The organism is Rahnella ecdela (assembly GCF_019049625.1).
GTDB classification, from domain to species: domain Bacteria; phylum Pseudomonadota; class Gammaproteobacteria; order Enterobacterales; family Enterobacteriaceae; genus Rahnella; species Rahnella ecdela.
The window spans coordinates 173,015-230,685 of the sequence record NZ_JAFMOY010000127.1 but is presented as its reverse complement, the minus strand read 5'-3'; the positions used below and the strand labels follow the sequence as shown (position 1 = coordinate 230,685).

Sequence of the window (57,671 nt, the reverse complement as noted above, 5' to 3'; positions counted from 1 at the left end):
ACCAAAACTGATCGACCAGGTGACCCGCATGGTTGAGATGGGTAAATACGACAAACATCTGCTGGAAGACTACACGGCTGAAGAGTTCGAGCAGATGGACAGTTTTATTGACCACTGGCGTGACATGAATTTCTCCTACGCCGCTGTGAAACAGCTGGAAGGGAAATATCTGGCACAAAACCGCGTGACCGGCGATATCTACGAAAGCGCACAGTTCCTGTATATTCTGGTCGCGGCCTGCCTGTTCTCCGGCTACCCGCACGAAACCCGTCTGGATTACATCAAACGTTTCTACGACGCGATTTCTACCTTCAAAATTTCTCTGCCTACGCCGATTATGTCCGGCGTGCGCACCCCGACCCGTCAGTTCAGTTCTTGTGTTCTGATCGAATGTGGCGACAGCCTGGATTCCATTAATGCGACCTCCAGCGCCATCGTGAAATACGTTTCTCAGCGTGCCGGCATCGGCATCAACGCCGGTCGCATCCGTGCACTGGGCAGCCCGATCCGTGGCGGCGAAGCGTTCCACACCGGTTGTATCCCGTTCTACAAACACTTCCAGACCGCCGTGAAATCCTGTTCTCAGGGCGGCGTTCGTGGTGGCGCAGCGACGCTGTTCTACCCGATGTGGCATCTGGAAGTCGAAAGCCTGCTGGTTCTGAAAAACAACCGTGGTGTTGAAGGCAACCGCGTCCGCCATATGGACTACGGCGTGCAGATCAACAAACTGATGTATCAGCGTCTGGTAAAAGGCGGCGACATCACGCTGTTCAGCCCGTCTGACGTACCTGGCCTGTACGATGCCTTCTTTGCCGATCAGGACGAGTTTGAACGTCTGTACGAGAAGTATGAGCAGGACGCCAGCATCCGTAAGCAGAAAGTGAAAGCGGTTGAGTTGTTCTCCCTGATGATGCAGGAACGTGCTTCTACCGGCCGCATCTACATTCAGCACGTTGACCACTGCAACACGCACAGCCCGTTTGATCCGGCTATCGCGCCCGTTCGCCAGTCTAACCTGTGTCTGGAAATCGCGCTGCCAACCAAACCACTGGACGATGTGAATGACGAAAACGGCGAAATTGCGCTGTGTACGTTGTCTGCTTTCAACCTTGGCGCTATCGAAAGCCTGGACGATCTGGAAGAACTGGCCGTGCTGGCGGTTCGTGCCCTCGACGCCCTGCTCGATTATCAGGATTATCCGATCAAGGCCGCTAAACGTGGCGCGATGGGCCGTCGTACGCTGGGTATCGGCGTCATCAACTACGCTTACTATCTGGCGAAAAACGGCGTGCGTTATTCCGACGGCAGCGCGAACAACCTGACGCACAAAACGTTTGAAGCCATTCAGTATTACCTGCTGAAAGCGTCAAACGAGCTGGCGAAAGAGCAAGGCGCGTGTCAGTGGTTCAATGAAACCACCTATTCAAAAGGCATCATGCCGGTGGATACGTACAAGAAAGATCTGGATGCAATTTGCGACGAGCCGCTGCATCTGGACTGGGCTACGCTGCGTGAAAACATCAAAACCCACGGCCTGCGTAACTCTACGTTGTCCGCGCTGATGCCGTCCGAGACGTCTTCGCAGATTTCCAACGCCACCAACGGTATCGAGCCACCGCGCGGTCACATCAGTATCAAAGCGTCGAAAGACGGGATCCTGCGCCAGGTCGTGCCTGAGTATGAGCGTCTGAAAGATCAGTACGAACTTCTGTGGGATATGCCGAACAACGACGGTTACCTGCAACTGGTTGGCGTGATGCAAAAATTCATCGATCAGGCGATTTCGTCTAACACCAACTATGATCCGTCGCGCTTCCCGAACAGCAAAGTGCCGATGAAGCAATTGTTGAAAGACTTGCTGACAGCCTACAAATTTGGCGTGAAAACCCTGTACTATCAGAACACCCGTGACGGTGCAGATGATGTGCAGGAAGACATGAAAGCCGAAGTGGCTGATGACTGCGAAAGCGGTGCCTGCAAAATCTAATTACCTGTTTTAAATAAAAAATTATTCAAAACCCCCGTCAGGGGGTTTTTGCCGAGAATGTCGAGGAAGTTATGGCCTACAGTACTTTTTCCCAGAATAAAAACGATCAGCTTCTTGAGCCAATGTTCTTTGGCCAGTCGGTTAACGTTGCCCGTTTCGACCAGCAGAAGCATGAAATCTTTGAAAAACTGATCGAAAAGCAGCTGTCCTTCTTCTGGCGTCCGGAAGAAATTGATGTTTCCCGCGACCGTATCGATTTTCAGGCGTTACCGGATCACGAAAAACACATCTTCCTGAGCAACCTGAAATACCAGACCCTTCTGGATTCCATTCAGGGCCGCAGCCCGAACGTGGCGCTCTTACCGCTGATCTCGATTCCGGAACTGGAAACCTGGGTCGAAACCTGGGCGTTTTCAGAGACCATTCACTCGCGCTCATACACGCATATCATCCGTAACATCGTGAATGATCCGGCGATTGTGTTTGACGACATCGTCACCAACGAAGAAATCCTCAAGCGCGCGAAAGACATCTCCGGGTATTACGACACGCTGATCGAGATGACCAGCTATTACCATCTGCTTGGCGAAGGTACGCATCAGGTAAACGGCAAAACTGTCGTGGTAAACCTGCGTGAGTTGAAGAAAAAACTCTACATCTGTCTGATGAGCGTGAACGCGCTGGAAGCCGTGCGTTTCTACGTCAGCTTCGCCTGTTCATTTGCGTTCGCTGAACGTGAACTGATGGAAGGCAATGCGAAAATCATCAAGATGATCGCCCGTGACGAAGCCCTGCATCTGACCGGGACTCAGCACGCGCTGAACCTGTTGCGTTCAGGTCAGGACGACCCTGAAATGGTGGAGATCGCCAAAGAATGCCAGCAGGAATGTCACGACCTGTTCGTGCTCGCGGCACAGCAGGAAAAAGACTGGGCGGAATACCTGTTCAAAGACGGTTCCATGATCGGCCTGAACAAAGACATTCTGTGCCAGTACGTCGAATACATCACCAACATCCGTATGCAGGCCGTCGGTCTGGACGCGCCATTCAAAACCCGTTCTAACCCGATCCCGTGGATCAACGCGTGGCTGGTGTCCGATAACGTACAGGTTGCACCGCAGGAAGTGGAAGTCAGCTCCTATCTGGTCGGTCAGATTGACTCTGAAGTTCACGCCGACGATCTGAGTGATTTTGAGCTGTAAATGACGGACAGAACCATCACACTTTCAGCAAACGGACAGCAACTGGCCTGTAAGTCAGAGCACCGGAATTTGCTGGAAGTGTTTGAACATCATCAGGTTGAAGTGGAATACCAGTGCCGGGAAGGTTATTGCGGATCGTGCCGGATGAAGCTTGTTAGCGGTGCCGTTGAGTACAGTGAAAAACCTTTAGCTTTCATCTCTGACGGCGAGATTTTGCCGTGCTGTTGCATGCCGGTTGGGGATATTGAGATTGAGTTTTGATGGGCTGCTGCCCATGCCTGCCTTTAGCTTTTAGCCTTCAACATCAAGACATTGGGCTCGCCGCCTAAACTAGCCTAAGGTCGTGGGCGTCGGCCCACACCGACCAGAGGACGCGTAAGCGCGCGCCCTCTGGACTCCCCCGCTTTTTCACTGCGCGCTCCGCTAGACACTATGTTTCAGGTATCACTGCGACAGGCTGGAAATCTTGCCGCTGCGCGGTACCTTCTCTCGGTCTTCGAGCCACAGGTCTCGAAGCCGCTCCGTTCAGCAAGATTTCTGAATCGCCCGCACGATCTTAAATTCAAAGACAGACTATTTTTCATCTTTTAGATAAGTTGATTGGTGTGCTCAAAAATGGCACCGAATGAATGGTTCGAGACCAGAGGCTCGAAACCTGAAATTCGGGAATCGCGCAGCGATGACATTTTGCGCCACTCACAATTGCGTCAGAAACATGTCCGTCGTGCCCGCGATAGCGCGCAGTGAAAGAGCCCGGGGGGTCTTGGGGGGCGGCGGCGATAAGCCGTCCCCCAAGTCGGTGTGGGCCGACGCCCGCGACCTTAGGCCAGTTTGGGTGGCAACCCAAGGTTTTGACCTCGCTTTTGTAAAAGCTAAACCTTAGCTACCCGATCCAACCACGGATAGTCCGCCACCGGTTCCCATCCGTTCAGGTAGCGCCTGAGAAGATCCATCGCCACCATCGCCATTGTTTCCTGCCGTAATGCCAGACCGTGACGCGTGGCGGTATAACGGATCGTCAGACCACTGGTGCCGGTCGGGGTATGCAGCGCAAGACTGAGCTCATCACCCGACAGCGCGCCGACAGCCAGCGCCAGTTGTGCGCCGGTAGTTTCGGCCAGGTTCTGTGCGCGGGCCAGCAGGCGTTCGAGGGATTTCTCCGGCGAGGCTTCATCGCCCTGTGGCAGTAATTCGCCGTTAACCAGCGGAACCCCGGCGCTTTGCAGACGCCAGTTCAGTAAACCGCCGGTGAAACTTTCACTGACCGCCAGACGCAAATCCTGCGCCAGCAAACGCTCAGCCAGACGGTCCGGCAGGCTGCCCAGCCCTTCGAAAATCGTGCTCTCCCCCGCCACTTCGCGCACACGCTCGAACGCCTTATGCATCGCAGCTTCCTGTGCACGTGGACCGGTGACTTTCAGTTCGATAATCGGCGATGAAGAACGGTAACCCATCACCACACCTTCAGGCAGTTCGAGTTTATCGAGCTCGGTGGCGAGATCACTTTCACCACGACCGAACGTGGTAAGACGCAGACACAACGGGGCTTCCAGCGCCGGAAACTCTTTGTGCAGTCGCGGAACGATTTGCTGCTCCACCATCACTTTGAATTCTGAAGGTACGCCCGGCGTGAAGAAAATCTGGCAGCGGTTGAGCTTTACGCTGAAGCCGCAGGCGGTGCCGACCGGATTATCCAGCAATTCGGCATTGGCCGGGATCTGCGCCTGTTTGCGGTTGGATTCGGCCATCGGACGACCGCGCTCATTGAAAAACGCCTGCATGGTTTCAATCCATCCGGCATCTTCTACCAGTTCCACTGCGCAGGCTTTCGCCGCCGCCAGCGCGCTCAGGTCATCCGTCGTTGGCCCTAAGCCGCCGTTCACAATCAGCACATCGGCGATATGGCTGCGTTCTTCGAGAACTGCCACCAGCGCATCCAGGCTGTCGCCCACGGTTTCACGGCTGGTCATCGGTAAACCTTGTTCGAACAGATAATTCGCCAGCCACGCCGAATTGGTATCTACAATCTGGCCGTGCAGCACTTCATCACCCGTACTCAGCATCTCAACCCTAAGCATCCCATTCTCCTTCTGGTTTTTTGTCATTCCACTGTAGAAAGGCTGAAGAAGAAAAACAATCTTTGGGGCACAAAGTGATATTTCAGGCAATAAAAAAGCCTGCTAAGCAGGCTTTTAGACGATTAACCGAAAGATAACCGGTATTTAGAAGTTTATTGCGCCGCCAATGTATGCGCCATCGGCAACCACGTTGTCACGGTTGCCGTCTTTGCCGTCCATCGCCATGTAGCGGTAACCCGCGCTCACGGTAACCAGCGGGATAGCAGTCAGACGAATGCCAGCGTTCGCTTCTTTGTAATTGTCGATACCGCTCGACAAGGAATCCGGAGAATAATAGTACTCGCCGTACAGGGTGAACATTTTAGCGATTGGCAGTTGCAGACCACCGCCGAGCGCAGCTGCGTAGCCTTCGTCACCGTCTTTCGGATTGGTATACAGGCCTTTACCGCCAACAGTCGCAATAAACGGACCCAACGGGATGTTATAACCCAGTCCCAGACCTGCAACGTCACCATCATCGTCGTTATGAGTCCAGTCACCGCTCAGCGCCAGGCCCGGAGAGGTAGTACCAAAGCCCACGCCCAGGTGTGTGTAGTGTTCGCCGACTTCACCGTTAACACTGATTGCATTTGCAGAAGCGGCAGCAAACATCAGGCTGGCGGCTGCGCCAGCGACAAGGATCTTTTTCATTATTTTTCCCAAATAATAGCTAAACGACATGACATCTTCCGCACGAAGTCTAAAGCAATTCACTCTGCTGTAACAACTTTTTGGAACTTTAAACATTCATCTCACGAGTGAAAATTGTAAGAAACATCGTTCTCATTGATGGAATGAAGTTTTCCCGTCGAATTAATAACTCCCACCTATTTGCCCATGATCAATATAGGGTTTATTACTAATGCAGTAGAGTAAGTTTGGCTTAGGAAAGCAACCCGCTGACAAGGATGTAAAAGATTTATTTGTTCCCCTCACCCGACCATTTCAAATCCATACCGGAAGGAAATTATTATGACTAAGAAAGGATTAACCACCGCCGCTGGCGCGCCCGTCGTCGATAATAATAACGTCATTACCGCAGGACGCCGCGGACCGATGCTTTTACAAGACGTGTGGTTTCTTGAGAAATTAGCGCATTTCGACCGAGAAGTGATCCCTGAGCGGCGTATGCACGCGAAAGGCTCCGGCGCTCACGGTACATTTACCGTAACCCACGATATTACCTCCTACACCCGCGCGAAGATTTTCTCCGAAATCGGCAAACAAACTGACATGTTTATCCGTTTCTCAACCGTGGCCGGTGAGCGCGGGGCGGCGGATGCAGAACGTGATATCCGCGGTTTCTCGATGAAGTTTTACACCGAAGAAGGCAACTGGGATTTAGTCGGTAACAATACGCCTGTGTTTTATCTGCGCGATCCGCTGAAATTCCCGGATCTGAACCACGTCGTTAAACGTGACCCGCGCACCAATCTGCGCAATCCGGCGTACAAATGGGACTTCTTCTCTCATCTTCCTGAAGCGCTGCATCAGCTGACCATCGACGTCAGCGACCGCGGTCTTCCAACGTCATACCGCCATATTCACGGTTTCGGCAGCCATACGTTCAGCTTTATCAATGCTGAAAATGAGCGTTTCTGGGTGAAATTCCACTTCCGCTGCCAGCAGGGTATTGAAAACCTGATGGACGATGAAGCCGAAAAACTGGTGGGCACCGACCGTGAAAGCTCCCAGCGGGATCTGTACGAAGCAATTGAACGTGGCGATTTCCCGCGCTGGAAACTGTTCGTGCAAATCATGCCGGAAGCGGACGCCTCAAAACTGCCGTACAACCCGTTTGATCTGACCAAAGTCTGGCTGCACAGCGATTATCCGCTGATTGAAGTCGGTGAATTCGAGCTGAACCGTAATCCCGACAACTACTTTGCCGAAGTGGAACAGGTCGCGATGAGCCCGGCAAACGTGGTGCCTGGCATTGGTTTCTCACCGGATCGCATGTTACAGGGCCGTCTGTTCTCCTACGCTGACGCGCACCGCTACCGTCTGGGTGTTAACCATCATCAGATCCCGGTTAACGCACCCAAATGCCCGTTCCACAATTATCATCGTGACGGCGCAATGCGCGTCGATGGCAACAGCGGTAACGGCGTGACGTATGAACCGAACAACGCCGGTCTGTTTCAGGAACAACCTGATTTCAGCGAGCCGCCACTGAGCATTGAAGGCGCGGCCGATCACTGGAATCATCGTGAAGATGATGATTATTTCACCCAGCCGCGTTTGCTGTTCAATCTGCTGTCTGAGACTGAACATCAGCGCATGTTTGCGCGTATTGCAGGTGAGCTGAAACATGCTTCTCCGGACACGCAGGCTCGTCAGGTGGCGCTATTCTATAAAGTCGACCCGGCCTATGGCGCAGGCGTAGAGAATGCACTGAGAGACTGATTTCTTACGTGACAGAAATGACGAGGGCCGCAATGCGCGGCCCTTTCTGTTTTTTGCAAAAGAATGTTTTCTGCAAAACGTGTTTTACGAAAGCATTTCTATCCACTGGCGGACGCTGGCACGCGAAATTTTAATCCCGCCCTGCGCCAGAGTTTCTGGTAGCGGATGATAGGCCACCGGTAACTGAAAACGCGGGATCTTGCTGCTCAGCCAGAGATTGAGTTCTTCATACAACAGTCCGGCTTGTGCTTCCAGCACAGCGACCGGCCGCTGACCAAATTGCTCATCTTCTACCGGCACGATAAACGCCTGAGAAACCTGCGGATGGCTTACCAACACTTTCTCGATATCTTCAGGCTGTATCCCTTCCCCGCCGCTGAAAAAGAGATTATCCAGCCGCCCGGCGATCAGCAGTTCTTGATCACGCCATTCCCCCCGGTCACGGGTATGCAGCCAGCCGTCGGCACTGACCACCGGCGTCAGCGCGCCATTTTTCCAGTAACCGCTGGCCAGACTGTCGCTGCGGATCAACACTTCCTGACCGGCGATTGTGACGTCTTTTCCGCTCAGCGGTTGCCCGACACCCGCAGATCCATCTGCGCGCTTTGCCGTCACGGTAGACGCCGTTTCGGTCATGCCATATCCGCACCAGCAGCGGATACCTGCGCGTTCCGCCTGTGCGGTTAATTCCGGCGGGATCTGCGCACCACCGAGCAAAACATCTTTCAGTTTTTCTGGCAGCGACGGGCCTTTAAGCAAACGCCAGAGTTGGGTCGGCACCAGTGAAGCATGGCTGCATTCCTGCAACGCCGTTTCAAACGGTTGTCCGTCGGCCAGCACCAGCGTCGCACCGGCAAGCATCCAGCGCCAGATGATGCCCTGACCGGAAACGTGGAATTGCGGCAAAGAGAGCAGCCAGCTGTCGCGCTGAGTAAAAGGTATCAGCCCCAGCACGCCTGCCGCACTGGCAAGATGCGCGACGACAGTATGCGCGGCAGCTTTCGGTAGCCCCGTGGAACCGGAGGTCAGCGTCAGGGTTGCCACGCGATCCGGCTGCCATGCGACGGCGCTGACAGACCAGGCATTTTGCAGCAAGAGCGCGGGGATATTCAGACCGAGTGCCGGTTCAGCGAGGTCGAGCATGAAACCGATATCGAGCTGAGAAAGCATTTCTTCGCATAACGTCTGAGGCAGTTGCGGATTGAGCGGCAATAAGCGCGCGCCGGTCTGCAACAGCGCCAGATAACTCAGCAGCGCATCCAGATTATTTTTACTGCGCAACACCACGCCTGTGCCTTCTGTCACGCCCTGAGCAATAAAACCGGCTGCCAGCGAATCAACGCGATGCTGTAAATCATGCCAGCACCAGCTGACGTCTCCGGCTTTGAGCGCCACGGCAAACGGGGTCTGAGCAGACCACCGACGCCAGGGCCAGTCCGTCATTACGTGTTCTGCCATACAATCTCCAGCGCGGAAACATCGGTCAGCGGAAGCGCGGAATCCGGCCAGCGGCGCACCAGCTGCGCCTGCATCAGATCCAGCGTATCCAGCCCCGGAACCGCATCCGGTGTCAGCCACTGCGCGATACGTGCCAGCTGTGTCAGCCCCAGACTTGATTCAATCGATGAGCTGATCACCGCCTCCAGTCCGGCGGCGTGCGCCTGTGCTATCAGCTGACGGCAACGCATCAGGCTACCGGTGAGCGTCGGTTTGATGATAATCGCCGCCACACCCGGCTCGGCCTGCACGGTAAAACCGGCTTCGCGCACGCTTTCATCCCAGGCAATCGCGATGCCGGTCAGACGGGCAAAATCACGCGACTGTTCACGGGTCAGACAAGGTTCTTCGATAAATGTGATACGGGATCGCAGTTCGGGCGCAACATGGCGGGCAAATCCCGCGGCTTTAACCGGCGTCCAGCTGCGGTTAGCGTCGAGGCGCAGATGCAAATCCGGCAAGGCTTCCAGCAGCATGCTGACATTCAGTCCGTCACCAACAGCTTCGTAGAGGCCGACTTTCACTTTAGCCACTTTCCGGCCATGCGCATCCGCGGGCAATGCGCCGAGACGGGCATATAGCTCATTCGGATCGCCGTGACACAAAGGCGCACAGCGCGTGCTGAGCACCTGCGGCAACTCATCGCGCAGCTCGGCATCGGCACAACTGAGCCCGAATGCCACCGAAGGCAGCGTGCTGAATGCCGAAGCGACCGCCGTCAGCGACGCGCCCTGCACCCACTGGCTCAGTCCATGCTGAACGGCTTCCTGCGCATGAGGTAAATCTTCGTGACTAAAACCGGGCAGCGGCGCAATTTCGCCCCAGCCGGTTTTATCGTCGTGCCACAATGAAACCAGCAGCCCGTCGCGCGTTTTGAGACGCTGGTTGCGCAGCACCACGCCCGCTTCCATCGGCAGGCTATAACGGTACACCGTGGCGCGGCGCATTACGGATTACGCTTAAATTTGCTGAAGTCCGGCTGGCGTTTTTCGTTAAACGCGTTGCGGCCTTCCTGACCTTCATCGGTCATGTAGAACAGCATGGTGGCGTTGCCCGCCAGTTCCTGCAAACCCGCCTGACCGTCGCAATCGGCGTTCAGAGCCGCTTTCAGGCAACGCAGCGCCATCGGGCTGTTTTCCAGCATTTCACGACACCAGCGCACGGTTTCTTTTTCCAGATCTGCCAGCGGAACCACAGTGTTAACCAGTCCCATCTCCAGCGCGGCCTTCGCGTCGTACTGACGGCACAGGTACCAGATTTCGCGGGCTTTTTTCTGCCCCACGATGCGCGCCATATAAGATGCGCCCCAGCCGCCGTCGAAGGATCCGACTTTCGGGCCAGTCTGGCCGAAAATAGCGTTATCTGCCGCAATGGTCAGGTCGCACATCATATGCAGCACGTGGCCGCCGCCGATGGAGTAACCAGCCACCATCGCCACGACAGGTTTAGGACAGGTACGGATTTGTCGCTGGAAATCCAGCACGTTGAGGTGATGCACACCGCTGGCATCCTGATAGCCGCCGTAGTCGCCACGGACTTTCTGGTCACCCCCGGCGCAGAAGGCTTTCTCGCCTTCACCGGTCAGCACGATCACACCGATACCTTCATCGTTACGGGCGTCATCGAGGGCGCGGATCATTTCTTTCACCGTCAGCGGGCGGAAGGCATTACGCACCTGAGGGCGGTTGATGGTGATTTTAGCGATGCCATCGGTGGATTTGTGATAACGGATATCTTCAAACTCACCGGTGCAGTCACGCCATTCGACCGGCGCGTAAAGTTCTTTTTCATCAGGATAAATCATGTGCAACGTCCTTTAAGACTGGTGAAGTAATAAATGCCAGCGCCTGACGGACAAATTCCGCCGGATTTTCACGGTGGGCGTTATGCCCGGCATTGGCGATGATGCGCAGTTCGAAACCGGAATGCTGCGCGAGATGGATAAATTTGGTGTCATGGCTGCCGCACAGCCAGACAAGTGGTCGGGAAAACTGATGCAGTTCCCCGCGTAAATCGGGTTGTACCGACAGCGATGTTGCTGTGAGCATCGCGGTAACGGTGTGCGGATTGTTGTTTTCACGCAGCAAAATCAGCTGCTGACGCTGTTCATCTGTCAGGCTGGAAAACACCGGCTGGCGGTACCAGCTGGCCAGCGCCTGTTTCCACGGCAGTTGCAAAAAGCGTGTCGCCCATTGCTGATCGTGATGACGCCGTTGTGCGCGGTCTGCCTGACAGCTCAGTCCCGGATGGGCGCCTTCGACCAGCACGCCCTGCAATCCGCTGCGGTCTCCCTGACAGGCGTGATACAGGCTGATGCGCCCGCCGAGCGAGTAACCGATGAGCCAATACGAGGTGACGCCCTGCTCGTGCAAGGTATCGGTTAACAGCTGGCTGACATCCGCAAAACCGGCAGCGGTTAACGGAGCTGACCGCCCGTGCCCAGGCAAATCAATAAACAGACAAGGCCAGCCTTCGAGTGCGGCCTCTAACGGCTGCCAGTCGGCTGCACTGCCCAGTAAACCGTGGAGGAAAACCAGCCACGGACGCCCCATGACTCCGGCGTTTATCCTGGTACATGCCAGCGTCATGATGCACTGACCTCGCGTACCAACGCGCGCAGACATTCTGCTCCGTCTGTCTCACTGACTTTTAACTCAATCAGTTTCACGCCGCCATGCTGCCAGCATTCTGTGACCGCCTGATGCAGCGCGGGCAGCGTTGTCGGACAGGCATAATCGAGGCCAAACATCGCCGCCGCGTGGCTGAAACTGACGTTTTGCGGCATGCAGTAAAATCGCTGGCGCTCAGCTTCCGGCGTTGGCAGCAGCGAGAAAATCTGCCCGCCATTGTTATTGACGATAATGATGACGGTCGGCGCAGAGCACTGACGCATCAGCGACAGCGCGTTTAAGTCATACAGCGCAGAGATATCGCCAAGCAGTACCAGCGTCGGCTTGCAGGTCGCGCGCTGCACGCCTGCAGCGGTGGAAATCAGCCCATCAATACCGCTCGCGCCGCGATTGGCGAAAACAGGATAACCGGCAGGCAGTTTTGCAAACGCATCGACCAGCCGGACAATCAGGCTGTTACCGAGGAATAACTGGCCGTGTGCGGGCAACAAGGCCGGAAGCCGCCATGCGGCGGCGGCTTCTCCGAACGTAGCGTCGAGCCGGGTCTCAACCGCGTGCAGCGCCCGCTGAGAACAATGTTCCAGTTCTTCCGCCCAGTCGGGTTGCGGCTGTGCAGGATGCGCCTGCAACCAGTCAGCGACATTCGCCTGAATGCGGCGGCCACGGTGCTGCGCCGGATCCTGACGGCCCGGCAATGTATCAATCAGCCAGTATTCGTCTGGTTCGCACGTCGCCTGCCATTGCAGTAAACGTTTACCGGTCAGGCCGCCGCCAAACTGAATCACCAGCTGAGTGCGCGCCAGCACGGCCTGCGCCTGCGGGGAGGCCAGCCATAAATCGGCGCAGGGAAGCGGATTACCGGTGGACGCCTGAACGTCGCTTATCAGCGGCCAGCCAAGCTGTTCTGCCCAGCGGGCGACCAACTCACTTTCCTGCGCTGATATGCGCCCCGCAATAATCACACCGCGTTTTTGCCGCCATGAAAACCAGTCCGGCTGTGCCATCGTGTGCTGAACCGGCGGGTAATTCAGCCACGGCTGATGTCCCTGCCACCAGTCACCCAGCTGTTGCAGCCAGTCCTGATGTTCGCCGTTATCTTCGCCATACAGCGGTTCGGCGAACGGACAGTTAATATGCACCGCGCCGTGAGTCTGCTGCGCCAGCGCATTATCGAGTGCAGAAACCAGCCAGCGCGCACTGATTTCCGGCGTCGGACGCGGCAAATCCAGCGTCTGTACCGGATGGCTGGCGAACATGCCGGTCTGGCGGATGGCCTGATTTGCGCCGCAGTCGATGAGTTCCGGCGGGCGATCGGCGGTGAGCAGTACCAGCTTTTCGCCGGTCAGCCCGGCTTCGATCAGCGCCGGATAAAGATTGGCGACCGCCGTGCCTGAAGTAACAATAACCGCCACGCGCTGCCCGCTGGCTTTAGCCAGACCGAGCGCAAGATGGCCGAGGCCACGTTCATCAAAATGGGTATGGCAGATAAGGTGCGGATGCGCCGCAGCGGCGAGCGTCAGCGGCGTGGAGCGGGAACCGGGCGCAATGCAAACGTGTTGCACCTGATGGCGGGTCAGGGTTTCGAGGAGCAGCGTCGCCCAGCGGCGGTTAAAAACGGCAACAGACATGGTCAACTCACTCCGGCAAAGGATTATCCGGCCTGAACGGCAGGCGTGTAGTGCTCTTCCAGCAAAGTACGCAGCCCTGCGGCTTTGTTTTCGATTTCCTGCCATTCCTGTGCAGCGTCAGAACCGGCGACAATTCCGGCACCAGCATAGAGTTCCAGATGATGTCCTTTTACCGCCGCAGAACGCAGTGCGACGGTAAATTCTGTCTGTTCGGCACTGATGTATCCGGCAGAACCGGCGTACCATTCACGGTCAAAAGGCTCAAATTCAGCGATAAACTCACGGGCCGCCTGACGCGGCAATCCGGCGACAGCCGCCGTTGGTTGCAGACGTTGCAGACAACCGGCGTCATCAGATTCTGTCAGTTCGCCATGAATACTGCGGCGAAGATGCTGTACTTTGCGCAGACGTAAAATCTCAGCAGGCATGATATCGAGCGATTGCGCCCCGCCCTGCAAACGCTGGCAAATGTCATCCACTACCAGCAGGTTTTCGCGCTGATTTTTGCCATCGTTCAGCAACCAGTCGCCAAGATCCTGCGCTTTATCATCATCCGGATCATTGGCGACGGTACCTGCCAGCGCTTCGGTATAAAGCTCGTCGTGGCTGCGCAGGAACAGGCGTTCCGGACTCGACCCCAGAAATGCCTGTTGCGGCGTGAACGCCAGCATAAAGTGATAGCAATGGTGATTCACCGCACGGCTGGCAGCCAGAAATGCGCAGGCATTCAGCGGCTGACTCAGTGTCAGCGTGGTTTTACGCGCCAGTACCACTTTGTCGAGTTGCTGCTCTTCAATGCAGCTCAAAGCGCGGGTAATGAGCTGGTTCCACTGAGGCTGAGCCGGCAGATGCTGGTGCTGTAATACGCGGGAGGCAATCGGCGGCAACGCCTGACTGGCAACCAGGGAACGCAGAAACAAGCGGGTACGGCGCGCTTCTTCACGTAAGGAATGAGAACTGAAAAGCGTACAACGCAACCAGTAGCGGGTGCCCTGACGGCAAAGTTCGATGCGCGGGAGAAACAGCGCATTGGCCGCAAAGGCGGAATTGTCAGCGCCGTTGAAGGCGTTCAGGCCCCAGATATGTAAATCGGGCACGTCCTGATGTTCGCGGATGAAAGCCTGCGCCTGTGCAGTATCGCCGAAAGCGTAAGCATCGCCACAAACGGCGGCTTCTTCATTGCCGTCACGCTGTTGCCAGTAGAATTTTGGGTAGCAGGGTTGCGCAGACAACCATTCCAGCAGGCCGGTGTCTGGCTGTTTTTGCAGGGAATAACTGAACTGCCGGATGCCCGCTGTATCAGGCCATTCGCCTGCAAGCGTTGTATCAAGCTGCTCAATGATTGCTGATATTTGTTTCACCGCTACCTCGGGCCATACCGGATGTTTAGTGACGGGCAGAAATACCCTTCTGGATCAAAAAACGGGTTGGATCAATTACGGATGAATTATGCGGCGATACGAAAAATGAAAATATGCGACAGATCAAGCTGAAGTGAGTGCAGTTAGCTAAGAAGGAGTATAGGAGCAGACAAAGGAGTTATCAAATGCGTGGAGAACAGGAGCAGCAGGACGCTGCCCCTGAAAAATGCATTTAGCGACGCAGCAGCAGGCCGACAACCAGGCCGACGGCCGCACCGACGCCCACGCCATGCCACGGATTTTCGCGAACATAGCTGTCCGTCTGTTCAGCGACGTGACGGGCTTTTTTGCAGTAAGAACGGGCGGAAGGATCAATACGGGATTTGATGTCTTTCAGTGCGTTTTCCGCACGTGCTTTAATCTGCACGTATTTCTCATCCGCTTTATCACCGGAAGATTTCAGCACTTCTTCCAGAGTTTCAGTCAGCATACGCAAATCGTCATCTAACGAATTCTGCTGTGTCTCAAATTGGTCAGCCATGGTTATCTCCTTATGATGTGTTCGGGTCTTCTAAAAACTTATGCTGCCATTAACCCTAGCGCAGTTCCGTATGAATTGCCCGACAGATCATCAGAAAACTGTCGTAAAAACGGGGTTTTAAGAACCTTCTGACCCTTTGACATCTGGGAAAATGGCGGCTTTTTTACCTTCGTTTTGCGGTTTTTCGCGCTGTTTCGCCAGCCATAATCCGCTGTTTTTCATCGCGTAACCAAACACCAGCCCGACCAGCAATGACACCACCACCTGACGCCAGTCGCCCTGCGCGGCGAAGGTCGCACAGGCACCGATAAATGTGCCCGGCACAAAGGCCAGCCACTGCTGCCACGCCTGGATGCACATCAGAAATGCGACTACGCCCGTCAGCATATAACCCAAAATGCTCCATTCGGGGCGCATGGCGCTGCCCGCGATGATCACCACCGCCCAGAAAACGCCACTGAGACAGGTCAGCGTGCTGATCAGTAATCCGCGCAATCCGCCCTGCGGGCAGGCGAAATAGGCCGTGCACCCGAGGAATCCCGCCCAGCTTATCAGGCCAAGGCTGACAGCTACCCAGCCCCAGATACCGGAGAGGATACCGGTGGTAATGGCAATCATCACTAAAACATTCATGGTGTAAATCCATACGAATCTGAACAAGCGCGAAGTGTACGCATTGGCAGGAATAATGGAATGGGGCAGATCACAAAATGAATGTAATATTTAGCTGAACGTACATATAAATGTGATTCGCATCACATATATTAAGCAATACGATTAAAAAAGCCGCTCATGTGAGCGGCTTCGTCAGTTTTCAGACTGCGGTTGCAGACTTTATCAGAGCAGCGGTTGCGCCATCTGCACCAGCGAAATCAGCGGTTGCGGGAAGATACCCAGCAGCAGCACCAGAATCGCGGAAATCAGTACGACCACACCACCCGCCGTGAGCGCCCAGTTGTTTGGCGTATCACGAACCAGCGTTTCAGGCGCGCTCAGATACAAGCTCACCGTCACGCGCAGGTAGTAGTAAAGACCAATCGCAGAACCTACCACCACAGCACCGGTCAGCCACCACAGATGCGCGGTCACACCGGTCGCAATCACGTAGAACTTACCGATAAAGCCCAGCGTCATCGGGATACCGGCCAGTGACAGCATCATCACGGTCATTACCGCAGACAGGATTGGCTTATGCCAGAACAGACCACGGTAGGAGAACAGCGATTCCGCGTCCGGGCCTTTGTACGGGCTGGACATCAGGCTGACCACACCGAAAGCACCGAGGCTGCTGAACAGGTAACCGGCCAAGTACACGCCAACGGTTTCCATCGACAGCTGATGCGTCTGTACCGCAATCAGTGCCACCAGCAGATAACCGAGGTGAGCGATAGAAGAATAACCGAGCAGACGTTTAATGTTGCTCTGGCTGATTGCCATCAGGTTACCGACCAGAATCGAGCAGAAGGCGATAATCGCCAGCACGATACGAATCGACTCGCTGTCTGCCACGGGCGCGTACAGGAACAAACGCATCACCACGGCGAAGATAGCGATTTTGCTGGCGGTAGCCAGGAAAGTCGAAACCGGAGCGGGTGCGCCCTGATATACATCTGGCGTCCACAGGTGGAACGGAACCAGTGACAGTTTGAAACCCAGACCGACAATCATCATACCCAGACCGGCCATCAGCAGCGGCTGGTGCAGCATCACGCCATCGCCCAGGTTTTTGCCCAGAGACGCGAAGGACAAATCACCGGACTGTGCGTACAACAGCGCCATACCAAACAGCAGGAAGGAAGACGCAGCAGCCGACAGCAGCATGTATTTGATAGCCGCTTCCAGCGAGCGTTTCTGGCGGTAGGCGTAACCAATCAGGCCGAACAACGGCAGTGAGATCAGTTCGATCCCAAGGAACATTGACGCCAGATGGTTAGAACATGCCAGCAGAATGCCGCCCATTGCCGCAATGAGAACTAACAGGTAGAACTCTTCACGGTTGTCCGGATAACCGGCCAGCCAAGGGTAGGCAAACGTGCTGGTGGCCAGACTCGCCAGCAGCACCAGCCCGATGTAGAACATCGAGTATCCGTCAACGCGCAGCAGCGGTGTGACGTCCTGCGGGCCGACCTGCCCGACGTAGTAAAGGGAAAGTAAGGCAACGTTCAGCCCGATGACTGTCAGTGTGGCATTAAGAAAATGGTCGCGTCGCCACGCAATGGACAGCATCACCACCACCACCGTCAATCCGACGATCATCAGCGGTAATAGTGCGATCAGATTTTGAAGTGTAAATGTCATGGCGAGTTACGGCCTTGTCGTTGAAATAGTGGAAACTGATGACCCGTACCAGTGCTGAATGTTAGTCATCGCTGCACTTGATGTATCCAGAATTACCTGCGGGTAGAAGCCCAGCCCCACCAGCAATACCACCAGCAACAGGATAATCGACAGTTCGCGTGAGGTCATGCCCGGCAGCGGTTCGTCAGATTTTGCTTTGCCGTAGTAAGCGCGCTGCATCATCGCCAGAGAATACACAGAGGCAAACACCAGACCGAACGTCGAGATAACAGTGATCACCGGAACAACCGGGAAGCTGCCGAACAGGATCTGGATTTCACCGACGAAATTACCTGTACCCGGCATCCCTAAGGTGGCGACGGCGAAGAACAGTGACAACGCTGGCAGGTATTTAATCCGGCCCCACAATCCGCCCATCTGGCGCATATCACGGGTATGCAGACGTTCGTACAGCTGACCACAGATGATGAACATACCGGCTGCGGACAGACCGTGTGCAATCATCTGAATCACTGCGCCCTGATACGCCAGCTGGCTGCCGGTGTAGATAGCAATCAGCACGAAGCCCATGTGCGAAACGGAGGTGTATGCAATCAGACGTTTAATGTCAGTCTGGGAGAACGCCATCCACGCGCCGTAGAAGATACCAATCACACCCAGCCACATAGCAATCGGGGCAAACTGGTGTGACGCTTCCGGGAACAGAGGCAGACAGAAACGCAACATCCCGTAGGCCGCGGTTTTCAGCAAGATACCGGCTAAGTCGACGGAACCGGCGGTCGGAGCCTGACTGTGTGCATCTGGCAACCATCCGTGCAATGGCACAACCGGCATTTTCACCGCGAAGGCGATGAAGAAACCGAGCATCAGCAGATATTCAACACCGTGCGACATTGGCGTTTTCAGCAGGTCAGCGTAGTTGAATGTCCATACGCCGGTGGCGTTGTAATGCACAAACACCAGACCGAGGATGGCAATCAACATCACCAGACCGCTGGACTGCGTATAGATGAAGAATTTGGTTGCTGCGCTGATACGTGTTTTACCGTCTGACGCTTTGTGTCCCCACAAGGCAATCAGGAAGTACATCGGCACCAGCATCATTTCCCAGAAGAAGAAGAACAGGAACATGTCGATGGCGAGGAACACGCCGATCACGCCGCCGAGGATCCATAGTAAGTTCAGGTGGAAGAAACCCTGATACTTCTGGATTTCACGCCACGAACAGAGGATCGCCAGAACACCCAGCAGACCGGTCAGAACCACCATCAGCAGGGACAAACCGTCCAGCGCCAGATGGAAGCTGATGCCAAAACGAGGGATCCACGGCACCGAGAACTCGGATTGCCACTGTGGAATACCCGCAGGCGTCGTTAATGAATATCCTCCCTGCAACCACAATTGCACGGAAAGAGCCAGCGTCAGCCCCATCGCAATTAACGCGATCCAGCGCGGTACTTTGCTCCCAAAGCGCTCAGTCTGCCAGCACAGCAGCCCGCCGATAAAGGGGATAAATATTAGCCAAGGTAATAGCATGGCGTGTCGTTCCCTTCTTTTATGCCCGAAGGCTATTTCACTTGCCGGTCCGTTACACGAACAGACCGGCATTGATAACTACACCCGTAATGCAGGCTTAAATCACCAGCAGCAGCGCCAGAACGACGACCGCACCGAGCCCCATTGACGCGACGTACCAACGTACCTGACCGTTTTCGCTGAGAGTCAGACCACGGTTACCCAGACGGGCAAACAGCGCAGGCAGATTCATCATTGAGTTCAGCGGATCACGTTGCAGGAGTTTCGCGACCAGCAGATAAGGTTTCACGAAAATCATGTCGTACAGCCAGTCGAAGCCCCAGGCATGGAACCACCAGGTCGTGAAGAAACGGCCCGGTGCGCTTTTCGCAATGCTGTTGACCAGCGAGCGTTTACCCAGATACAGGGCCGCCGCCAGCAGAATGCCAGCAATTGCAATCACGGCTGATGTGATTTCCAGCGTCAGCACACTGCCATGCGCCAGCTCAGTGGTATCCGGCAGTACACCTTTCAGTGGCGGAACAATCAATGCGCCAATGAAGGTGGACAGAACCAGTAACACCAGCAGCGGCAGGTGGTGAGTGATGCCTTTACCCGCATGCGCTTTGATTTTCTCTTCGCCGTGGAAGACGATGAAGATCATGCGGAAGGTGTAAAGCGAGGTCATAAACGCACCGACCAGACCGGCAACCATGAGATTCAGGTGACCGTTAGCCAGCGCACCCGCGAGGATTTCATCTTTACTGAAGAAGCCCGCAGTGATGATTGGCAAGGCGGACAGCGCCGCGCCACCGACCAGGAAGCAGATATAGACAAGAGGAATGGACTTACGTAATCCACCCATTTTGAAGATGTTCTGTTCGTGGTGGCAGGCCAAAATGACCGAACCGGAAGAAAGGAACAACAGTGCTTTGAAGAATGCGTGCGTCATCAGGTGGAAGATAGCGGCATCCCACGCCTGAACGCCCAGCGCCAGGAACATATAACCAATCTGGCTCATGGTCGAGTACGCGAGAACACGTTTAATGTCAGTTTGCACCAGCGCAGCAAACCCTGCCAGAACCAGCGTGACTGCACCGATAATGCCCACCAGATGCAAAATCTCAGGTGCCATCAGGAACAGGCCATGAGTACGTGCAATCAGGTAAACACCCGCGGTGACCATGGTCGCGGCGTGGATCAGCGCGGAAACCGGCGTCGGACCGGCCATGGCGTCTGCCAGCCAGGTCTGCAGCGGAAGCTGTGCGGATTTACCCACTGCGCCACCCAGTAACATCAGGGTCGCCCAGGTGATCGCCGTGTCGCCCACTGCCAGTTTCTGCGGCGCCAGGATCATCAGTTCACGGATGTTCAGCGTACCCAGTTCGCGATACAGGATGAACAGTGCGAATGCCAGGAACACGTCACCTACACGGGTCACGATGAACGCTTTCATCGCTGCCGCACCGTTAGCCGGATGGGTGTAGTAGAAACCGATCAGCAGGTAACTGCACAGACCCACGCCTTCCCAGCCGAGATACATCAGCAGCAAGTTGTCTGCCAGGACCAAGACCACCATGCTAGCGATAAACAGGTTGGTGTATGCGAAGAAACGTGAATAGCCTTCTTCACCGCGCATGTACCAGGACGCGAACATGTGGATGAAGAAACCGACACCGGTCACCACGGACAGCATGGTCATCGACAAACCGTCTAGCGTCAGTGTGACAGGAATACTGAAGTCACCGACCTGCATCCAGTTCCACAGATGCTGGTTAAAGACTTCCACGCCTGCCGCTTTCTGACTCAGGAAATTGATGCCCACGTAAATGGTGGTCACTGCTGCCAGACCAATGGAACCTACGCCGATAGTCGCGGAGGTATTTTCAGACCAGCGTCCGCGGGAAAAGGCCAGTAACAGGAAGCCAATCAGCGGGAACAGAATTGTTAAATAGAGTAAGTTCATCCGCGCATCTCACTGACAGTATCAATATTGAGAGTGTGGCGACGGCGATACAGTTGCAGCAGCAACGCCAGACCAATACTGGCCTCCGCCGCAGCCAGGCTGATGGCCAGAATGTACATCACCTGCCCGTCTGCCTGACCCCAGTAGCTTCCCGCCACGATAAACGCCAGTGCTGCCGCGTTAATCATCACTTCAAGACTGATCAGCATAAACAGCAAATTACGACGAACCAGCAGCCCGGTAAGCCCCAAAACAAAGAGGATCGCGGCCAGAATAAGACCATGTTGTAGAGGGATCATGCTCTCTCCTCCGTTTTTCTTTTTGTTGCCATTTCGGTCGTTGCCGGTGCGTCACCAAAGACTTCACCCGGTTTATGTTCACGGCCAATATGGAATGCCACGACCAGACCGGCCAGCAGCAACATTGACGCCAGTTCAACGGCCAGTACGTAAGGCCCGAACAGCGCGATACCGACGGCTTTCGCGTCAATCATGTCGCCTTTAATGCCGTGGTCATGCACGCCAAGGATAGACATGATCATCACCACCAGCAGGATGACTGACAGAACTGAAGGTCCGACCCAGGTGGCAGGCTTGAGCCATGCACGTTCCTGCTCTTCGACATTGCCGAGGTTGAGCATCATCACGACGAAGACGAACAGCACCATAATGGCGCCGGCGTAAACGATGATCTCCAGGGCACCGGCGAAATACGCGCCGAGCGAGAAGAAGACCGCAGCAATCGCCAGTAAAGAGACGATCAGATACAGCAGTGCATGAACCGGGTTGGTATGCGTGATAACACGCAATGTCGCCAACACGGCCACCAGGGCTGCAATATAAAATGCAAATTCCATGCTTGCGGCTCCTTAAGGCAACAGACCTTTGACGTTGATCGGTTTGGCTTCGTTTTCAGCTTCGCCTTTCGGCTTACCGTCAACGGCCATACCGGACATCCGGTAGAAGTTATATTCCGGATATTTACCCGGCCCAGAAATCAACAGATCTTCTTTTTCGTACACCAGATCCTGGCGCTTGAATTCACCCATCTCAAAGTCCGGCGTCAGCTGAATTGCTGTTGTCGGGCAAGCTTCTTCACACAGGCCGCAGAAAATGCAGCGTGAGAAGTTGATGCGGAAGAATTCCGGATACCAGCGGCCATCTTTCATTTCTGCTTTTTGCAGAGAAATACAGCCTACCGGACAGGCTACCGCACACAGGTTACAGGCAACGCAGCGCTCTTCACCGTCAGGATCGCGCGTCAGCACGATACGGCCACGATAACGCGGAGGTGGATTGACCGGAACTTCAGGGTACATCTGGGTTTCGCGCTTGGCGAAGGCGTGCAAGCCTATCATCCACAAGCTGCGAACCTGGGTACCGAACCCGACCACTATGTCTTTCAATGTCATGGTTTCATCACCCCTTATTGCGCGTTGTACAAGATGACCGCAGCGGTCGCCAGCAGATTAAGCAAGGTCAGTGGCAGGCAAACTTTCCAGCCAAATGACATTACCTGGTCGTAGCGGGGACGCGGTAAAGCAGCACGGATCAAAATGAACATCACCATGAAGAATGCCGTTTTCAGTGCAAACCAGATCACCGGATACAGGAAGGGACCCTGCCAGCCACCGAAGAACAAGGTGACGATCAGCGCAGAGACAGTCACGATACCGATGTATTCACCCACGAAGAACAGACCGAATTTCATACCGGAATATTCAATGTGGTAACCATCAGCAAGTTCCTGCTCAGCTTCTGGCTGGTCAAACGGGTGACGGTGACAAACAGCCACACCGGCAATTGCAAAGGTCACAAATCCAAAGAACTGCGGGATGATGTTCCACATGTGCGACTGAGAAATGACGATGTCTTGCAGATTGAAAGAACCCGCCTGCGCGACAACGCCCATCAGCGATAAGCCGAGGAACACTTCGTAGCTCAGCGTCTGAGCGGATGCACGCATCGCACCCAGCAGCGAGTATTTGTTGTTACTGGACCAGCCAGCGAACAACACGGCATAGACAGTCAGACCGGCCATCATCAGGAAGAACAAAATACCGATGTTCAGATCTGCGGCGAACCAGGTCGGGCTGACCGGAACAATCGCAAAGGAGATCAGCAGGGACGTAAACGCAATCATCGGTGCCAGCGTAAAGATGGCTTTGTCGGTGAATTTAGGTACCCAGTCTTCCTTGAAGAACATCTTGATCATGTCAGCAACCAGCTGCAGGGAGCCGCCCCAGCCGACACGGTTTGGTCCGTAACGGTTCTGGAACAGGCCCAGCAAGCGGCGCTCGCCGAAGCTCATGAAGGCCCCGCAGGTCACAACGACCAGCAGGATCACGACAGCTTTCAGAATGGCAATCAACGAATCGATCACTACAGGTGTAAACCAGCTCATTGTGCTGCCTCCCGCAGATTTTCAACCGTTGCGCCAACCAGCACCGGAGGAATTCCCGGTAAGCCCAGCGGCAGGCCAACCTGGCCCTGACTCAATGTTTCACTCAGACGAACCGGCAATTTCAGTGTCTGACCGGCACAGGTGAATTCCACCTGAGAGCCTGCGTTCACCCCTAACTGCGCAGCATCGGCCGGATTAACCATCACGTAGGCTTCTGGCATACGTTGCTGGATAACCTTCGAGCGCTGTGTCATTTCTTCGCTGCCGAACAGGTGATAATACGGCGCTACACGCCAGTTATCGCTCTGCGCCGTAAATGCAGTCGGAATACCGGTGAAGTAATCGAGAGTCCCCTCACCTGCTTCAATCAGACGTACACCCGGATCACCGTGGCGCAGACTGCCGCCAACTTCGCTCTGGAATTTGTTCCAGGCTTGCGGTGAGTTCCAGCCCGGCGCCCAGGCGAATGGCACCTGATTGCGGTTGGCTGTCGGGCTGTTGTTCCCTTCCATTGAGAAGGCAAACATGGTGTCTTTATCTTGTGGCTGACGCGGTTCATGCACGCTGATGTTCGCGCGCATGGCGGTACGACCACTGGAACGTGCCGGAGAACGCGCCAGTTTCTGACCACGAATACGGAAGCTGGCGTTTGGCGCAGCTTCTACCATGCCTTTCAGCTGTGGTAGCGCTTCAACGCAGGCTTCGATCACGTGATCCAGCTGAGTCCAGTCAACATGACGGCTGTTGATAGTGGAATGCAGCGAGTGCATCCAGCGCCAGCTTTCCAGCATGGCAACCGTTGTGTCGTAGTAAGCCGGATCATAAACCTGGAAGAAGCGCTGTGCGCGGCCTTCCTGATTCACCAGCGTACCGTCGCTTTCTGCGAAACTTGCCGCAGGCAGGATCAGGCTGGCTTTATCCATGATGCGCGTGCGCTGATGGTCAACGACCAGCAGGTTCTGCACACTGGCTAATGCCGCATCAACTTTCGCTTCAGGCGCCTGACGGTAAAGGTCATTTTCCATCACGATTGCGCTGTCGGCTTCGCCACGAGACAGCAACTCAAGTGCGTCATCCAGCGAACCACCACCAATCATCGAAAGGCCGATGCTGTTAGCTGCAGAAGCCACGAACGTAATACCGACATCGCTGCCTGCCACTTTCAGCGCTTTCGCGATATTCGCGGCCGCTTCGATGATAGCGTCAGAACCTGCGCTGGTACCGGTGATGATCAGCGGCTTACGCGCGCCGGTCAGTGCCTGCACAATCACGTCGATTTTCTTGTTCAGGCCTTCAGCCAGGTCGCTGACCGCTGGCGCAGAATTATCCAGCGCATGGGCGATAGCAAAGCCGAAACGCGCCTGCTCATCGACGGGAGCACGGTAATTGTAAGCCGCGATATCGTCGAGTTTGGTGTTGTCCACGTTGGTGATAAACAGCGGATGTTTGGCGTGCTGACCAATGTTCTGGACTGCCGCGATTTGCCAGTCGGCAACGCGCTGAGCCGCAGCCATCGCGCGTGCCTTGCCTTTAACGGCCTGACGTACAGACAGTGCGATACGTGCACCGGTCTGCGTTAAATCTTCGCCCAGCACCAGAACAGCGTCGTAGCCTTCGATTTCACGCAGCGCCGGTGTGTGAACACCGCTGTTGCGCAGAACGTTCAGCATCAGTTGCAGACGAGCCTGCTCTGCCGCGTTGATACCGGTATAGAAGTTTTCAGCACCGACCAGTTCGCGCAACGCAAAGTTGCTTTCCAGACTCGCGCGCGGAGAACCGATACCGATGGTTTTCTTCGCCTGGCGGATAATGTCTGCCGCGCCCTGCATCGCCTGTTCAGCGTTAAGCTCGATCCAGTCGTTACCACGCAGTTGCAATGGCTTCTTCGGACGATCTTTCAGGTTCACGTAGCCATAACCGAAACGACCACGGTCGCACAGGAAGTAATGGTTTACGGTACCGTTATAACGGTTTTCGATACGACGCAGTTCGCCGTAACGCTCACCGGGGCTGGTGTTACAGCCAACAGAACATTGCTGACAGATGCTTGGCGCAAACTGCATGTCCCATTTACGGTTATAGCGCTCGGAGTGCGTTTTATCGGTGAATACGCCGGTCGGACATACTTCAACCAGGTTACCGGAGAACTCGCTTTCCAGCGGGCCATCTTCCGGGCGACCGAAATAGACGTTGTCGTGTGCGCCATAAACGCCCAGATCGGTGCCGTCCGCGTAATCCTTGTAGTAACGGACACAGCGGTAACAGGCGATACAGCGGTTCATTTCATGAGAGATGAACGGGCCGAGATCCTGGTTGTTATGGGTACGTTTGGTGAAACGGTAACGGCGCATACTGTGGCCGGTCATCACTGTCATATCCTGCAGGTGACAGTTACCGCCCTCCTCACACACCGGACAGTCGTGCGGGTGGTTGGTCATCAGCCATTCCACGACGCTTTCACGGAATTCTTTCGCTTCTGAGTCGTCGATGGAAATGAAGGTGCCATCAGACGCTGGTGTCATACATGACATCACCAGACGACCGCGCGTGTCTTCCGCGTTTTGGTATTGCTTAACCGCACATTGGCGGCAAGCGCCGACGCTTCCCAGCGCCGGATGCCAGCAAAAATAAGGAATATCGAGGCCGAGAGAGAGGCAAGCCTGTAACAGGTTGTCCGCTCCGTCTACGTCGTATTCTTTGCCGTCTACATGAATCGTAGCCATAGTCAGCATGCTTCCACGTGGCCCACCTGACGGCGGGCGTTAATCAAAAATTCTTGCCGGGTTGGCGTATATCATTTGACAGCGCGTCCCTTGTTCCGGGAATTCGCGCACAGCGGGCTCACGTCCGCTGCCTGTTGCCTTCACTACCAACGCTCTTTCAGCAGATTATTTGGCTGAATACCACCAATAGCTCGCGCGTTGTTGTAATGCTGTTTGGCGATACCCGCCTCAAACTCTTCCCGGAAATATTTAATCGCACTTTGCAATGGCTCCACGGCACCCGGCGCGTGTGCGCAGAAGGTTTTGCCCGGGCCAAGCTGGCGGCAAAGCTGTTCGAGAGTTTCGATATCTCCCGGCTGGCCTTCACCACGTTCCAGCGCACGAAGAATTTTCACGCTCCAAGGCAGACCATCGCGGCATGGAGTACACCAGCCACAAGATTCGCGGGCGAAGAATTCTTCCAGGTTACGCACCAGCGGAACCATGCCGATTTCGTGATCCACAGCCATCGCCAGCGCAGTTCCCAGACGGCTGCCGGCTTTACCAATGCTGGCAAAGTCCATCGGCAGGTCCAGATGATCGGCGGTCAGGAAGTCAGTCCCTGCCCCGCCCGGCTGCCAGGCTTTGAATTTCAGGCCATCACGCATGCCACCGGCATAGTCTTCGAGAATTTCACGTGCGGTAGTACCAAACGGCAGCTCCCAGACGCCCGGATTTTTCACCCGGCCTGAGAAGCCCATCAGTTTGGTGCCGGCATCTTCGCTTTTGCCCGCAGACATACCTTTGTACCAGTCCACGCCGTGTTCAAGGATCGCTGGCACGTTACACAGGGTTTCGACGTTATTAACGCACGTCGGTTTACCCCATGCACCGGCAGATGCCGGGAACGGTGGTTTGGAACGCGGGTTAGCACGGCGGCCTTCCAGCGAGTTAATCAGTGCGGTTTCTTCACCGCAGATGTAACGCCCTGCGCCGGTGTGAACAATCAGTTCAAAATCGAAACCGGTGCCGAGGATGTTTTTGCCCAGCAGGCCCGCTTCGGTGGCTTCAGCAATCGCGCGACGCAGATTCACCGCAGCTTCGATATATTCGCCACGCAGGAAGATGTAACCACGGTAAGATTTCAGCGCGAATGCAGAGATCAACATGCCTTCCACCAGCAGGTGTGGCATTTGTTCCATCAGCATGCGGTCTTTATACGTGCCCGGCTCCATCTCATCGGCATTACAAAGCAGATAGCGGATGTTCATGCTTTCGTCTTTTGGCATCAGGCTCCACTTCAGACCGGTGGAAAAACCTGCACCGCCGCGCCCTTTCAGGCCAGCGTCTTTTACCAGATTGACGATTTCTTCCTGAGCCATGCCTTTGAGGGCTTTTTCTGCGCCGACGTAACCGTTTTTGCTGCGGTATTCGTCAATCCAGACTGGCTGTTTGTCGTCACGCATACGCCAGGTCAGCGGATGCATCTCCGGCGTGCGTTCGATGTGTCTTGGAATGTAGGTCATGCGTAGCGCTCCAGTAGCGAGCCGATCGCTTCTGGCGTCAGGTGGCTGTGCGTGTCCTCGTCAATCATCATTGACGGACCTTTGTCACAGTTCCCGAGGCAGCAGGTCGGCAGCAGGGTAAAGCGTCCGTCTTCAGTCGTTTCGCCCGGCTTGATGTGCAACTGCTGTTCCAGAGCAGCCTGGATCCCCTGATAACCGGTGATGTGGCACACCACGCTGTCACAGTAACGGATCACATGGCGGCCCACCGGCTGACGGAAGATCTGGCTGTAGAATGTCGCCACACCTTCAACGTCACTGGCAGGAATACCCAGAACATCGGAGATCGCGTAGATAGCGCCATCAGGCACCCAGCCACGCGCCTTTTGCACGATTTTCAACGCTTCGATAGAGGCCGCGCGGGCATCTTCGTAGTGATGTTTTTCGTGCTCAATCGCTTCGCGTTCAGCGTCGCTCAGCACGAACACCGGCGGCACGACTGGCTCACTGACGTTGATGTACTGAACTTCTGAGTCTTTATTGATATCTGTCATCGTTAGCGGTCCACATCTGACATTACAAAATCGATACTGCCCAGATACACGATCAGGTCGGATACCAGGCTGCCACGGATTACGGACGGGATCTGCTGCAAATGCGGGAAGCTTGGCGTACGGACACGGGTGCGGTAGCTCATGGTGCTGCCGTCACTGGTCAGGTAGTAGCTGTTGATCCCTTTGGTTGCTTCAACCATCTGGAAAGATTCTTGCGCAGGCATAACCGGACCCCACGACACTTGCAGGAAGTGCGTGATCAGGGTTTCGATGTGTTGCAGCGTACGTTCTTTCGGTGGCGGCGTGGTCAGCGGGTGATCCGCCTTGAACGGGCCTTCCGGCATGTTTTTGTAGCACTGTTCCAGAATGCGCAGGCTCTGACGCAGTTCTTCAACTTTGAGCATGACGCGGGAATAGCAGTCACTGACGCCATCACCTGTCGGAACTTCAAAGTCAAAGTTTTCGTAGCCGGAGTATGGACGCCATTTACGCACGTCGAACGGGATACCCGTTGCGCGCAGGCCAGCACCGGTGGTGCCCCAGGCCAGAGCGTCATCTGCGTTATAAGCAGCCACGCCTTTGGAACGGCCAATCAGAATGGTGTTTTTCAGCGCCGCTTTGACGTAGGAATCCAGACGTGCTGGCATCCAGTCAAGGAACTCACGCAGCAGACGATCCCAGCCTTTCGGCAGGTCGTGTGCAACGCCACCGATACGGAACCAGGCCGGGTGCATACGGAAACCGGTGATCGCTTCAACCAGATCGTAGATTTTCTGACGATCGGTAAAGGCGAAGAACACGGGTGTCATCGCGCCCACGTCCTGAATAAACGTAGAGATGTACAGCAGGTGGCTGTTGATACGGAACAGTTCAGACAGCATGACACGGATGGTGTTAACGCGATCCGGCGTCACGATACCGGCGAGTTTTTCAACGGCCAGCACGTAAGGCATTTCGTTAACACAGCCGCCAAGGTATTCGATACGGTCGGTGTAAGGAATGTAGCTGTGCCAGGACTGGCGTTCGCCCATTTTCTCAGCACCACGGTGGTGGTAACCGACGTCCGGAACACAGTCGACAATTTCTTCGCCATCAAGCTGCAAGATGATACGGAATGCACCGTGCGCAGACGGGTGGTTAGGACCGAGGTTGAGGAACATGAAGTCCTCGTTGTCGGTACCACGCTTCATGCCCCAGTCTTCAGGCTTGAAGGTCAGCGATTCCATCTCGAGTTCTTCTTTCTGCTTGGTCAGCTCATAAGGATCGAACTCGGTGGCACGTGCCGGATAATCTTTACGCAGCGGGTGCCCTTCCCAGGTCTGCGGCATCATGATGCGCGTCAGGTGCGGGTGGCCATCGAAGGTAATACCGAACATTTCCCACGTTTCGCGCTCATACCAGTTAGCGTTCGGGAACACTTTGGTGATGGTCGGAACATGAAGATCGTTTTCTGACAATGCCACTTTGATCATGATGTCGCGGTTGCGCTCGACCGAGATCAGGTGATAGAAAACGGAAAAATCCGCGGCCGGTAAACCGTCGCGGTGTGTACGTAAACGCTCATCAAAGCCATGCAAATCGAAAAGCATGACGTAAGGTTTTGGCTGTTTTCGTAAAAAGGTAATCGCTTCCAGTAACTGTTCACGTTTGAACCACACCACGGGAATTCCGGTGCGGGTCGCCTGAACAGTAAAGGCCTCTGGCCCAAAACGGTTACGCAATTCGCCAATAACCGGATCATCGAGATGATCACGGGTATGCCATGCTGGCAGGGCGGAATCTTGCGTCGTCAAATCTGTCATATTTTTTTCACCACACTAAATGGTCATTTATGCCGTAAGGGGATACTGATACACATCTCCCCTCAGGGTTGACTCTCAGACCGCAGTGTTAAATCTCGTCCGGCGAACGCAGATTTGTCACGGCAATACGCTCAGCACGTTTACGCTCTTTTTCAGACTGCATATTCGCGCGGTAAACACCCTGATCGCCAACAACCCATGACAATGGGCGACGTTCTTTGCCGATGGATTCCTGCAGCAGTAACAGAGCCTGCATATAGGCTTCCGGACGCGGCGGACACCCCGGGATGTACACATCGACAGGCAGGAATTTATCCACGCCCTGAACGACAGAATAAATATCGTACATACCGCCGGAATTCGCACAGGCACCCATCGAAATGACCCATTTTGGTTCCAGCATCTGATCATACAAACGCTGAATTACCGGAGCCATTTTGGTGAAGCAGGTTCCCGCTACCACCATAAAATCAGCCTGACGTGGAGAAGCACGCAGAACTTCTGCGCCAAAACGCGCAACGTCATGCACCGCAGTGAATGACGTCACCATTTCCACGTAACAGCATGAAAGGCCGAAGTTATACGGCCAAAGGGAATTCTTACGACCCCAGTTCACCATGCCATGCAGTGATTCCTGGAGATTTCCCATGAAGACGCTGCGTTTAACCTGTTCCTGAAGAGGATCGCCGACGACCTCCTGAGATTGCAGGGGGTAACGGTCGTTCTCACCGTCCGGGTCTATGCGGGTGAGCGTATAGTCCATCTTAATGCCTCGCTATGACTGCTTACTGAGGGTGACTGTTGGTATTAATAGCCGGGCTTGGTTTAACAGGTCCTTTCGAACGTGTTGGTGTCCAGTCGAGCGCGCCAATACGCACCAGATAGAACAAACCTGCCAGCAGTACCAAAATGAAAATGGTGGCTTCTACAAATCCGGTCCAGCCGCTTTCGCGGATAGATGTTGACCATGCATAGAGATACAGGGCTTCAACGTCGAAAATGACGAAAAACATGGCGACCAGATAGAACTTGGCGGACAGACGCAGTCGGGCTGTGCCGACAGAGGCGATTCCTGATTCAAAAGGCGTGTTTTTGTAACGCGCTCTGGCTCTCCCGCCAAGAAACGCGGCGCCCAGTAACATCAGGCAACAAAGACCCATTGCGACGACAAGAAAAACGGCGAACGCCCAGTGTTGAGCGATGACTTCAGTGGCTGTTGACATACTCATTGCTTACTCATCAAAAGTGGCACTTTGGCATCTGCTCTGTAAGGTCGGCAGCTTGCGCACCACATCGATTCAAGGGAAGGATTAAAAACCACACAGTTCACGGCTCAACAAGGCATTAAGCCAGTGATTTGTTGTGGGCTTTTTACCCTTTTCTATAACCTTTTGTCAACTTTGACAAAAGTATCTCCACATTAGTTTACATGCATAGCATTTAATTAACATATCATGCGCCGGTACTTAAGCTAAATCGTGTCAGTAAAATACTGTGGTAAAGCATGCGCCTGTGATGGGAGTTATGACATCTTTCGTACTTTCCTATTGTCGCAGGAATAGGCACCGCTTCCACTCTCTTAATAGGGTTATTTTTTTGATCTGTGTCAGAGTTCTGTCAATTTTGAAAGAAAAAAAGGCACACTTTTAACAAGTTTTGTTGATTTTCAAAAAACGACAAGCGATTTACGGAAAAATTTGATGCTTTTTTTTAACCTTGAAAAGTGCTGGTTTTTTCGCCAGTTAGTCTCGTAATTGTGGAGCCGGGCTGTAGCGAATGAGTGTTTTTACGGGGAACGGCAAGCAATAAGAATAAAAAAGGCGGGTTTTACGGGAAATAGTACACAGAAGCACTAAAAGTATAACTCTTGCACCTCAAAAGAGGTAGAGGCCTTTACCCCCGCCCCGTGAAGCGGAGGCGGAAGGTAAAGCTCAGGGAAAAACTTAGTTTTGGGAATCTGCCAGGAACTCCTGATCATCATCCACAACAGGACGCGGACCATAAGCACTGAGCGAGTAAGGATCATTCCCCTGTTCTACGGCATTAAAAATCGCCATAGCCAGTTCATTTTCACAACGCGCATTTTTGTACAGCACATATTGCGTGTCAGGCAGTCGTGGTAAACCATCCTGTTCACCGAGAACACGTAACTCCGGACTCATCATTTCGATAGGTCGCGCAGTCACACCCAACCCGGCACGCACTGCCGCACGAATGGCCGACAATGTAGATGCCACATAGGCAATACGCCACGGGATCCCCGCCTGATTAAGATGTTCAGTGGCCATTAAACGATACGGACTTGGCTCATCAAGCACAACCAGTGGCACGCTGTCCCCGGAAGGATAAGCAAAATCCGCTGAACAGTACCAGAGCGTTGGCGAAGTACGCAGAACGATGTGCGGATGGTCGGCGTTGGTCATCGTGGTGATGGCTAAATCCACTTCCTCACTTTCAAGCATTGATAGCATGAAAGGACTGCGTTTAACGCGGACATCAATCGACAACTTAGGATATATCGATGTCACACGGCTGAGCAGGAAAGGCAAAATGGTGTCAGCTGTATCATCTGACGCACCAATCGTTATCCCGCCCTGAACATTGCTGTACATCAAAGAGGTGCAGGCTTCATCGTTAAAACGAAGGATTTTGCGTGCGTACCCCAATAACTGAATACCATGTTCAGTTAATAATTTATTGCGTCCATGTCTGGCAAACAGTTCTTTTCCAACGAGTTGTTCTAGACGTTGCATTTGTTGGCTTACCGCCGACTGAGTACGACACACAGCAGCAGCTGCCGCAGCGAACGTATTTAAATCAGCAACAGCTACAAATGTCCTCAACAGGTCAAGGTCGAGATTGAGGATTGGACGATTTGCAATTGTCATAGTTTTTCTTCACTTTATAGAATCTAATAACAAGCTACCCTGATGGTGCGTCAAAGTACCCGCAAAAAGCAGAATACCAGATATGACGGATACTCACTCATTTGATAACCTAAATTGAGAAATATTTGTGCATGAAAGTTTTCGTCATTGTAAGCATCCGGGCATTAACTTTGCGCACAATAAAACCCCATAAAGGCTAAATGATTAGAGCATCTTAATTAATATAGTCTGTCCCGCTGAACCATTCCATAACCCGTCTGCGTGCGCCTTCTGTCCGCAAACATCAAAAAACCGGGCTATGCCACGCTCCAAAAACATAAGCTAAATTAATTAATAAAATCAGCCAATGGAAATATAATTCAACAAATTCATTGAGTCACGTGAGTAATTCAATTACCCCAGGTGGGCATAGTTAAAGCATGATTAAGATTTTTCTAGTTTCTTCAAAATTTGTTTATACTGATCAATTAAAATATATGCTTCTAAAGCATTTAAATACTTTAAAGAAATAGGATTAGGAAATCATTTAGAACATGATCATCTATCCAGCATTAATTATTAAACATTAACGAAATAAAACTGATTCTTGTTAGGAATTGTTATCAATAAAACGAGTCTGCCTGAATTTTTTTCAGAATTTGTCGAGCTTTGGTAAGTTTTCATGATGTTCTGCTTAAAATTCGCGCTTACGGGAATCCCCCTTCAGGCGGTGCAGTCAGCAAAAACAGTGAATTTATTGGTTATAAAGCGTACTTTTGCAAAATATAAAAATACAAAACATGCCAAACAAAGAATTAAACACCATTCAGTGATTCGATTACTTTGCTAAAAACCCACCCCAGCTGCCTTTACTGCTGTTTTTCACCAAAACGGTGCAAAGCCCTTCTCATGCCCCCTGTCGGGGAGTAAATTGTGCCATTCGCACTGCTCTGCGGCCGCTCGTCGCCAGGGAAGAACAGGCTTTACTGCAAAAGGCTCTCATTTACATGTCCCCGATTGAAAAATCCCACAAACTGGACAACGTCTGTTATGACATTCGCGGCCCGGTGCTTAAAGAAGCAAAACGCCTTGAAGAAGAAGGCAACAAAGTCCTCAAACTGAACATCGGCAACCCGGCCCCTTTCGGATTTGATGCACCGGATGAAATTCTGGTTGATGTCATCCGTAACCTGCCTACCGCGCAGGGTTACTGTGATTCCAAAGGTCTGTTTTCTGCGCGCAAAGCGATCATGCAGCATTATCAGGCGCGTGATATGCGCGACATCACCGTTGAAGATATCTATATCGGCAACGGGGTTTCTGAACTGATCGTGCAGTCTATGCAGGCCTTACTGAACACCGGCGACGAAATGCTGGTGCCTGCGCCGGACTATCCGTTGTGGACGGCTGCTGTGTCACTATCCGGCGGTAATGCGGTGCATTATCTGTGTGATGAAGGTGCGGACTGGTTCCCGGACATCGCCGATATTCGTGACAAAATCACCCCGCGCACCCGTGGCATTGTGATCATCAACCCGAACAACCCGACGGGTGCGGTCTACAGCAAAGAATTGCTGATGCAGATTGTGGATATCGCCCGCGAACACAACCTGATCATCTTCGCTGACGAAATTTACGACAAAATTCTGTATGACGAAGCCCAGCATATCTCTATCGCTTCACTGGCGCCGGATCTGCTGACCGTCACTTTTAACGGTTTATCAAAAACCTACCGTGTTGCCGGTTTCCGTCAGGGCTGGATGGTTCTGAACGGGCCGAAGAAACATGCGAAAGGCTATATCGAGGGTCTGGAAATGCTGGCCTCGATGCGTTTATGCGCCAACGTACCGATGCAACATGCCATTCAGACCGCACTGGGCGGATACCAGAGCATCAGCGAGTTTATTCAGCCGGGCGGACGTCTGGTTGAACAGCGTGACCGTGCATGGGAACTGATCAATGAAATCCCAGGCGTCTCCTGCGTGAAACCGAAAGGCGCGCTGTATATGTTCCCTCGCATCGACGCCAAACGTTTCAATATTCATGACGACCAGAAAATGGTGCTCGACCTTCTTTTGCAGCAAAAGGTTCTGCTGGTTCAGGGCTCGGCATTCAACTGGCCGTATCCGGATCACGTTCGCATCGTCACGTTGCCGCGTGTGGACGAACTCGAAATGGCCGTTAACAAACTGGGCCGTTTCCTCGAGACCTACCGCCAGTAATGTTCAGGGCGCAGCATCAACGGTTGCGCCCTTTTCTCTTTCGCCTATTTACATCACTGCCCCGCACTGCTCACAATGGACGCTCATTCACCGTTGTTATTGAGAGTGCTATGAACCAGAGTCATTTCTTCGCCCATCTTTCCCGCCTCAAACTGATCAGCCGCTGGCCGCTGATGCGCAATGTCCGCACAGAGAATGTCTCTGAGCACAGTCTGCAGGTTGCCTTTGTGGCGCATGCTTTAGCCGTCATTAAGAACCGTAAATTTGATGGCAATCTGAGCGCTGAACGCGTTGCTCTGCTCGCGATGTATCATGACGCCAGTGAAGTGCTGACCGGCGATATGCCGACACCTATCAAGTATTACAATCCGCAAATTGCGCATGAATACAAAAAAATCGAGAAAATTGCCCAGCAAAAGCTGATTGAAATGCTGCCTAAGGAATTGCAGGAAGATTTCCGCCCGCTGATCGACGAGCATTATTACACTGAAGATGAAAAGCTGACGGTCAAACAGGCGGATGCGCTTTGCGCCTACCTGAAATGTCTGGAAGAATTGTCCGCAGGGAATAATGAATTTACGCTGGCAAAAGCGCGTCTGGAAAAAACGTTAGCAGACAGAAAGAGCCCGGAAATGGACTACTTTATGGAAGTCTTCATTCCGAGTTTCAGTTTGTCACTGGATGAAATCAGCCTCGATTCGCCGATGTGATCAGAACGGGAAAAGCACCGGGACCAGAAATACGCTGACGACCATCACCAGCAGCGTAAAAGGCACGCCGATGCGGATAAAGTCGCCGAATTTATAGTTACCCGGCACCATCACCAGCGTGTTCACCGGTGAAGACACCGGCGTCATAAATGCAGCAGACGCGGCAATCGCGATAATCATGGTGAACGGGTAAGGCGAGACGCCCATCTGGTGTGCCGCTGCAATGGCAATCGGCGCCATCAGCACCGCAGTGGCCGTATTAGAAATAAACAGCCCGATGCCCGCGCAGAGAATGAATAAGCTCAGCAACATCATATACGGACCGTAACCGCCGCTGACTTCCATAAGTCCTTTCACAATCAGCGCCACACCGCCGGTTTTTTGCAGTGCCAGCGCAAAAGGCATCATCCCGATAATCAGCAACAAACTTGGCCAGTGAATTGCTTTATAAGCGCCTTCCATTGTGATGCAGCGAAATTTCCCCATCAGGATACAGGCGATAATAGCGGCAATCGCATTGGGGACATCGTCGGTGAGCATCAGGGCGACCATCAGCGCCAGACAAAACAGCGCATGCGGAGCCTGGCTCAGCGCAGGCGCGACTTCGTCCACTTCGGCAGGAAGGTTCAGCACGATGAAATCATGCATCTGTTGCTGCAACTGGCGGATAAGCTTCCAGTCGCCAATCACCAGAAGCATATCGCCGAGCTGTAATTCCTCATCAACAAGCCGGCCTTCCAGCGCTTCCCCCTGACGGCGGATGCCCACCACATTCAGGCCATAGACGGAACGAAACGCCACATCGCGCAGGGTTTTTCCCAGTAATTCAGAATCGGGAATTAATGACACTTCCGCCATACCGACATCGCGTGACTGCTCAGAGAAATATTCCCCGCGCAACACCATCGGCTCCAGCATTTCATCAGTACAAAATTGTCGAAATGGTATGCCGGAATCAGACATATCGAGCAATAAGACATCGCGGGCAAACAGTTCGGTATGACCCGTTGCGCTGACCATCACACGGCGAAACTTACGCCAGCGTTCGATGCCCACCACATTTGCACCATAACGCGAACGCAGGTGTAGATCATCCAGCGTACGTCCGACCAGCGGAGAGCCGGGGCGGACAGTCACCCTTCTCGCCCGGCCCGTCAGGCGATAGTCGCGGATCAAATCGCGAAACGTCCGGCGTTTCCAGCGTTGTTTATCCTGCAACGTATTATCGGATGAAAGCCAGCGACGGGCGATCAGCATATAGCCCACGCCCATCATCAGCACGACCAAACCGACGGGTGTCACACCGAAGAAACCAAAACCGCCGAATCCTTCGCGCAACAGCTCGCTGTTGACCACCATATTGGGCGGCGTCGCCACCAGCGTCATCATGCCGCTGATAAGACCTGCAAAACTCAGTGGCATCATCAGGCGTGCGGGAGAGGTTTTCATGCGGGCAGAAACGCTGATGACAACAGGAATGAAGATCGCCACCACACCGGTGGAACTCATGAAAGCACCGAGACCGGCCACCGTGAGCATCAGCAAAACCAGCATACGGGTTTCACTGTTACCGGCGACTTTCATCAACCAGTCGCCAACCTGATAGGCCACGCCGGTTCTCACCAGACCGTGTCCGACGACAAACAGGGCAGCAATCAGAATCACGTTAGGATCACTGAATCCGGCCAGCGCTTCATTGATGGTCAGCGTACCGCTCAGAACGAAAGCGATGATCACCAGCAAGGCCACGATATCCATTCGCAGCGAATTGCGTGCGAACAACACCATAGCAATAACGAGTAACGTGACTACCCAAAGTAATTCACCGGTCAAAACACACTCCGTTTGCGTTGAGAGAGGAGGATAAATAGCGGTATACCCTAAATCATTCAAATTGTACCAAGGCGGCAACGCAGTGAATCCGTTAAGGCAGCCAACGCAGAGACAGTTTGAAGTATGACGGGTATCAGAATGGCATAAAAAAACCCCGTGTAAACGGGGTTCAAATCAACTAACACAAGGAAACTGTGTTTTTTCTGTACTTAACGCAGACTGACTTTTACGCCTTCGTCGGAACTGCTGACCAGCAGAGTTTCCAGTGTCGACAGATCAAAATCAACGTTTTCAATGCCCGGAGTGTCATCAGGCGCGTTAACAGCAATGACTTTACAGCCCGCAGCCAGACCCGCCATCACGCCTGCAGCGGCGTCTTCAACGACCACACAATCTTCCGGTGCCAGACCTAAACGTTCGGCACCCAGTAAATACGCATCCGGTTGCGGTTTACCATTTTTTACCTGTTCGGCTGTAATAAATACTTCTGGCTCAGGCAGATGCGCCGCTTTATGACGGGCGCTGGCGACAGGCATTGAACCGGAGGTCACAATCGCCCAGGGAATGTTCTGGCGATTGAGTTCGCTTAACAGCAAATGCGCGCCGGGAAGCGCGGTAACACCTTCGGTATCCGTCGCTTCAATTTGTTCCAGTTTAAGAAACTCTTTCTGAATCGTTTCTTCGCTCTCGCCTTCCATGAAATGACGTAAGGAAGTAATCGCCTGTTTGCCGTGAATGAACGCCAGAACATCCTGAGGATCAACTCCCCAACTGAGCGCCCAGTTAATCCATGAACGCTCAACTGCCGGTAATGAATCCACTAACGTCCCATCAAGGTCGAACAAGAAACCTTTGCACTCCACAGGCAATTCCCCTTTGGTTATTTCACATCAAGCATTAATGATTTGCGCGATCTCTACCGCACTCAGATGGTACTGACGCGGGCACGATTGCCACACCGCCAGCATACGCTGGTATTTATCCCACATTTTGGTCTGCGAGTTAAAGCCATGCGTGCCTGCATCGAAGTCAGTGTAACGTCCTTCGGTGTTCACCATAAAGCGAACATAGCTTAAATAACGGGATTCAGTAGCTGCATCAAAACCCAGGAAATCGATTCGGCGGCGATCCAAATCCTGCGTGTCTTTCAGATTGGTCCACGACACCTGCATGGCATGGTGCATTTCCATAATATTAATCACTGTGCGACAGGTATCTTCAGGCAATTCGCCGAAATCTCTGTCCAGCTCGCGCATTTGCAAACCAAAACCGCGTTCAATTACCGTCTGTAACCGGCGATAACGTTCTGCATTATCGGGATCCAGCATGGTCATCATTTTGTATTGATTCGATAAAATCAGGCGTTGAGCGTTAGTCATTTCCATCGTGAAAATCCTCATGTCTGCATAATGAGCAAAGCATGGCATAGCGCAAAGTTCTGCGAAATCGCAAGCACACCATTCTTTGATTTGAATCGGGATCTCATCCGAAATAATCACCGGAGGAGACTTTCCTCCGGTGTCATGCAACTTATGAAAGACTATAGATGATGGCTGACGGGGCCAGTGAGGAAATCAGGCTTACAGATCGTCTAAAAAAGTTTTATCGAGTTGCTTGAACGCGCGCTTAAGTACGTCAGCTAAAGACTGATAGGTAGGGGTGCCTTCAATCGGTGCCAGCGCCTGTCCTGATTCAGCAAGCTTATTGCGCACGTCATGGAACCAGCCGAGTAAACCGGGAGGCAGCGGCGTTACCGAACGACGACCGAGCCACCACAATCCCTGCATTGGCAAACTACAGGCAAAAATCGCCGTCGCCGCAGCCAGTCCAAGCTGCCCACCGAGGGCAATTTGCCACGTCAGGGTGAAGACGGCTATTGGCGGCATAATACGCACGGCAAAACGGGTCGCTGTGGAGATGCGGTTCTCCGGAAACATCGGAGCCAGGCGCTTGTCTGACGGCCATGTCTTCATGTAGTGCTGTCCGCGCTGGAAGATCTGGAACCAGCTTACGGAGCCTGTTGGCTTACTCGTCATCTTTGCACCTCAACTTCACGTATAAAATTTAAAAAATAGTTGTAAAACACAAACTGGAGTTTACCACGATAAAATATATTTTGTTTTTACTGACACTGTCGGTATTCTATCGCAGCCTCGCAACCCTTTCAGGCCACGACATCATAATAAAGTTGGGGTACAAACGGTAAATTGCAATGTTTGCTCCCTACATTAAGCTTTGCTCCCTACATTAAGCATAGTGCCTTGCTCAGGGTGGTTTTGTAATTAGTTATTGTATTTTTTGTTAGTGTTTTTACTGATTAGTAACATCCTGAAGACGCATAACCGAGACACTTTGTGCCCATGCACAGTTTATTTCTCTGTTATCAGAGGGCTTATAAAAACAGAGCCCGGCGATTCTCCAGCTTTTTCATCGTCATGCCGGTTTTGGCTCTCCGGCATGATGTTAATCATAATTGTCACCGCCATTATGCGCTACGCTTGATGTCAGATTGACGATTTATTAACCACGTGTATTGTTTTTCTTAAACAGCACCAACAATAAATAGGTACTTCCATGTCGAGTAAGCTTGTACTGGTTCTTAACTGTGGTAGTTCTTCCCTTAAGTTTGCCATCATTGATGCAGCAAACGGCGAAGAGCACATTTCAGGTTTAGCCGAATGTTTCCATCTGCCAGAAGCGCGCATTAAATGGAAAATGGACGGTGGCAAAGAAGAAGCCGCTTTAGGTGCGGGTGCCGCACACAGCGAAGCGTTGAAATTCATCGTTAATAACATTCTGAGCAAAAAACCTGAACTGTCTGCAGAGCTGGTTGCAATCGGCCACCGCATCGTTCATGGCGGCGAAAAGCTGACCAAGTCCATGCTGATCACCGACGCTGTCATCGAAGGTATCAAAGAATCTATCCCGTTTGCGCCGCTGCATAACCCGGCTCACCTGATCGGTATCGACGAAGCGCTGAAATCTTTCCCTAAACTGGCTGATAAAAACGTTGCCGTTTTCGACACCGCTTTCCATCAGACCATGCCGGAAGAGTCTTACCTCTACGCCCTGCCGTACAGCTTGTATAAAGATCACCACATCCGTCGTTACGGCGCACACGGCACCAGTCACTTCTATGTGACTCAGGAAGCCGCGAAAATGCTGAACAAACCAGTGGAAGAAGTGAACCTGATCACTTGCCACCTGGGCAACGGCGGTTCTGTCAGTGCCATCCGTAACGGTAAATGTGTCGATACTTCAATGGGTCTGACTCCGCTGGAAGGTCTGGTGATGGGTACCCGCAGCGGTGACATCGACCCGGCAATCATCTTCCATCTGCACGATTCACTGGGTATGAGCGTTGATCAAATCAACAAAATGTTGACCAAAGAATCTGGCCTGCTGGGTCTGACTGAAGTGACCAGCGACTGCCGTTATGTTGAAGACAACTACGCGACTAAAGCTGATGCTAAACGCGCAATGGATGTGTTCTGCCACCGTCTGGCGAAATACATCGGTGCCTACACTTCCCTGATGGAAGGCCGTCTGGACGCTATCGTCTTCACCGGTGGTATCGGCGAAAACGCGGCAATGGTTCGCGAACTGTCTCTGGACAAACTGGGCCTGCTGGGCTTTGAAGTTGACCACGAACGCAACCTGGCTGCACGCTTCGGCAAATCTGGTGCCATCAACAAAGAAGGCACCCGCACCGCTCTGGTCATCCCGACCAACGAAGAGCTGGTGATTGCACAAGACGCCGCGCGTCTGACTGCATAATTCGACTCAACACTGCCAGCTTTCGCTGGCAGTGATTTTTCACTAAAAGGCAAACGCCGCCCGTTTGAACGCACCGCGCTGGATAATCATCGCGCTTATGCTGATCATTATCCCCTCTGCACAAACCTGCGAATGTCCTTGCCTGGCAACCGATAAAGAGGTTTAGCCGTGTCCCGTACAATTATGTTGATCCCAACAGGTACCAGCGTTGGTCTTACCAGCGTCAGCCTCGGTGTGATCCGTGCCATGGAACAAAAAGGCGTCAGCCTGAGCATCTTCAAGCCAATCGCACAACCGCGTGCTGGCGGAGACGCTCCTGACCAGACCACCACGATCATTCGTGCTAACTCCACCGTGACTGCAGCTGAACCGCTGAAAATGAGCCACGTTGAAACGCTGCTGAGCTCCAACCAGCAGGACGTGCTGATGGAAGAAATCATCGCGCGTTACCACGAAAATACCAAAGATGCAGAAGTGGTGCTGGTGGAAGGTTTAGTGCCTACCCGTAAACACCAGTTCGCCAACGCGCTGAACTATGAAATCGCCAAAACCCTGAACGCTGAAATCGTCTTCGTTCTGGCGCTGGGCAATGATTCTCCGGCGCAGCTGAAAGAACGTATTGAACTGGCCCGTTCCAGCTTCGGCGGCAGCAAAAACAAAAACATCACCGGCGTAATCATCAACAAACTGAATGCACCGGTTGACGAACAGGGTCGTACTCGTCCTGATCTGTCTGAGATCTTTGATGATTCCACTAAAGCCAGCGTAGCCAATATCGACCCGACTCAGCTGTTCGCCAACAGCCCGCTGCCTGTTCTGGGTTGTATTCCGTGGAGCTTCGAGCTGATTGCCACCCGCGCAATCGACATGGCTAAGCACCTGAACGCACGCATCATCAATGAAGGCGACGTCAAAACCCGCCGCGTTAAATCCGTGACTTTCTGTGCACGCAGCATTCCTCATATGCTGGAGCATTTCCGTCCGGGTTCCCTGCTGGTGACTTCCGCTGACCGTCCTGACGTACTGGTTTCAGCCTGTCTGGCCGCAATGAATGGCGTGGAAATCGGCGCGATCCTGCTGACCGGCGGCTACGAAATTGATGATCGCATCAACAGCCTGTGCGAACGTGCTTTCCAGACCGGCCTGCCAGTCTTCATGGTAGAAACCAACACCTGGCAGACTTCCCTGAGCCTGCAAAGCTTTAACCTGGAAGTCCCGGCAGATGACCATCAGCGCGTAGAGAAACTGCAACAGTACGTGGCTTCTCACATCAATGCTGACTGGATCAACTCCCTGAGCGCGCACTCCGAGCGTTCACGCCGTCTGTCTCCGCCAGCGTTCCGTTATCAGCTGACTGAACTGGCCCGTAAAGCCGGTAAACGCATCGTTCTGCCAGAAGGCGATGAGCCACGTACTGTGAAAGCAGCAGCGCTGTGTGCTGAACGTGGTATCGCGGAATGCGTTCTGTTGGGTAATCCTGACGAGATCAAACGCGTTGCCGCAGCTCAGGGCGTGACTCTGGGTAAAGGCATCGAAATCGTGGATCCGGTGGTTGTGCGCGAAGAATACGTGGCACGTCTGGTTGAACTGCGTAAAAGCAAGGGCATGACCGAAGTCGTTGCCCGCGAACAGCTTGAAGACAACGTGGTTCTGGGCACTCTGATGCTGGAACAAGGTAACGTTGATGGTCTGGTTTCCGGCGCGGTTCACACCACTGCCAACACCATCCGCCCACCGTTGCAGCTGATCAAAACCGCTCCGGGCAGCTCTCTGGTTTCTTCCGTGTTCTTCATGCTGCTGCCTGACCAGGTTCTGGTTTACGGCGACTGCGCGATCAACCCGGATCCCACCGCTGAACAGCTGTCTGAAATCGCGATCCAGTCTGCGGATTCCGCTGCAGCATTCGGTATCGAACCACGCGTTGCGATGATCTCCTACTCAACCGGTAACTCCGGCGCGGGTAGTGACGTTGAGAAAGTGCGTGAAGCGACCCGTCTGGCGCAGGAAAAACGTCCGGACCTGATCATCGATGGTCCGCTGCAATACGACGCTGCGATTATGGCTGACGTTGCACAATCTAAAGCGCCAAACTCGCCAGTGGCAGGTAAAGCGACCGTGTTCATCTTCCCTGACCTGAACACCGGTAACACCACCTATAAAGCGGTACAACGTTCTGCGGATCTGGTCTCTATCGGCCCGATGCTGCAGGGTATGCGTAAACCGGTTAACGACCTGTCCCGTGGCGCACTGGTAGACGATATCGTCTACACCGTGGCACTGACTGCGATTCAGTCTGCTCAGGCAGAAGCAGCGGTTGCGGCTAAGTAAGCCGCAACTTATGAACTGAAAGCGACTGAACGCAAAACGCCGGGCATAATGTCCGGCGTTTTTTTTGGTCATATGCTTTCGACAAATTCAGAGCAAAGTCTTCGCGGCTTCCAGAATATGTTCAGCCGTCAGGCCATATTCTTGTTGTAAGAACTCCTGTGTCCCAACCTGACCGTAACGCTCTTTCACGCCAACACGGCGCATCGGCACCGGCTGATTTTCCACCAATACTTCCGCCACTGCAGATCCCAGCCCGTTGTGGATACTGTGGTTTTCACAGGTGACAATTTTGCCCGTTTTCGCGGCGTATTGAATGATGATGTCTTTATCAATCGGCTTGAGGGTGAACATGTCGATAACTGCCGCACTGACCCCTTCGCGCTCCAGCATTTCTGCCGCTTTCAGCGCTTCGGCAACCATAATACCGTTGGCAATCAGCGTCACGTCTGTGCCGTCGCGCAGCACATTGGCTTTGCCGATGGTGAACGTCGAACCTTCCTGATAAACCTGCGTGGCCTGTTTGCGGATGGTGCGCACCCAGTAAAAACCTTTTAAATCCATCAACTGCAACAGGATATTGCGGAACATCACCGCATCCGTCACTTCCATCACCACGGAGTTGGCCAGTCCGCGCACGATACCCATATCTTCAAACGACATGTGCGTACCGCCGTTGTGACAGGCGCTGACGCCCGCATCAGAGGCGATAATCTTCACGTTGTTCTTCTGATAATCCAGCGACATAAACAGCTGATCGAAACAACGACGGCTGGCGAACGCAGTAAAGGTATGCACAAAAGGTACGCGTCCGGTCAATGATAAACCCGCCGCTACGCCGATGACGTTCGCTTCCATAATGCCGCAGTTAATCACGTGCTCAGGGTGGTCTTTATGCACACCGTCCATCGCCATCGAGCTCATCAGATCCGCTTCCAGCGCGATAATCGGCGTGTTCTCTACAATCTTTTCACGCACGGTATTGGCGTAAACTTTACGCATTTCCACCGCGTCTTTTTGTAATTCCAGAGAGACTTCAAACATGGGTGGCCTCCAGCTCAGCGATCGCATTTTCGATTTCCAGTTTCACATCCGGCGTTAAACGCAGATGGTGCGAGTTCGCCAGTTGTTCGAGATACTTCACGCCCTGCCCTTTGATGCTGTCGAGGATCACCACCAGCGGACGCTGTTCGCCGTGACGAACCTGTGTCACCGCCTCGCTTATCGCTACAATATCATCGCCTTTAATAGTCTGAACATCGAAGCCAAACGCACTGAATTTTCCGGCCAGATCGAACGGTTTAATCACGTCATCCAGCGTACCGTCGAGCTGTTGTTTGTTGTAGTCGATGAACAACGTCAGGTTGTGCAGGTTGTGATGCGCAATAAACTGGAAGGCTTCCCAGCACTGGCCTTCGTTGAGTTCGCCGTCGCCAAGAATGCAGAATACGCGGTTGGTGCGACCGGCAAGTTTGTGCGAAAGCGCCATGCCTGCGGCGATGGAAACGCCTTGTCCGAGCGAACCGGTGGTCGCATCGACACCCGTTGTACGCAGCCTGTCCGGATGGCTCGGTAAACGGGTGCCGTTCTGGTTCAGCGTTTGCAATTCGCTGACCGGAAAATAGCCTTTCAGCGCCAGCGTCGCATACAGCGCCGGTCCCGCATGACCTTTGGACAGCACGAAATAATCGCGATCCTGCCAGTCTGGATTTTTCGGGTCGATGCGCATCACATCGCCATACAATACAGCCAGCGTTTCCACCACTGACATGCTGCCGCCATAGTGCCCGAATCCCAGACCGGTCAGCATTTTCAGCGTCTCGATGCGGATATGGCGGGCCAGATCACGAACCTCCTGGACATCTTTCATCTTCATGGGTCCTTATTTTAGTGAGCACTTATCCTGGCCTGTTATTTCTAACAGGCAGGACAGTGTTTCCCGGATGGAGTTAACAAACGTAGTGATACAGAATTACTTCTCAGTGACTTCTTTCTCAGCCACCGGTTTTTTGCCGAGATAGTTCCAGGCGACCAGTACCGCGAAGATACCGACGATCAGCGCCATGATGCCTTCCTTCGACATGAAGCGCGCCAGGTTGCCCAGCAGGATGCCGATTACCCCGAAGTCTGCGTCAGAGAATGTCGCGTTGGCAAAACCCAGCGCACCCAGCACCGGCAACAGCAGAACCGGCAGGAAAGTAATCAGCACGCCGTTGGCAAATGCTCCGACCATCGCGCCGCGACGTCCGCCGGTCGCATTACCGAAGACACCCGCCGTTGCACCCGTGAAGAAGTGCGGCACCACGCCCGGCAGGATCAGCACCAGATGCATTTGCCCTAACAGGAACAGACCGACCAGACCGCCGAGGAAGCTGAACAGGAAGCCAATCAGCACGGCATTCGGTGCGTACGGATACACCACCGGACAGTCCAGCGCCGGACGGGCATTTGGAACCAGTTTTTCAGAGAAGCCGACGAATGCCGGAACGATTTCCGCCAGGATCAGACGCACACCTTGCAGAATGATGAACACACCCGCCGCGAAGGTAATCGCCATGATGATGGCATACACCAGATAGTTCTGGCCCGCGCTGTAAGTCGCCTCAACAAAGACCTGACCGGCGAACACCGCCATGATCAGATAGATGATGATCATGGTGAGGGAGATAGAAATGGAGCTGTCGCGCAGGAAGCTCAGGTTTTTAGGCAGATTCATTTCTTCAGTAGAACGTGAACCTTTGCCGACTTTACTGCCGATCCAGCCTGATAAGACGTAACCGATAGTGCCGAAATGGCCGAATGCCACGTCGTCGCTGCCGGTGATTTTACGCATGTAACGCTGCGCCAGCGCCGGGAAGAACGCCATGATAAGGCCGAGCGTCAGGGAACCGGTGAAGACCAGAGCAACGCCTTCGAATCCGGCAACGGTCAGAATGACGCTGATCATACAGGCCATATAGAACGTATGATGCCCGGTCAGGAAGACATATTTCAGTCGGGTGAAACGCGCCACAATCAGGTTTGCCACCATACCAAACGCCATAATCAAGGCGGTCGGCGCACCGAATTTCTCCAGTGCGATGGAAACAATGGCTTCGTTATTAGGAATAATACCCTGGATATTAAAGGCGTGTTCGAACATACCACCTAAAGGATTAAGAGAGCCGACTAATACCGTGGCACCACCGCCCAATACTAAAAAGCCCAGTATTGTTTTTACCGTCCCTTTCACCACATCAGAAAAGTTTTTCTTTTGTGCGACCAGGCCAATTAATGCGATGAGCCCCACCAGTACGGAAGGCACTTTTAATATATCAACCACAAACTTGAGCGTTTCCTGGATAAACATATCCACCTCGTTTGTCTATTTGTTTTATTTGTAGGGTTATTCAGTGCCGTCAGGACACTGGGTGTTTTTCAAAATGCGCAACCAGTTTGGTTTCAAGTTCATTAATATCAATAATGTTAGTGATCACCACTAACTGATTATCAGGAATGCTGGCGCTGGCAGCGATGTCTTTCGCCATCACAAACAGGTCGGCTTCGCCGGGAATGGCAGAAGACAAATCGGAGTGCTGAACATCCGCCTGAATATTCAGTTTCTTCAGCACTTTTTTAATATTCATTTCAACCATAAAGCTGCTGCCTAAACCGGAACCACAAATCGCCATAATTTTCATTTTATTCACCTGTTCTTTATCTGTTTTGAAAGCGTAACATAGCGTATCAGTTACCCGTATCCGGGCCTCTGATTGTTTATAATTCTCTGATTGAAATGATTTTCCCGATTGCAGCAGTCACTCAAATTAATAGCGGGAAATCACTTCTTGTATTTCACTGATGGTTTTTGCCTGATGGATTTTCTGCATATCTTCATCGCTGGAAAATAATTCAGCCAGCTCAGAAATCAGTTCAATATGACTGTGCTTATCGGGTGCGGATAACATGACGACTGTATATACCGGATCATTATCCTCTGAATTAAACTTCACCCCCTGCGGTAACGTCAGCAGAGATAAACCCAGTCCGTTTGCTCCCTCTTCCGGTCTGGCATGTGGCATCGCAATGCCCGGTGCCAGAACAAAATACGGCCCCAGTTTTTCCCGCTGCGCAAAAATCGCCGTCAGGTAATCCGGGGTAATTGTCCCTTCTTTCAGCAGTGGCTCAGCGCTCACTTCCACTGCCTGCCGCCAGTCCGTGATATCCGTTCTGATCTGAATTCGTTCAGAAGTCAGCCAATCATTCAGCATAGTGATGCTCCGTTTTATTTTTGAAGATGGCCGGTCAAATTTCCCCCAAACCGCACCAACGATCCAGACTCTACTTCAGCGGTAGCGTTAACATCTGTGATACATCTCACAAAGATAGCGCTACCAAACTTCTATCATTGAGATCTGTGATAGCGCTATCAAAAATAATCGCGCTGCGGTATCACTGGCCAGAGGTTTGTACAAATAACGGTATACTTTGTCTGGAAATTGCCGATAATTTACCGAATTCTGCCGTAGTTCCCGTTATGCCGGTCCTGCTGCGGCTCGCTTTTTTCGTTATGCCAACGGGCATACATTGTGCGCACGATGCGCAGTTAAGGTCAGGATCGTGAATGTCCATTAACAAGAAAAGACGCAGTACCGGAAGAGTCACGCTGGCAGATGTTGCGCAGCTTGCAGGCGTGGGGAGCATGACGGTTTCCCGTGCACTGCGAACACCGGAGCAGGTCTCCGACAAGCTGCGGGAAAAAATCGAAGAAGCCGTCAGTCAGCTGGGTTATCTGCCCAATCAGGCCGCAAGTTCTCTGGCTTCTGCCTCGTCCAATACTATTGCGATGATTGTCCCCAGCCTGTCTGAATCCGGTTGCGCGGAGATGTTTGCAGGATTGCAGAAAGTGCTCCAGCCGGCGGGATATCAGATCATGCTGGCCGAATCCCAGCACCGCATGGAGCGTGAGGAAAAGCTGCTGGAAACGCTGCTTTCTTACAATCTGGCGGCGGCGATTTTGCTTTCCGTTGAGCATTCCGCGAATGTCAGGCAATGGCTGGATAACCTGACTATTCCGGTGTTAGAAATCGGTGCGCTGACCGATTCCCCCATCGATATGAATATCGGTATTGATTACGTCGAAGCGATGTTTCAGCTGACGCAAACCGTGGTGGCAAAGGGTTATCAAAACATTGGCATGCTGTGCGCCAATCAGGAACAGTGGATTTTCCAGCAACATTTGCAGGGCTGGCGTAAAGCGATGCTGAAAGCGCACATGTCGCCGCACCGGGTGATCAACGCTGCGGAGCCTGCCTGTTTTTCTACCGGGGCCCAGCAACTGCCTGAATTTTTGCTGGCCTGGCCAGAACTCGACGCGCTGGTGTGTGTGTCAGACGATCTGGCCTGCGGCGCACTGTATGAATGTCAGCGCAGAAGAATCAAAGTGCCGGACGATCTGGCTGTGGTCGGTTTTGGCAATTCAGACGTCAGCAAAGTCTGTCAGCCACCGCTGACCACCATTGCTATTCCGCATAAAGAAATCGGCGTGCGCGCGGCACAGGCGTTACTGGCGAGGATTAATGACGAAGAATGGGAAGAGGTGACGATTGCATCGTCATTGTGTAAGCGGGACAGTTGCTAGAAAAACAACGGGCGATAGTATATCGCCCGCGAGATGCTTATCAGATATCGTCTTCGCGAGACGAATCTTCATCAGTTTTCACACTTTCAGCCGCCGGTGCTGCCGCTTCACGCGTCAGAGGCTTGCCGTGTTCTTTCTCGTTATTGCGCGTCATCCACAATGACAGGGCTTTAAGAGAATCAGGCGTGAATTCATCACAACGGGCGGTGATCTCTTCCGGCGTCATCCAGCGTACAGCATCAATTTCTTCTTCCTGCAAAGCGAATGGACCGTGGGATACGCAACTGAACAGCGCGCCCCAGACGCGGCATTTGTTCTCTTCTTCAAAATAGAACTGCCCGTGCTCGGCAAAAGGCACACCGGCAATTCCTAACTCTTCTTCGGCTTCACGACGCGCAGAGTCCAGAATATTTTCACCACTTTGCACCACGCCACCGGCTGTTGCATCCAGCCAGCCCGGGTAGAAATCTTTGGTTTCAGTACGGCGCTGAATCAAAATATTACCCATGCCATCATGAACCACGATATAGCTGGCACGGTGACGCAGGACCTGAGCGCGCATTTGTTGTCGGCTGGCCTGGGCAATGACTTCGTTATCTTCGTTGACGATATCAACCCATTCATCCGTACTGATGTTTTGCTCTTGTTCTGACATCCGCTGGAACCTTCTCTTTTAAGCGCTGGTCTGTGCGCAATAAGTCTGTGCGCTGTGATTTTGCAACACGTCGATAATATCCGGAGATTCTATCTGGGTCTGCTGGGTCGCTTCAATAGCTATGGGTGCGTTCATACACCGTAAAAGCTATGTTAGCCCACAAAGTTCGCCATCAGACAACTCTGACATAGCCAGTCATTCATATGGATTATGATAACCTATTAGTCATGATAAAAAGTTTGTGAGTATCAATTCCCCATTGGCGCATCCCGCCCCGCAAGTCGCGGAGTCTGATTAAAACAACGCAGGAGGCAATATGATCGATCTCTATTACGCACCCACGCCCAATGGCCATAAAATTTCTCTTTTTCTTGAAGAGAGTGGCCTGCCATACCGGCTTTATCGCATTGATATGAGCGCCGGAGAGCAATTCAAGCCTGAATTCCTCGCTATTTCCCCGAACAATAAAATCCCGGCCATTGTCGATCATCAGCCTGTGGATGGCGGCGCACCGATCAGTGTCTTTGAGTCTGGCGCAATTTTGCAGTATCTGGCAGAAAAAACCGGCAAATTTCTCAGCCCGGAACTGCGCGAACGCACCCTCACGCTGGAGTGGCTGACCTGGCAGGTTGCCGGATTTGGCCCGATGCTCGGCCAGAATCATCATTTCACTCAATACGCGCCGCAACCGGTACCTTATGCCATCGAACGTTTTCTGCAGGAAACCCGCCGGTTATATGGGGTGCTGAACCGTCAGCTGGAAAAAAATGCCTATATCGCAGGTGAGAATTACAGCATTGCTGATATTGCCACTTACCCGTGGGTGGCGGCGCATGAGCGCCAGCGTATTGATCTGGCGGAATTTCCTGCCGTGCGTAACTGGTTTGAACGGGTGAAAAGCCGTCCGGCGACGCAAAAAGCCTATGCGTTAGCGCAGGCATAGACCTCCCGGCACCTGCGGACTTTGCCGGAGGTGTATTTCCCCTCTTTAAAATTAAAACGCTTAATTGTGCTCCACATCGCGAGTTAGTGGCGATGACTAATCTATGATTAGAGTCAGTTCATCCGCGAATTCAGACAGTTAAGGATCACGATATGAAAATCCTGATAACCGGCGCCACCGGGCTCATCGGCCGAAAACTCACCGAACGGCTTCTTGAGCAATCTCATCAGATTACCGCACTGAGCCGCGCACCGGAGCGTGCGGCAAAGCTGTTGGGTTCGCAGGTTCAGATCTGGGAAACGCTGGACGGCAAAACCACACTCGACGGTTTCGACGCCGTCATCAATCTTGCCGGTGAACCGATCGCGGATAAACGCTGGACGAAAGAACACAAAGCCCTGTTGTGCGAAAGCCGCTGGCAGCTCACCGAAAAGCTGGCAACGCTGATTAATGCCAGCCAGACGCCCCCTTCAGTCTTCATTTCCGGTTCAGCGGTAGGTTATTACGGCGATCAGGGCCAGGCCCTGGTGCCGGAAGATGAGCCGCCGAACAAGCAATTTACCTGGCAGTTGTGCGCCCGCTGGGAAGCGCTGGCGATGTCCGCACAAAGCCCGTCCACGCGGGTCTGTCTGCTACGAACCGGGATCGTACTGGCCGAAAAAGGCGGTGCGCTGGCAAAAATAGTACTGCCCTTCCGCGCAGGTCTTGGTGGCCCGATCGGCGATGGTCAGCAATACATGCCGTGGATCCATATCGAAGACATGGTTGACGGGATCCTGTTCCTGCTCGCCCACGAAACGCTCTCTGGCCCGTTCAATATGGTGTCACCGTATCCGGCACGTAATGAACAATTCAGCGCCCTGCTCGGTGAAGTCCTCCACCGCCCGGCCTTTATGCGCGCGCCAGGCCCCGTGGTGCGCTTGCTGATGGGCGAATCAGCAGTATTGGTGCTGGGAGGCCAGCGCGCCGTACCGCGCAGACTGGAAGCGGCCGGGTTTATATTTAAACATCAGGAGCTGAAGGAAGCGCTGGAGGATTTGCTTGCGTGAAGGGGCAAGTCTTGCTCATGCATGTAAAGAAAAACCGTTTTGGCTTTGCTCCTCCCCCTGCGAAGGGGGAGGGAGTTAACTGCACGGATCGTTTTACTCCTTCACATCCGCCTGATAAAACACATGTTTCCCAAACGGATCCACTTCATAGCCGGTCACTTCTTTGCGAACCGGTTCGAAAATGGTGGAGTGGGCGATCATCACTGCCGGAGCCTGATCGTGCATCATCTGCTGGGCCTGTTCGTAAAGCGCGACGCGTTTGGCGTGATCGGTGGTTTCTTTCGCTTCGGTAATCAGCTTGTCAAACGGCGCGTAGCACCATTTTGCCGAGTTTGAACCGCCCTTTGCTGCGTTACAGGTAAACAGCGGGCCGAAGAAGTTATCCGGGTCACCGTTCGCCGTGGTCCAGCCCATCAGCGCTGCCATGTGCTCGCCGTTACGGATCCGGGTCTGGTATTCGCCCCATTCGTAACTGACGATGTGCGCTTTGACGCCAATTTTGGCCCAGTCCGCCTGGATCATCTCCGCCATACGACGGGCGTTCGGGTTATACGGACGCTGAACCGGCATTGCCCACAGGTCGATATCAAAACCGTTCGGCATACCGGCTTCAGCCAGCAATGCTTTGGCTTTTTCAGGCGAATAATCATAATCGACCAGCTTGTCGTTGTAACTCCAGACGCCGCTCGGCAACAGCGTTTTGGCAACAGTTCCCGTGCCGTGGAATACCGCTTCGATTATTTGAGGTTTGTTAATTGCCATGGTCAGCGCCTGACGCACTTTCACATTATCCAGCGGCGCTTTCTGCGTATTGAACGACAGGAAACCAGTGTTCAGCCCAGCCTTGCTCATCAGATTGATGTCTTTATTTGCCCGCATACGCTCAAGATCTGCCGGATTCGGGAACGGCATCACCTGACACTCGTTTTTCTCCAGTTTAGCAAGGCGCATTGAGGCATCAGGCGTGATGGTATACACCAGGCGGTCAATTTTGGATTTACCCTGCCAGTATTCCGGGAACGCCTTGTACAACAGACGCGTGTCCTTCTGGTATTGCATCAGTTCGAACGGGCCGGTACCGACCGGATCCTGATCGACTTTTTCCGGCGTACCGGCTTTGAGCATCTGATCGGCATATTCCGCCGAGAGGATCGATGCAAAATACCACGCCAGATCGGCCACGAACGGGGCTTCCGGACGGGTCAGATTGAACCGGACCGTATAATCATCCACCTTATCAATGCTGCCAATCAGGTCGCCCATTTTCAGGCTGTCGAAGTTCAGATACGTACCGCCGGAAACTTTATGGTACGGGTTATTTTCATCTTTCTGGCGCATGAAGGAGAAGATCACGTCGTCAGCATTGAAATCACGGCTGGGTTTGAACAGTTTGTTGTTCTGAAATTTGACGCCCTTGCGCAGGTGGAAGGTATAGGTTTTACCGTCCGCACTCACATCCCAGCTTTCCGCCAGGCTTGGGATAAGCTCCGTGGTACCGATTTTGAAATCCACCAGACGGTTATAAATCGGTGCGGCGCTGGCGTCCACAGAGGTGCCAGATGTGTAAAGTTGCGGATTGAATTGCTCTGGCGAACCTTCAGAACAATACACCAGCGTTTTAGCAGAAACGCCACCCGTAATGGCCAGCGCCAGTAAGCCTGTGCTTATTTTTAATATGTTGTGTTTCATTATTTTCCCTTTTTCCCTGTCCGGAGAGTGTTTAAATCTTCTTCATCGTGGAACATAAAGCAAAAACAGATTAACATCTGGATAACACGTAGTAATACTTTGTTATATATGAAAATCTTATAACAAGGAACAATATTTGCGCACATTCAGAGGTCAAGATGTCGACAACAATTGCAAAACAGCTTACCGAACGTTTCTACCGCTATCTCTCCGTGACATCACAAAGTGATGCCAGCGCGACCACTTTGCCAAGCACGCCGGGTCAGCATGATATGGCGCGTTTACTGGCAGAAGAATTGCATCAGCTGGGTCTGGAAAACATTCAGATCGACGAACATGCGACCGTCACCGCCGTAAAAACCGGCACCAAACAAGGCGGCCCGCGCATCGGTTTCATCACGCATATTGATACCGTGGATGTCGGCCTGCGTCCGGATATCCACCCGCAGACGTTGCGTTTTACCGGCGATGATGTGTGCCTGAATATTGAAAAGGATATCTGGCTGCGCCCTGCCGAACGCCCAGAAATCCTGCCTTATAAAGGCGAAGACATTATTTTCAGCGACGGCACCAGCGTGCTCGGTGCGGATAATAAAGCGGCGGTGACTGTCGTGATGACGTTGCTGGAAAATCTGACCGCTGAGCAGGAATATGGCGATATCCTGGTGGCGTTTGTGCCGGATGAAGAAATCGGCCTGCGCGGCGCGAAAGCGTTGGATCTCGCGCGTTTCGATGTTGATTTCGCTTACACCATCGACTGCTGTGAACTGGGGGAAGTGGTGTATGAAAACTTCAACGCGGCGGCGGCGGAAATTACTTTTACCGGCGTGACGGCGCACCCGATGTCGGCCAAAGGCGTGCTGGTGAATCCCCTGCTGATGGCGCAGGATTTCATCAATCATTTTGACCGCGCAGAAACGCCTGAAAATACCGAGGGTCGCGAAGGTTATGTCTGGTTCAACGGCATGAGCGCTTCGCAGCAAGGCGCAGAACTGAAAGCTTCCATCCGTGATTTCGACAGCGCAAGTTTTGCGGCGCGTAAGCAGAAAATTCAGGATGTGGCGAAAGAGATTGCCGAGCAGTATCCGGCGGCGAAAGTGTCTGTGGAAATCAGCGACACCTACAGCAATATCAGCAGCGCCATCGGTGAAGATCGCCGGGCGATTGATCTTATCTTTGCAGGTCTGAAAGAGATTGGCGTGGATCCAAAAGTGATCCCGATGCGCGGTGGCACCGACGGTGCAGCGCTTTCAGCCAAAGGATTACTGACGCCGAACTACTTCACAGGGGCGCATAATTTCCATTCGAAATTCGAGTTCCTGCCGGTGAATTCATTTGTGAAATCCTACGAACTGACCGTACAGCTGTGCCTGCTGGCAGCGAAAGGTTGATTTGTTTCAGGTAAAACCCACACCCCATCCCAGCCTTCCCCTCGTGAGAGGGGAAGGCGCGTACAGATGTTACTTCAGCGCACCTGAAAGGAACTGTTGCAGACGGGCACTTTTCGGGTTGCCGAACACCTCGGAAGGATCACCTTGCTCTTCAATCACGCCCTGATGCAGGAAAATAACGTGGCTGGAGACATGACGGGCAAACTCCATTTCGTGCGTCACCACCACCATCGTTTTCCCCTCTTCTGCCAGCTTTTGCATGATACGCAATACTTCGCCGACCAGTTCAGGATCGAGCGCAGAGGTCGGTTCATCAAACAGCAGCACTTCAGGCTCCATCGCCAGCGCGCGGGCAATAGACACACGTTGTTGCTGACCGCCTGACAAATTCACCGGATATTTTCCCTGTGCGCGGGCGTCGATACCCACTTTGTCGAGATACTTCACCGCACGTTCGCGCGCTTCGGCTTTGCTCAGTCCCAGCACCTGCACCGGCGCTTCCATGACGTTTTCCAGCACCGTCATGTGGCTCCACAGGTTGAAATGCTGAAAGACCATTGTCAGTTTGGTACGCAGCAGTTGCAGCTGCTTTTTATCAAACACTTTCAGTTGCCCGTCGGTGTCGCGCACCATACGGATATCCTGATTATTGACGCTGATCGAACCTTCGCTTGGTTTCTCAAGGAAGTTAATACAGCGCAGGAAGGTACTTTTCCCGGAACCTGACGAACCGATAATACTGATCACATCACCCGCATTGGCTGACAACGAAACGCCTTTCAGCACCTCATGGTCGCCATAGCGCTTGTGGAGATCGAGAACCGCTAATTTGTTTTCTGGCATAAAGTTATTCCGCAAAAATAATTCTTATTAATGAGCTTGAGGCTTCACGTGAGCCAGCCAGCGTTTTTCCGCCTTGCGGAACAAACCAATCAGGACAAAAGAAACACAAAGATAAATTACTGCTGCAATCCCGAAAGCGTAAAACGGCTGATATGTCGCCGAGTTGATGTCACGGGCTATTTTCAGCACATCCGGCACGGTGGCAGTAAACGCCAGCGCGGTGGAGTGCAGCATCAGAATGACTTCATTACTGTATGCGGGCAGCGCCGTCCGTAATGCCGACGGCAAAATAATGCAGGTATACAGTTTAAAGCGTGAGAATCCGTAAGCATTGGCCGCTTCAATTTCACCGTGCGGAACGGAGCGGATCGCACCGGCAAAAATCTCAGTCGTGTACGCACAGGTATTGAGTGTCAGCGCCAGGATCGTACAGTTCAGCCCGCTGCGGAAGAAGGCATTGAGAAAATCTGTACCTCTGACGATTTCCAGACTGTACATCCCGGAATAAAACACCAGCAGTTGCACATACAGCGGTGTACCGCGGAAAACGTAGGTATAAAGCCAGATCGGATAACGCAGGAATTTGTTGGAAGAAACACGACCCACAGCCATCGGCACCGCCAGCAGTCCGCCTATCACGACGGAGCTTATCAGTAACCACAGGGTGATCGCCAGACCGGTAAAACGGTAGCCGTCGCTGTAGAGCAAGGACATACCGTACTGTTGTAAAATTTCGATCATAGATCAGCCCTCTTCACACCCAGCGAATAACGGCGATCAAGCCACACCAGCACGCCGTTCGACAGCGTGGTGAAAATCAGATAAACCACACCCGCCACTATCGCAAAATAGAACGGCTGATATGTGCCTTTGCCTGCAAGCTGCGTGGCTTTAACCACATCATTAAGGCCGAGCAATGACACCAGCGCGGTGGCTTTGAGAATAACCTGCCAGTTGTTGGCAATACCGGGCAGAGCAAAACGCATCATGGCCGGGAATAAAATTCGACGGAAAATTTGTGAGCCGCTGAACCCGAATGCGGTTGCCGCTTCGATTTGCCCGCGGGGAACGGCCATAAACGCCCCACGGAATGTCTCCGTGAAATAGGCACCATAAATAAAGCCCAGCGTAATGATACCGGCGCTCATCGGATCGATATCAATCTGCGACATGCCGATGGATTCGGTCAGGCTGTTGAGTGCAATCTGCAATCCGTAAAAAATTAATAACATCAATACCAGATCAGGTACGCCGCGGATAAGCGTGGTATAGCAACCAAAAAAACCAGAAACAATCCGGCTCTTCGACAGTTTCCCACCAGCCCCGATAAGCCCTATCACCAGCGCTAAAATAACTGACGAAATCGCCAGTTCCAGAGTCACCAACGTGCCCTGGATAATTACCTGGGAATACCCATACAGCATGGTTTTTTCCTGTCTTTAGTGGATCCCTGCGCAGGTAAAATGACAGCCCGCGTCAGAACCGCAGGGAGCGGCGAACCGCTCCCTTTGGCACATCTCACAGCGCGAATCAGCCGCCGTAAACGTCAAAGTCGAAGTATTTTTTCGCCAGTTTGTCGTAAGTTCCGTCTTTACGCATGCTGTCAAACGCCTTGTTCAGTGCATCTTTCAGG

The 57,671-nt window shown here is 53.1% G+C and carries 51 protein-coding genes (2 of these 51 running past the window's edge); 12 read left to right on the top strand and 39 right to left on the bottom strand.

What is annotated here, in order from left to right:
* The 3 genes from nrdA to yfaE all read left to right on the top strand — a co-directional run.
* Nucleotides 1–1,987, top strand: partial view of a class 1a ribonucleoside-diphosphate reductase subunit alpha gene (nrdA, locus tag J1784_RS14750; protein WP_217149850.1) — the 3' portion only. The gene continues 296 nt to the left of window position 1, outside the view; 1,987 of the gene's 2,283 nt are visible here — the last part of the coding sequence; the start codon falls outside the window, past its left edge; its stop codon occupies nucleotides 1,985–1,987.
* 71 nt (nucleotides 1,988–2,058) lie between these two features.
* Nucleotides 2,059–3,189: a class Ia ribonucleoside-diphosphate reductase subunit beta gene (gene nrdB, locus J1784_RS14745; RefSeq protein WP_120132082.1), complete on the top strand. Its 1,131-nt coding sequence runs from the start codon at nucleotides 2,059–2,061 to the stop codon at nucleotides 3,187–3,189.
* A complete protein-coding gene (yfaE, locus tag J1784_RS14740; protein ID WP_217149849.1) occupies nucleotides 3,190–3,450 on the top strand; it encodes a class I ribonucleotide reductase maintenance protein YfaE in 261 nt (86 codons plus the stop codon). It abuts the gene before it with no gap.
* Between the two features lie 611 nt (nucleotides 3,451–4,061).
* On the opposite strand, the gene J1784_RS14735 is transcribed toward yfaE, so the two are convergent.
* Nucleotides 4,062–5,267 carry a nicotinamide mononucleotide deamidase-related protein YfaY gene (locus J1784_RS14735; RefSeq protein ID WP_217149848.1) on the bottom strand — a complete coding sequence of 402 codons (1,206 nt, stop codon included), beginning with the start codon at nucleotides 5,265–5,267 and terminating at the stop codon, nucleotides 4,062–4,064.
* Between the two features lie 144 nt (nucleotides 5,268–5,411).
* Nucleotides 5,412–5,957 (bottom strand): YfaZ family outer membrane protein, encoded by a 546-nt coding sequence (locus tag J1784_RS14730; RefSeq protein ID WP_217149847.1) that lies wholly within the window; start codon nucleotides 5,955–5,957, stop codon nucleotides 5,412–5,414.
* Nucleotides 5,958–6,278: 321 nt separating this feature from the next.
* Between J1784_RS14730 and J1784_RS14725 the strand changes: the two genes are divergently transcribed.
* On the top strand, nucleotides 6,279–7,712 hold the full coding sequence (locus J1784_RS14725; protein ID WP_217149846.1) for a catalase: 1,434 nt from the start codon (nucleotides 6,279–6,281) through the stop codon (nucleotides 7,710–7,712).
* Nucleotides 7,713–7,796: 84 nt separating this feature from the next.
* Here the strand turns inward: J1784_RS14725 and menE are convergent, their stop codons facing one another.
* The 22 genes from menE to lrhA all read right to left on the bottom strand — a co-directional run bounded on the left by menE (nucleotide 7,797) and on the right by lrhA (nucleotide 33,002).
* A complete protein-coding gene (menE, locus tag J1784_RS14720; RefSeq protein WP_217149845.1) occupies nucleotides 7,797–9,170 on the bottom strand; it encodes an o-succinylbenzoate--CoA ligase in 1,374 nt (457 codons plus the stop codon).
* Complete coding sequence (gene menC / locus J1784_RS14715) at nucleotides 9,155–10,156, bottom strand: o-succinylbenzoate synthase (RefSeq protein ID WP_217149844.1); 1,002 nt, start codon at nucleotides 10,154–10,156, stop codon at nucleotides 9,155–9,157. The genes menE and menC overlap by 16 nt, the downstream gene beginning before the upstream one ends.
* Complete coding sequence (gene menB / locus J1784_RS14710) at nucleotides 10,156–11,013, bottom strand: 1,4-dihydroxy-2-naphthoyl-CoA synthase (protein ID WP_217149843.1); 858 nt, start codon at nucleotides 11,011–11,013, stop codon at nucleotides 10,156–10,158. The genes menC and menB overlap by 1 nt, the downstream gene beginning before the upstream one ends.
* Nucleotides 11,000–11,797, bottom strand: coding sequence for a 2-succinyl-6-hydroxy-2,4-cyclohexadiene-1-carboxylate synthase (gene menH, locus J1784_RS14705; RefSeq protein WP_217149864.1), 798 nt, complete (start codon nucleotides 11,795–11,797; stop codon nucleotides 11,000–11,002). The genes menB and menH overlap by 14 nt, the downstream gene beginning before the upstream one ends.
* The gene (gene menD / locus J1784_RS14700) at nucleotides 11,794–13,467 is read right to left on the bottom strand and encodes a 2-succinyl-5-enolpyruvyl-6-hydroxy-3-cyclohexene-1-carboxylic-acid synthase (protein ID WP_217149842.1); all 1,674 of its coding nucleotides are present in this window, start codon (nucleotides 13,465–13,467) and stop codon (nucleotides 11,794–11,796) included. Before menD ends, menH begins: the two co-directional genes overlap by 4 nt.
* A 23-nt stretch (nucleotides 13,468–13,490) precedes the next feature.
* The gene (menF, locus tag J1784_RS14695) at nucleotides 13,491–14,828 is read right to left on the bottom strand and encodes an isochorismate synthase MenF (protein ID WP_217149841.1); all 1,338 of its coding nucleotides are present in this window, start codon (nucleotides 14,826–14,828) and stop codon (nucleotides 13,491–13,493) included.
* 232 nt (nucleotides 14,829–15,060) lie between these two features.
* Nucleotides 15,061–15,369 carry a DUF883 family protein gene (locus J1784_RS14690; RefSeq protein ID WP_112289943.1) on the bottom strand — a complete coding sequence of 103 codons (309 nt, stop codon included), beginning with the start codon at nucleotides 15,367–15,369 and terminating at the stop codon, nucleotides 15,061–15,063.
* A gap of 117 nt (nucleotides 15,370–15,486) precedes the next feature.
* On the bottom strand, nucleotides 15,487–16,002 hold the full coding sequence (locus J1784_RS14685; RefSeq protein WP_217149840.1) for a DUF1097 domain-containing protein: 516 nt from the start codon (nucleotides 16,000–16,002) through the stop codon (nucleotides 15,487–15,489).
* 204 nt (nucleotides 16,003–16,206) lie between these two features.
* A complete protein-coding gene (gene nuoN, locus J1784_RS14680) occupies nucleotides 16,207–17,667 on the bottom strand; it encodes an NADH-quinone oxidoreductase subunit NuoN (RefSeq protein WP_112289939.1) in 1,461 nt (486 codons plus the stop codon).
* Nucleotides 17,668–17,673: 6 nt separating this feature from the next.
* Nucleotides 17,674–19,203 (bottom strand): NADH-quinone oxidoreductase subunit M, encoded by a 1,530-nt coding sequence (gene nuoM / locus J1784_RS14675; RefSeq protein ID WP_217149839.1) that lies wholly within the window; start codon nucleotides 19,201–19,203, stop codon nucleotides 17,674–17,676.
* 97 nt (nucleotides 19,204–19,300) lie between these two features.
* A complete protein-coding gene (gene nuoL / locus J1784_RS14670) occupies nucleotides 19,301–21,148 on the bottom strand; it encodes an NADH-quinone oxidoreductase subunit L (protein ID WP_217149838.1) in 1,848 nt (615 codons plus the stop codon).
* A complete protein-coding gene (nuoK, locus tag J1784_RS14665; RefSeq protein ID WP_004936014.1) occupies nucleotides 21,145–21,447 on the bottom strand; it encodes an NADH-quinone oxidoreductase subunit NuoK in 303 nt (100 codons plus the stop codon). Before nuoK ends, nuoL begins: the two co-directional genes overlap by 4 nt.
* Nucleotides 21,444–22,004, bottom strand: a complete 561-nt coding sequence (gene nuoJ / locus J1784_RS14660; protein WP_217149837.1) for an NADH-quinone oxidoreductase subunit J — start codon at nucleotides 22,002–22,004, stop codon at nucleotides 21,444–21,446. Before nuoJ ends, nuoK begins: the two co-directional genes overlap by 4 nt.
* A gap of 12 nt (nucleotides 22,005–22,016) precedes the next feature.
* A complete protein-coding gene (nuoI, locus tag J1784_RS14655; RefSeq protein WP_120132095.1) occupies nucleotides 22,017–22,559 on the bottom strand; it encodes an NADH-quinone oxidoreductase subunit NuoI in 543 nt (180 codons plus the stop codon).
* 14 nt (nucleotides 22,560–22,573) lie between these two features.
* Nucleotides 22,574–23,551 carry an NADH-quinone oxidoreductase subunit NuoH gene (gene nuoH, locus J1784_RS14650; RefSeq protein WP_112289931.1) on the bottom strand — a complete coding sequence of 326 codons (978 nt, stop codon included), beginning with the start codon at nucleotides 23,549–23,551 and terminating at the stop codon, nucleotides 22,574–22,576.
* Complete coding sequence (gene nuoG / locus J1784_RS14645) at nucleotides 23,548–26,274, bottom strand: NADH-quinone oxidoreductase subunit NuoG (RefSeq protein WP_217149836.1); 2,727 nt, start codon at nucleotides 26,272–26,274, stop codon at nucleotides 23,548–23,550. Before nuoG ends, nuoH begins: the two co-directional genes overlap by 4 nt.
* 143 nt (nucleotides 26,275–26,417) lie before the next feature.
* Nucleotides 26,418–27,779, bottom strand: a complete 1,362-nt coding sequence (nuoF, locus tag J1784_RS14640) for an NADH-quinone oxidoreductase subunit NuoF (protein WP_120507129.1) — start codon at nucleotides 27,777–27,779, stop codon at nucleotides 26,418–26,420.
* Complete coding sequence (gene nuoE, locus J1784_RS14635; protein ID WP_238485527.1) at nucleotides 27,776–28,312, bottom strand: NADH-quinone oxidoreductase subunit NuoE; 537 nt, start codon at nucleotides 28,310–28,312, stop codon at nucleotides 27,776–27,778. Before nuoE ends, nuoF begins: the two co-directional genes overlap by 4 nt.
* A 2-nt stretch (nucleotides 28,313–28,314) precedes the next feature.
* Nucleotides 28,315–30,114 (bottom strand): NADH-quinone oxidoreductase subunit C/D, encoded by a 1,800-nt coding sequence (gene nuoC, locus J1784_RS14630; RefSeq protein WP_095922838.1) that lies wholly within the window; start codon nucleotides 30,112–30,114, stop codon nucleotides 28,315–28,317.
* A gap of 88 nt (nucleotides 30,115–30,202) precedes the next feature.
* Nucleotides 30,203–30,877 carry a NuoB/complex I 20 kDa subunit family protein gene (locus tag J1784_RS14625; protein WP_013574590.1) on the bottom strand — a complete coding sequence of 225 codons (675 nt, stop codon included), beginning with the start codon at nucleotides 30,875–30,877 and terminating at the stop codon, nucleotides 30,203–30,205.
* 22 nt (nucleotides 30,878–30,899) lie between these two features.
* Entirely contained in the window at nucleotides 30,900–31,343 is a 444-nt protein-coding gene (locus tag J1784_RS14620; protein WP_101076106.1) for an NADH-quinone oxidoreductase subunit A, read from the bottom strand.
* A gap of 714 nt (nucleotides 31,344–32,057) precedes the next feature.
* Nucleotides 32,058–33,002: a transcriptional regulator LrhA gene (gene lrhA, locus J1784_RS14615; protein ID WP_217149835.1), complete on the bottom strand. Its 945-nt coding sequence runs from the start codon at nucleotides 33,000–33,002 to the stop codon at nucleotides 32,058–32,060.
* 986 nt (nucleotides 33,003–33,988) lie between these two features.
* Between lrhA and J1784_RS14610 the strand changes: the two genes are divergently transcribed.
* A complete protein-coding gene (locus J1784_RS14610; protein ID WP_015696458.1) occupies nucleotides 33,989–35,203 on the top strand; it encodes a pyridoxal phosphate-dependent aminotransferase in 1,215 nt (404 codons plus the stop codon).
* A gap of 110 nt (nucleotides 35,204–35,313) precedes the next feature.
* Complete coding sequence (gene yfbR / locus J1784_RS14605) at nucleotides 35,314–35,913, top strand: 5'-deoxynucleotidase (RefSeq protein ID WP_217149834.1); 600 nt, start codon at nucleotides 35,314–35,316, stop codon at nucleotides 35,911–35,913.
* Here the strand turns inward: yfbR and J1784_RS14600 are convergent, their stop codons facing one another.
* The 4 genes from J1784_RS14600 to yfbV all read right to left on the bottom strand — a co-directional run bounded on the left by J1784_RS14600 (nucleotide 35,914) and on the right by yfbV (nucleotide 39,782).
* On the bottom strand, nucleotides 35,914–37,746 hold the full coding sequence (locus tag J1784_RS14600) for an SLC13 family permease (protein ID WP_217149833.1): 1,833 nt from the start codon (nucleotides 37,744–37,746) through the stop codon (nucleotides 35,914–35,916). It abuts the gene before it with no gap.
* 209 nt (nucleotides 37,747–37,955) lie between these two features.
* Entirely contained in the window at nucleotides 37,956–38,609 is a 654-nt protein-coding gene (locus J1784_RS14595; RefSeq protein WP_217149832.1) for a sugar phosphatase, read from the bottom strand.
* A gap of 27 nt (nucleotides 38,610–38,636) precedes the next feature.
* Nucleotides 38,637–39,131 carry a YfbU family protein gene (locus J1784_RS14590; protein ID WP_015696454.1) on the bottom strand — a complete coding sequence of 165 codons (495 nt, stop codon included), beginning with the start codon at nucleotides 39,129–39,131 and terminating at the stop codon, nucleotides 38,637–38,639.
* A 195-nt stretch (nucleotides 39,132–39,326) separates the two neighbouring features.
* Nucleotides 39,327–39,782 carry a terminus macrodomain insulation protein YfbV gene (yfbV, locus tag J1784_RS14585; protein ID WP_217149831.1) on the bottom strand — a complete coding sequence of 152 codons (456 nt, stop codon included), beginning with the start codon at nucleotides 39,780–39,782 and terminating at the stop codon, nucleotides 39,327–39,329.
* Between the two features lie 538 nt (nucleotides 39,783–40,320).
* On the opposite strand from yfbV, the gene ackA reads away from it, so the two are divergent.
* Both ackA and pta read left to right on the top strand, forming a co-directional pair.
* On the top strand, nucleotides 40,321–41,523 hold the full coding sequence (gene ackA / locus J1784_RS14580; protein ID WP_217149830.1) for an acetate kinase: 1,203 nt from the start codon (nucleotides 40,321–40,323) through the stop codon (nucleotides 41,521–41,523).
* A gap of 183 nt (nucleotides 41,524–41,706) precedes the next feature.
* A complete protein-coding gene (gene pta, locus J1784_RS14575) occupies nucleotides 41,707–43,851 on the top strand; it encodes a phosphate acetyltransferase (RefSeq protein ID WP_217149862.1) in 2,145 nt (714 codons plus the stop codon).
* An 87-nt stretch (nucleotides 43,852–43,938) separates the two neighbouring features.
* On the opposite strand, the gene J1784_RS14570 is transcribed toward pta, so the two are convergent.
* From J1784_RS14570 to J1784_RS14550, 5 genes are all read right to left on the bottom strand, one after another.
* A complete protein-coding gene (locus tag J1784_RS14570; protein WP_217149829.1) occupies nucleotides 43,939–44,892 on the bottom strand; it encodes a transketolase family protein in 954 nt (317 codons plus the stop codon).
* The gene (locus tag J1784_RS14565) at nucleotides 44,885–45,718 is read right to left on the bottom strand and encodes a transketolase (RefSeq protein ID WP_217149828.1); all 834 of its coding nucleotides are present in this window, start codon (nucleotides 45,716–45,718) and stop codon (nucleotides 44,885–44,887) included. Before J1784_RS14565 ends, J1784_RS14570 begins: the two co-directional genes overlap by 8 nt.
* A gap of 102 nt (nucleotides 45,719–45,820) precedes the next feature.
* The gene (locus J1784_RS14560; protein WP_112289907.1) at nucleotides 45,821–47,197 is read right to left on the bottom strand and encodes a PTS ascorbate transporter subunit IIC; all 1,377 of its coding nucleotides are present in this window, start codon (nucleotides 47,195–47,197) and stop codon (nucleotides 45,821–45,823) included.
* Nucleotides 47,198–47,246: 49 nt separating this feature from the next.
* A complete protein-coding gene (locus tag J1784_RS14555; RefSeq protein ID WP_217149827.1) occupies nucleotides 47,247–47,528 on the bottom strand; it encodes a PTS sugar transporter subunit IIB in 282 nt (93 codons plus the stop codon).
* A gap of 126 nt (nucleotides 47,529–47,654) precedes the next feature.
* A complete protein-coding gene (locus J1784_RS14550; RefSeq protein WP_217149826.1) occupies nucleotides 47,655–48,098 on the bottom strand; it encodes a PTS sugar transporter subunit IIA in 444 nt (147 codons plus the stop codon).
* Between the two features lie 353 nt (nucleotides 48,099–48,451).
* Here J1784_RS14550 and J1784_RS14545 point away from each other — a divergent pair, with 353 nt between their 5' ends.
* Nucleotides 48,452–49,468: a LacI family DNA-binding transcriptional regulator gene (locus tag J1784_RS14545; protein ID WP_113877039.1), complete on the top strand. Its 1,017-nt coding sequence runs from the start codon at nucleotides 48,452–48,454 to the stop codon at nucleotides 49,466–49,468.
* A 40-nt stretch (nucleotides 49,469–49,508) separates the two neighbouring features.
* Here J1784_RS14545 and yfcD read toward each other — a convergent pair whose 3' ends face one another.
* Nucleotides 49,509–50,123 (bottom strand): NUDIX hydrolase YfcD, encoded by a 615-nt coding sequence (gene yfcD, locus J1784_RS14540; protein ID WP_217149825.1) that lies wholly within the window; start codon nucleotides 50,121–50,123, stop codon nucleotides 49,509–49,511.
* A gap of 316 nt (nucleotides 50,124–50,439) precedes the next feature.
* Between yfcD and yfcG the strand changes: the two genes are divergently transcribed.
* Both yfcG and J1784_RS14530 read left to right on the top strand, forming a co-directional pair.
* Nucleotides 50,440–51,066: a GSH-dependent disulfide bond oxidoreductase gene (gene yfcG, locus J1784_RS14535; RefSeq protein ID WP_217149824.1), complete on the top strand. Its 627-nt coding sequence runs from the start codon at nucleotides 50,440–50,442 to the stop codon at nucleotides 51,064–51,066.
* Nucleotides 51,067–51,218: 152 nt separating this feature from the next.
* Nucleotides 51,219–52,115: a TIGR01777 family oxidoreductase gene (locus J1784_RS14530; RefSeq protein WP_217149823.1), complete on the top strand. Its 897-nt coding sequence runs from the start codon at nucleotides 51,219–51,221 to the stop codon at nucleotides 52,113–52,115.
* A 93-nt stretch (nucleotides 52,116–52,208) separates the two neighbouring features.
* Here the strand turns inward: J1784_RS14530 and J1784_RS14525 are convergent, their stop codons facing one another.
* Nucleotides 52,209–53,804, bottom strand: coding sequence for an ABC transporter substrate-binding protein (locus J1784_RS14525; RefSeq protein ID WP_217149822.1), 1,596 nt, complete (start codon nucleotides 53,802–53,804; stop codon nucleotides 52,209–52,211).
* A gap of 158 nt (nucleotides 53,805–53,962) precedes the next feature.
* Between J1784_RS14525 and pepT the strand changes: the two genes are divergently transcribed.
* The gene (gene pepT / locus J1784_RS14520) at nucleotides 53,963–55,195 is read left to right on the top strand and encodes a peptidase T (protein WP_217149821.1); all 1,233 of its coding nucleotides are present in this window, start codon (nucleotides 53,963–53,965) and stop codon (nucleotides 55,193–55,195) included.
* A 69-nt stretch (nucleotides 55,196–55,264) separates the two neighbouring features.
* On the opposite strand, the gene hisP is transcribed toward pepT, so the two are convergent.
* From hisP to J1784_RS14500, 4 genes are all read right to left on the bottom strand, one after another.
* Nucleotides 55,265–56,038, bottom strand: coding sequence for a histidine ABC transporter ATP-binding protein HisP (hisP, locus tag J1784_RS14515; protein ID WP_015696439.1), 774 nt, complete (start codon nucleotides 56,036–56,038; stop codon nucleotides 55,265–55,267).
* Nucleotides 56,039–56,065: 27 nt separating this feature from the next.
* Entirely contained in the window at nucleotides 56,066–56,779 is a 714-nt protein-coding gene (locus J1784_RS14510; RefSeq protein ID WP_217149820.1) for an ABC transporter permease, read from the bottom strand.
* On the bottom strand, nucleotides 56,776–57,462 hold the full coding sequence (locus J1784_RS14505) for a histidine ABC transporter permease HisQ (protein ID WP_217149819.1): 687 nt from the start codon (nucleotides 57,460–57,462) through the stop codon (nucleotides 56,776–56,778). Before J1784_RS14505 ends, J1784_RS14510 begins: the two co-directional genes overlap by 4 nt.
* A 106-nt stretch (nucleotides 57,463–57,568) precedes the next feature.
* A protein-coding gene (locus J1784_RS14500; protein WP_217149818.1) for a lysine/arginine/ornithine ABC transporter substrate-binding protein crosses the window boundary here: on the bottom strand, nucleotides 57,569–57,671 show its end. Its footprint extends 680 nt past the window's final position; 103 of the gene's 783 nt are visible here — the last part of the coding sequence; the start codon falls outside the window, past its right edge — the gene reads right to left on this strand; it ends in the stop codon at nucleotides 57,569–57,571.

Excerpts from the sequence above, each read along its gene's own strand:
- J1784_RS14610 (WP_015696458.1), top strand. The coding sequence starts at position 33,989 with ATGTCCCCGATTGAAAAATCCCACAAACTGGACAACGTCTGTTATGAC.
- J1784_RS14570 (WP_217149829.1), bottom strand. The coding sequence starts at position 44,892 with ATGTTTGAAGTCTCTCTGGAATTACAAAAAGACGCGGTGGAAATGCGT.
- pepT (WP_217149821.1), top strand. The coding sequence starts at position 53,963 with ATGTCGACAACAATTGCAAAACAGCTTACCGAACGTTTCTACCGCTAT.
- J1784_RS14620 (WP_101076106.1), bottom strand. The coding sequence starts at position 31,343 with ATGAGTATGTCAACAGCCACTGAAGTCATCGCTCAACACTGGGCGTTC.
- J1784_RS14555 (WP_217149827.1), bottom strand. The coding sequence starts at position 47,528 with ATGAAAATTATGGCGATTTGTGGTTCCGGTTTAGGCAGCAGCTTTATG.
- yfbR (WP_217149834.1), top strand. The coding sequence starts at position 35,314 with ATGAACCAGAGTCATTTCTTCGCCCATCTTTCCCGCCTCAAACTGATC.
- nuoC (WP_095922838.1), bottom strand. The coding sequence starts at position 30,114 with ATGACAGATTTGACGACGCAAGATTCCGCCCTGCCAGCATGGCATACC.
- yfaE (WP_217149849.1), top strand. The coding sequence starts at position 3,190 with ATGACGGACAGAACCATCACACTTTCAGCAAACGGACAGCAACTGGCC.
- J1784_RS14590 (WP_015696454.1), bottom strand. The coding sequence starts at position 39,131 with ATGGAAATGACTAACGCTCAACGCCTGATTTTATCGAATCAATACAAA.
- nuoG (WP_217149836.1), bottom strand. The coding sequence starts at position 26,274 with ATGGCTACGATTCATGTAGACGGCAAAGAATACGACGTAGACGGAGCG.
- J1784_RS14560 (WP_112289907.1), bottom strand. The coding sequence starts at position 47,197 with ATGTTTATCCAGGAAACGCTCAAGTTTGTGGTTGATATATTAAAAGTG.
- yfcG (WP_217149824.1), top strand. The coding sequence starts at position 50,440 with ATGATCGATCTCTATTACGCACCCACGCCCAATGGCCATAAAATTTCT.
- J1784_RS14510 (WP_217149820.1), bottom strand. The coding sequence starts at position 56,779 with ATGATCGAAATTTTACAACAGTACGGTATGTCCTTGCTCTACAGCGAC.
- J1784_RS14545 (WP_113877039.1), top strand. The coding sequence starts at position 48,452 with ATGTCCATTAACAAGAAAAGACGCAGTACCGGAAGAGTCACGCTGGCA.
- nuoM (WP_217149839.1), bottom strand. The coding sequence starts at position 19,203 with ATGCTATTACCTTGGCTAATATTTATCCCCTTTATCGGCGGGCTGCTG.
- J1784_RS14725 (WP_217149846.1), top strand. The coding sequence starts at position 6,279 with ATGACTAAGAAAGGATTAACCACCGCCGCTGGCGCGCCCGTCGTCGAT.
- nuoK (WP_004936014.1), bottom strand. The coding sequence starts at position 21,447 with ATGATCCCTCTACAACATGGTCTTATTCTGGCCGCGATCCTCTTTGTT.
- nuoL (WP_217149838.1), bottom strand. The coding sequence starts at position 21,148 with ATGAACTTACTCTATTTAACAATTCTGTTCCCGCTGATTGGCTTCCTG.
- J1784_RS14565 (WP_217149828.1), bottom strand. The coding sequence starts at position 45,718 with ATGAAAGATGTCCAGGAGGTTCGTGATCTGGCCCGCCATATCCGCATC.
- nrdB (WP_120132082.1), top strand. The coding sequence starts at position 2,059 with ATGGCCTACAGTACTTTTTCCCAGAATAAAAACGATCAGCTTCTTGAG.
- hisP (WP_015696439.1), bottom strand. The coding sequence starts at position 56,038 with ATGCCAGAAAACAAATTAGCGGTTCTCGATCTCCACAAGCGCTATGGC.
- J1784_RS14525 (WP_217149822.1), bottom strand. The coding sequence starts at position 53,804 with ATGAAACACAACATATTAAAAATAAGCACAGGCTTACTGGCGCTGGCC.
- nuoJ (WP_217149837.1), bottom strand. The coding sequence starts at position 22,004 with ATGGAATTTGCATTTTATATTGCAGCCCTGGTGGCCGTGTTGGCGACA.
- pta (WP_217149862.1), top strand. The coding sequence starts at position 41,707 with ATGTTGATCCCAACAGGTACCAGCGTTGGTCTTACCAGCGTCAGCCTC.
- menC (WP_217149844.1), bottom strand. The coding sequence starts at position 10,156 with ATGCGCCGCGCCACGGTGTACCGTTATAGCCTGCCGATGGAAGCGGGC.
- J1784_RS14530 (WP_217149823.1), top strand. The coding sequence starts at position 51,219 with ATGAAAATCCTGATAACCGGCGCCACCGGGCTCATCGGCCGAAAACTC.
- J1784_RS14505 (WP_217149819.1), bottom strand. The coding sequence starts at position 57,462 with ATGCTGTATGGGTATTCCCAGGTAATTATCCAGGGCACGTTGGTGACT.
- J1784_RS14730 (WP_217149847.1), bottom strand. The coding sequence starts at position 5,957 with ATGAAAAAGATCCTTGTCGCTGGCGCAGCCGCCAGCCTGATGTTTGCT.
- lrhA (WP_217149835.1), bottom strand. The coding sequence starts at position 33,002 with ATGACAATTGCAAATCGTCCAATCCTCAATCTCGACCTTGACCTGTTG.
- menB (WP_217149843.1), bottom strand. The coding sequence starts at position 11,013 with ATGATTTATCCTGATGAAAAAGAACTTTACGCGCCGGTCGAATGGCGT.
- yfbV (WP_217149831.1), bottom strand. The coding sequence starts at position 39,782 with ATGACGAGTAAGCCAACAGGCTCCGTAAGCTGGTTCCAGATCTTCCAG.
- menE (WP_217149845.1), bottom strand. The coding sequence starts at position 9,170 with ATGGCAGAACACGTAATGACGGACTGGCCCTGGCGTCGGTGGTCTGCT.
- nuoI (WP_120132095.1), bottom strand. The coding sequence starts at position 22,559 with ATGACATTGAAAGACATAGTGGTCGGGTTCGGTACCCAGGTTCGCAGC.
- ackA (WP_217149830.1), top strand. The coding sequence starts at position 40,321 with ATGTCGAGTAAGCTTGTACTGGTTCTTAACTGTGGTAGTTCTTCCCTT.
- J1784_RS14685 (WP_217149840.1), bottom strand. The coding sequence starts at position 16,002 with ATGAATGTTTTAGTGATGATTGCCATTACCACCGGTATCCTCTCCGGT.
- J1784_RS14550 (WP_217149826.1), bottom strand. The coding sequence starts at position 48,098 with ATGCTGAATGATTGGCTGACTTCTGAACGAATTCAGATCAGAACGGAT.
- menD (WP_217149842.1), bottom strand. The coding sequence starts at position 13,467 with ATGTCTGTTGCCGTTTTTAACCGCCGCTGGGCGACGCTGCTCCTCGAA.
- J1784_RS14735 (WP_217149848.1), bottom strand. The coding sequence starts at position 5,267 with ATGCTTAGGGTTGAGATGCTGAGTACGGGTGATGAAGTGCTGCACGGC.
- nuoE (WP_238485527.1), bottom strand. The coding sequence starts at position 28,312 with ATGACAGATATCAATAAAGACTCAGAAGTTCAGTACATCAACGTCAGT.
- yfcD (WP_217149825.1), bottom strand. The coding sequence starts at position 50,123 with ATGTCAGAACAAGAGCAAAACATCAGTACGGATGAATGGGTTGATATC.
- nuoF (WP_120507129.1), bottom strand. The coding sequence starts at position 27,779 with ATGACCTACATTCCAAGACACATCGAACGCACGCCGGAGATGCATCCG.
- menH (WP_217149864.1), bottom strand. The coding sequence starts at position 11,797 with ATGACGCTGGCATGTACCAGGATAAACGCCGGAGTCATGGGGCGTCCG.
- J1784_RS14690 (WP_112289943.1), bottom strand. The coding sequence starts at position 15,369 with ATGGCTGACCAATTTGAGACACAGCAGAATTCGTTAGATGACGATTTG.
- nuoN (WP_112289939.1), bottom strand. The coding sequence starts at position 17,667 with ATGACATTTACACTTCAAAATCTGATCGCACTATTACCGCTGATGATC.
- nuoH (WP_112289931.1), bottom strand. The coding sequence starts at position 23,551 with ATGAGCTGGTTTACACCTGTAGTGATCGATTCGTTGATTGCCATTCTG.
- J1784_RS14625 (WP_013574590.1), bottom strand. The coding sequence starts at position 30,877 with ATGGACTATACGCTCACCCGCATAGACCCGGACGGTGAGAACGACCGT.